The organism is Mesorhizobium sp. WSM4844, from assembly GCF_055811775.1.
The window spans coordinates 1-43,404 of record NZ_JBVVQB010000054.1 but is presented as its reverse complement, the minus strand read 5'-3'; the positions used below and the strand labels follow the sequence as shown (position 1 = coordinate 43,404).

The following is a 43,404-nucleotide window of genomic DNA, read 5'->3' as shown; positions in this document are numbered from 1 at the left end:
GCTTATCGGCATCGATACGAAGAGACCGGCCTTCAGATCAGCAAGCTGATCTCCAAGGATTCTGGCCTCCAGCGCGTCTTCTTTCTTCATGTTCGGCCGGTCAGCTTGCATCTCCTGCTTGTACGCAGCACATGTCTATGCAAGCCTACTAAAGGAGGGGTTAACTCTTCAGCGCTACATCAGCCTCTGGGCTGATCAGCCAAATCAAGCGCTGAGATAGTACCTCTCGGGGCGACATTTAGGGCCTGCCGCGGGAAGCTGCCGCCTCTGCGTGCAGGGGCAGCGATTACTCCGGCGAATGAGGCCCTTTTCATCGCGCAAGGTCCAAAGCTGCTGGTACGGTTTCATCGCCTAAGCATGGCCGAAATGCCATGCCGCATAAAGGGGGCATGTTGGGCGAACCGAAGCCCCACATGTCGTGCAAGCCGTGCCGCCGGGTGCTCGCTTGAGTAGAGTGCGACGAGAATGTTCGTGCCGTGGAAGAGCGGCGCCGCTGACAGGCGCAGCCACCTTTCGTATCCGTGCAGCATGTCGGGATCGGCAATCTCGCGACCGTCGCGACATGCTGCTAGGATTCCATAGGCGAGTTGCTTCTGGCCGCTGATACCGATGTTGAAACCATGCGCAGTAACCGGGTGCATGCCGATGGCAGCGTCGCCGATGAGTGCGGTGCTGGGAGCTCGGAATTTGTGCGCCCAAGTCGTGACCAGCGGATAGGTATGGCGCTTGCTTGCCAAGGTCATTTTTCCAAGGCGCCCTCGACACCGGTTCGTCAATTCCCTCAGAAACAAATGGTCGCTGAAGGCAAGCAGTCTATCGGCCTCGTTTGAGCGCAGGGTGAGCAGCAGCGACGACACTCCCTCCGCCAGGGGCAACATCGCTATCGTCTGATGGTGATCGAACCATTCGATTGCCACCTGGTGGTGGGGGCGCTCATGCCGCACCCGGCATATTAGCATCGAGTAGCCAAGCCGATTGATATCGGCGCCTATGCCGAGCAGATCACGAGTGGCCGACAGACGTGAATCGGCGGCAACCACAAGGCTAGCGTTCAACTGCACGCCATTAGACAGCGTTACGAGTGCTCCTGTGTGGCTGGTTGTTGCATCTACGACCGAGTGGCCGCACAGCAGCCGCGCGTGATTCTGCACGTGGATTGTCTTGAACAGCGCGTCGCGGATCCGGCAATTTGGGACCAAAACTCCGAGGGGTTCTCCAGACCCGCTGGGAGGATCGAAACGCAGAGCGAAAGGGCTCGAACCGTTGAGCACGCGCGCGCCGTGAAGCTGTGATTTGTCCGAAGCGGGGATGGCATCCCAGGCGCCGATCTCGCGAAGGATTCTGATCGAGGCGTGGGTCAGCGCGATTTCCCGGCCGTCAAAAGGCGGATTGGCGAGAGTATCAATTGAGTTCTGTTCGACAACTGCGACCTTGAGTTGGCTTTGAGCGAGTGATGCGGCGAAGCAAAGTCCGACCGGCCCCGCTCCAACGACAATGATGTCGAAGCTGTCATCGGAGTCGGCCATCAGCGTGGCGCCATCGCGTAGGCTCTCCAGTGCCCAAGCACGAGCTGCGAAAAAACGCCTCTGATGCTAGTTAAGCACGACGCGCACAAGCTATGGCCGCCTAAATAAGTGGCAAGCCGCCTCATCAGCGGCAGATGCTCACAAAGCCGTTGCTTGACGGCTGTAGCTGGCAAGTAAGCGGTCGATCGGGCCGTTGCTGCGGCGCGATCTCGCGATCCTGGGAACGGAACTGCTGCTGCTGCTGCTGGTATTGCTGCCGCCGCAGCCTGTTCTCCAGCATCAATAATTCGTTCTGCTCGACCAGCCCATTGCGATTGGCGGGGTTGAGGACTGGTGCCGAGGCGACTGGATCCGGCAACGTCGCCGTTCCCAGCATTCCCGACATGAAGATCGTCAATAGGCGAAATCGCGACATCCGTTCACTCCTGCAAACAAAACTTTGGCATACTCCGCTCACCTGGGCAGATAGCCAGCCAACCAACGGGTTTCTCACCTCGGCCATTCAGCTTTCCAGCAGCCACACTTGCATCGAGCCTTTTGCCCGATTGTTCCAGAGATAGTATGGCAGGGCGGTTAGCCGGCAGTCCGAAGCGATGGGGGGCGTATTTCTGTATAGGCTGTCTCCCCAGCCTTGGTCTTCGACGCGCTGCGCGGAGGCAGTCAGCGTGACCACGCCATCGAAAAGATCGCCCCGTTCCATCGTTTCGATCTTGGACTCTCGCGGCAGTGTGAGCTGCTGCACGGGCGCCCCGGGATTGTCGACCTCTTCAACGCAATAAACCAATGGTCCGCGCTTAAGCGCCACCCGGCCGATATCCTGCTTGACCGAGGGATGAGCATAGATGCGCTCGGGAGAAATCGGTAGTTCGAGGGCGATGGTGTCTCCGGCATTCCATAGCCGCGAGATCGCAAGATAGCCATTTCTGGTGCATGCCGTCACGTCGACTGCACATCCCCCGACCGAAGCTTCGGCTTCATGAGCCCAACCGGGAATGCGGAGGTTGATCGTGAACTCGGTCGGCGCGTCAGGGCTGACCTCGATCCTGATCGAGCCGAAAAATGGATAGGCGCTGGTTTCCCGCAGGAACACATTGCCCGTAGCGAGTTGGATGTTCGTCGAAACGCCGCCGTAGAGATGGAAGGCGATTGCGTTTTCACTGGCCGAGACGAAATAGCCTCCGATAGAAGCAATCAGACGAGACGAATTCATCGTGCAGCATGGGCATGAGTGCCAGGCCCATCTGCTGCGTCGCCCATCGCTCTCGAGCGGATTGGAGTAGAAATAGCGCTCGCCATCGCGCGAAAGGCCGGTCAGCGCGCCGTTGAACAACGCCTGTTCCAGAACGTCGGCGTATCGGCCGTCGAGTTCGAGATGCAGCATGCGATGTGCCCAGAAGATCAGGCCTACTGAGGCGCAGGTCTCCGCATACGCCGTATCGTTCGGCAGGTCGTGATCCTCAGTAAAGCCTTCATTCGCGGCAGCCGGACCCAAGCCGGACGTGATGTAGATTTTCGAGGAGATGACGTCGGCCCAGAGCACCTCGCATGCTTTCTTGAGGCTGTCGTCATTCAGTTCCGCCGCGAGGTCGGCCATGGCAGAAAGCATGTACATCGCTCGGACCGCATGTCCGACCACCTTAGTTTGCTCGCGCACCGGCCTGTGCGACTGGTTGTACTCATATCTTTTCGCCCTAAAATCCCTGGGGTTCTCCCCGCGCGCGACCGCTTCCTGATCGAAGTAGTGCGGCTGACGCCCGCGCTCATTCATGAAATAGGCCGCGAGGTCGAGATGCATTCTGTCTCCAGTCAAGCGATAGAGCTTAACGAGGGCCAACTCGATTTCCTGATGGCCGCAATAGCCGCGCTTCTGGCCGGGGTTCGGGCCGAATGTGTTGCGCACATGGTCAACATACCGCTCAAGGATGTCCAGGAGCCGGCGCCGGCCCGTCGCGAGGAAGTAGGCGATACCGCCCTCGAGCAGATGTCCAAGATTGTAGAGTTCGTGATTGTCGCGCAGGTTGGTCCAGCGCTTGTCGGGCTCGCGCTGCAGGTACCAGCAGTTCAGATAACCGTCGGCAGCCTGCGCCTTTTCGAGATCATCGATAATGTTTTCGATCCATGCCTCGATGTCGGGATCACGCCTGTGTGACAGCGCGTAGGATGCTGCTTCTATCCACTTGCCGGCGTCGGAATCCCAGAACACCTGCCCGGAATCGTGCTCGTTGACTGGGACGCTCAGTGGCAGCGACTGGTTCGGCAGTGTGAGGGACAGCAATACACCTTGCTTGCCAAGCTGGACGTGCTGGCTGGGGATGGTCCGTGTCAGCACCGTCTCCAGCCGCTCGCGCCAGAATTGCCCCTCCAGCGCGACATCAACGAACCGAACTGGCTTGAACTCGCTCATTCGAACGCATCGGCTCCTGCAATGACGTGCGCCGGCCTGGTCACGGCTTCGACAATGCCGGCGCCCCCGGCGAACATGGCCAGCACCTGATACCGCTCAGCTTCCGTCCGGCCAGACATGCGTTCTCCCCTTGAAAAGACTCGTCCATTGAAATCAGGGCGATGAGGAGACAGCACTGATCTGGGTCAGCCAGACACGACAAACCCGCGCCGCCAGTCTATCCGCTCCGTTGCACTTGGAACACGTACATCGCCAGCGCTCGTGCGGCCGTGGGAGGTACTTCGTGGCATCAGCCGCTTGCATGGCGGAATGGGCCACGCAGGCCCTCGAGTGACGGAATCAGCGTTCCGGCCTCTCGTCCCGGTCAATGAGGATACGCTCGGCGGCTCCGTCGAGATCCTCGTATTGACCACTCCTCAAGGCCCACAGGAAGCCAGACAGTCCAAGCCCGCCCAACAACAGAGCCACCGGTATGAGATAGACCAGGATTGTCATGAGGGTTGCGTCAATGTGCCGGTGTGGGAGCGGCTATCAGGCGGAGCAGTTCTCCTTGGCACGTCTGGCACAAAACCTTGCAGCCTCGACGCATTGCCAATGACAAGCAGTGATGAGGCCGACATCGCGATTGCCGCAATCAATGGTGTTACCTGCCCCAAAATGGCGATCGGGACGGCAATGGCGTTGTAGACAATCGCGATGGCGATGTTTTGCCGGATCAGTTGTCCGGCCTTTCGCGAAACGTCGAGGGCAAGGGAGACGGCCGAAAGGCTTTCGTGCAGGAAAACGAAATCCGCAGCTTTGCGGCCGACATCGGCCGCCGTGGCTGGAGCGATCGAGACATGTGCCGCGCCCAGCGCAGGGGTGTCGTTGAGGCCGTCGCCAACCATGAGCACCTTGTGGCCGTCCTTCGCCAGGCTTTCAATATATTTGACCTTGCCCGAAGGAAGCAGCGCCGGAACAAAGTGATGTATCCCCAACGTCGTCGCGACCTCGCCGCAGGCAGCCCCGGTATCGCCCGACAGCATTTCCACGGAAACTCGGGCGTTGTTCAATTGCTCGATGGCCGCCCTGGCGTCCGGACGCAGCGCGTCCTTGAAGACAAAGGACGCCACGATGATCCCGTCTTTGGTCAGAACCGTTCCGCCGTATCTGCTTTCGCCACCGGTTCGGGCCTTCCATCCAGCCCAACCGCGCCGCCCCAGTCGCCAGGTGCTTCCCCTCGCGGTGGCTTCGATGCCGAATCCGGGGTGTTCGCTGACAGCTTCGAGCTTTGGCTGACCGGCGAAACCGGCAAAGGTGGCAATGGCGTTTGAATGCGGGTGACGGGAGTGCGCGGCCATCTCGGCAGCGATTGCCAGCATGGCCGGATCGACTGACGACGCATTGACGAGCCGGGGCTGTCCGAGCGTAAGCGTTCCTGTCTTGTCGAACACGGCCGTGTCGATCGCCGCCAGGCGCTCCATGGCCGAACCATCCTTGACCATGACACCGCTTTCGAACAGACGCCGCGCAGCGACCACCTGCACGATCGGCACGGCGAGACCGAGCGCACATGGGCAGGTGATGATGAGAACGGCGATAGCGTTTGTTACTGCCCGGTGCCAATCGCCGGTCGCCGCCATCCAGCCAAGGAACGTCAGGAAGGCGGTCAGATGAACCACTGGAGCATAGAGCGCTGAAACGCGGTCGGCGATCCTGCGATAATGCGCGCGACCGCCCTCGGCGGCTTCCATCAGCCGGACCATTTCGGCCAGGAAGGAGTCTTTTGCGGCGGCTGTCGCCTCGACCGTCAGTGGGCCGGTGAGATTGTGCGTGCCGGCCTGCACGGTTTCCCCTGTCGCCACGGTTCTGGGTGTGCTCTCACCGCAAACCAGTGAACAGTCGAGATCCGAAGAGCCTCGAATGACCTTGCCGTCGACGGGAATCCGATCGCCGGCAGCGATCAGCAACTGCATGCCTGGTTCGATCTCGCCAACCGGCCGGTAGTCGCGCGTGCCATCGTCGCGCAATACTGTGGCGCCGCGCGCCGCCAGCCGTGACAGACCGTTCACCGCGGTCCGGGCACGCTCGCGCATCACGTGATCAAGCGTGCGGCCGATCAGCAGGAAGAACAGCAGCGATACCGATGCATCGAAGTAAGCGTGATCGCCATGGTTGATGGTTTCGTAAAGGCTCATCGCATAGGCGAGCGAGACACCAACCGCAATCGGCACATCCATGTTCATGCGGCCGTGACGCAATGCGTTCCATGCGGAGCGGAAGTAGATGCCACCAGCGAAGGCAAGCGCGGGGATGGCGATCAGTGCCGAGACCCAGTGGAACAGGTCGCGGGTCGCACCTTCAGCGCCGGACCAGACTGACATTGAAAGCAGCATGATGTTGCCCGCTGCAAAGCCGGCAACCCCTACGGCCCGGATCAGCTCCGATAGCGTCTTGTCCTTCTCCCCTGTCTCGGGCGCGAACAAATGCGCTTCGTATCCCAGCCGTCCAAGCGCGGCGACAAACGGTGGAACCTCATTTCCGCGCCACCGGATCGCAACCCGTTTCGTCGACAGGTTGACACGTACACCCTCGACGCGATCGAGTTTTCCAAGCGCCCTCTCGATACTCTGGATGCAGGCTGCGCAATGCACCGTCGGGACCGAGAGATCGGTTTGGTGCAGATCGCCGCCAAGCGAGCGGCTCGCCAGCCTGACCTCCTGGTTTGATGGCAGGACGGATATGCTGCTTTCCAGATCCAGCGCCGTTTCGGCGCCCGGTGCACAACAGCTCATTGTAACGCTCCATGGGAAATTATAATTCGACGGACGTCGCGATAGGGTTCTGCGAGGCCAGCATCGGCGTCGACTTGGACAATCCAGACGCCGTCCCTTGGCGTATGCTGGGCGGCAAATTCCTGGCTCGCGGCGAGCGAAAGCATGACGGCTTTGTCCTCGGCCTCGTAGGCGGGATGACGGAACAGGAGCCTGACGCCGTGCAACTGGACCGCTTTGCCGGCGGCATCGCTGAGGCCGTAGCGGACCTCGCCCCGTGCGATGGTCAGTTTGCCGGTCCAGCCGAGTGCGGCCTGCGCGCGCCCTTGCTCGGCCATCCGGTTGAACTGCTGGCTCGCGACATAAGTATTTTCGACGACAAGGCCGGTCCAGCTCGTGCTGGCGAGTGTTGCCATGGTCAGGTTCACACCAACGATCACGCCGAAAAAGCTAAGGATGATACGCAACATATGCCTGCCGGTGAATTTGCGGGGCCTTCGTGCATTGACGCTCATCTAACGATCTCCGGTGCGTTGAACGTGGCCGTGTATTCGTCCGACTCGAAGCTCGCCTTGTCCTCGACCCGGAACTTGAACGTCTGCCCTTGGGCATTGATCTGTTCCGCCGGCTGGCGGACGAAAACCTTCAACGTCTTCAGCCGGTCCGGTTCGACCGGAACGGAGAGGGAGCGATCCGCAGGCATGTCGATCCCGACGACGCTCATCTCGGCATCCGCCAGGCCCTGCATGGTGACGACGATCGTTCTTGGCTCTGGGATCATATTGAGCAGCTTGACGGTGTAACCATTGCGGATCGAACCATCGGACAGCGTGACGAACTGCGGATTGCGGTCGTGCAGAACGTTGACCTCGAGCCGATCGCGCGTCAGCAGCGAGTAGAGTAAGGCGAGACCGACCGCCGACCACGCACTCATGTAGACGAAGGTGCGCGGTCGAAAGATCTTGCGGACATGGAAATGGGCTAACCTGTCGGAGAAAGCGCTGCCGTCTGTCCGCACCAGCGACGGATTCACCGAGCAAGCGCCGCCTGCGGTCGCCGCCGCCATGTTGGCGTTGTAATCGGACAGCGTCGCATACGAGATTAGCCCGCGGTCCTTGCCGAGTTTGTTCATTACGCCGTCACAGGCGTCGATGCAGAGCGCGCAGGTGATGCATTCGAGCTGCTGGCCGTCGCGGATGTCGATCCCCATCGGACAGACCGCGACACATGCATTGCAATCAACGCAGTCTCCAACCGGCTGCCCTGCGGCAAGAGCCTTCTTGGCATGGCGCGAACGGGGTTCCCCGCGCCAGTCATTGTAGGTCACAGTGAGCGAATTCTCGTCGAGCATGGCCGCCTGGATGCGCGGCCACGGGCACATGTAGGTGCAGACCTGCTCGCGCATCAGTCCACCGAATGTGTAGGTGGTTGCCGTCAGCACGCCGATGGTGATGTAGGCGACCGGCGCAGCGGTGCCAGCGAAGAGCTCGCCAATCAGAGATGGCGCATCGGCGAAATAGAAGATCCAGGCACCGCCGGTCGCTGCCGCTATGGCCAGCCAGATGGCGTGTCTCGATACACGCAGCACAAGCTTGCGCGCAGTCCAGGATCCCGCGTCGAGCTTTATGCGAGCATTGCGATCTCCCTCGATCGCACGCTCTACAGCTAGAAACAGATCGACCCATACCGTCTGCGGGCAGGTATAGCCGCACCAGGCCCTGCCAACGGTGGATGTGACCAGGAAAAGGCCGATGCCGGCCATAACGAGAAGGCCGGCCACATAGTAGAATTCCTGCGGCCAAATCTCGATGAAGAAGAAATAGAAGCGGCGGTTGGTAAGATCGATCAGCACGGCCTGGTCCGGTGCAAACGGACCTCGGTCCCAGCGCAGCCAGGGCGTCAGATAGTAGATCGCCAGCGTGATCGCCATCACCAGCCATTTGAAGCGACGGAAATTACCCGAGATTCGCTTCGGGAAAACCTTCTTGCGCGGGGCATAAAGCGGCTCACGGGTGTTGGGGGAGTCGATCGCTTCTGCTCCGGGCGGTTCTGTCTGCGTTTTATCACGCACGTAGCATCTCCAGTCCCGCTGCCGATGTCAGGGCCGCCCTTCGAACAGCCTCGCCTTAGGCGGTCCGCCCCGTGTTGATGCAGGTCGCAGCCGGAATGGTGTCGAGGCCCGGCTCGCGCCGGGCCTCGTCGCTTGGCAGGGGGAGGCCGAGAATAGGCTTCCGTTCCTATTCTCCGCCGCCAAGCGAATGGACATAAACCGCAAGTTCCTTGACCTTGACCTCGCCGAGACGCCCAACCCAGGCCGGCATGACGCCTTGCTTTGGCGCGCGAACCTGCGCGGCAATAGCCGTCTCGCCCGCCCCGTAGAGCCAGATCGCGTCGGTCAGGTCGGGTGCGCCAAGCTCCGTGTTTCCCTTTGCCTTATCGCCATGACAGGCGGCACAATTCTCGGCGAAAACATTGGCGCCGGGTATGACCAATGCTTGATCGCCAACAGCGCCGGAGAGACTCGAGACATAAGCGCTGACCTGTCTAATCTGCTCGGGCGTAATGATGTCACCAAAGGCCGGCATTTCCGAAAGGCGCGTGTCGGGGTCGGAGGCAAAGCGGATGCCGTGCGCGATTGTCTGCTGGATCTGCTCGGCCTTGCCGCCCCACAGCCAGTCGTCATCATTCAGGTTGGGAAAGCCCTTCGAACCCTGGGCGCCGGAGCCATGACACTGAACGCAATTGACCTTGAACGCGGCGCCACCGGCCGCGATAGCGAATCCGCGCAACACATCGTCGGCAGCAATCTCGGAGACGGTCTTCGCCTGAAGGGCGGCAACATACTTACCCTTGGCGACCTCGGCCGCTGCCAGCTCATTCTTGACATCGTTGCGGCTGGAATAGGCGAGCACGCCTCGGGTGGCGGAGCTCAGCATAGGCCATGCTGGATAAGCGATAGTGTAGGCGATCGCCCAGACGATGGTGACGTAGAAGGTGATCACCCACCAGCGCGGGAGCGGATTGTTGAACTCCTTGATCCCGTCCCATTCATGGCCGGTGGTCGAGACGCCGGAGACTTCGTCAATGTGCTCACCGCTCACGATCAGTCGTCCTTGAGAGGGATTTGACCAGCTTCGTCGGCTCGGGTCCTGCTGCCGGGACGGAGCGCAAAGGTGATGCATCCGACGAAGAACAGCACCATAACGAGGAGGCCCCAAGTGTCGGCAAACGCCCGCATGAAGTTGTAGGTCATCACCATTCTCCTCAGCGGTAACCGGCGGCTTCGTCGTAGTTTTTGAAATCGACCAGAGTGCCAAGCATCTGGAGGTAAGCGACCAGCGCGTCCATCTCGGTGACCTGTTGCGGATTGCCATCGAAGTCACCGAGCTTGGCCTTCGGATACCGCGCTTCAAGACCGGACGTGTCGACGTTGGGATCGGCCTGCGCCATGAGATCGGCATTCGCGCTCGCGATCATGTCGTCGGAGTAGGGCACGCCCACACGGCTGTTCGCGATCAGGTGCGTCGAGAAGTCCTTCACCTCGATCCGCGTCTCCCTCAGGAACGCGTAGCTCGGCATAATCGATTCCGGCACCACGGAGCGCGGGTCGGTAAGATGCTGGACGTGCCATCCATTCGAATAACGGTCGCCCACCCGCGCGAGATCCGGTCCTGTGCGCTTCGATCCCCACTGGAACGGGTGGTCGTACATCGACTCGGCCGCCAGGCTGTAATGCCCATAGCGCTCGACCTCGTCGCGGAACGGCCTGATCATCTGACTATGGCAGAGGTAGCAGCCCTCGCGCACATAGATGTTGCGGCCGGCGAGTTCGAGCGGCGAATAGGGCCGCATGCCTTCGACCTTCTCGATCGTATTGTCGAGATAGAAGAGCGGCGCGATCTCGACGATGCCGCCGATCGTCACCACCAGAAGGGAGCCGACGAGAAGCAGCGTGGCGTTCTTCTCGATGGCGGCATGTTTGTCCATCAAGCCCATTTGCTGGCTCCTGATCGCGCAGGTCGGACGGCGGCGATGGGACGCGGCATCGGTTTCTCCTCGCGCTGGTAACCGAGGATTGTCATGGCGACGTTCCATGCCATGATAAGGGCGCCGGACAGGTACATCGCGCCGCCGATGGCACGCATGATGTAGAACGGATGCATGGCGGCGACAGTTTCGGCGAACGAGAAAACCAGAAAGCCCTGCTCGTCGTATTCGCGCCACATAAGGCCCTGCATGACGCCGGAGACCCACATCACCGCGGCGTAGACGACGATCCCCAGCGTTGCCAACCAGAAGTGCCAGTTCACTAGTCGCAGCGAATAGAGCCGCTCGCGGTTCCACAACTTCGGCACCATGAAATAGACCGCGCCGAACGAGATCATGCCGACCCAACCGAGTGCGCCCGAATGGACGTGACCGATGGTCCAGTCGGTGTAGTGCGACAGCGAATTGACGGCCCTGATTGACATCATCGGGCCTTCGAAGGTCGACATGCCATAGAAGGCTATGGCCATGACCATCATGCGGATGATCGGGTCCGTCCGCAGCTTGTCCCAGGCGCCGGACAGCGTCATCAGGCCGTTGATCATGCCGCCCCAGGAGGGCATCCAAAGCATGATCGAGAACGCCATGCCGAGCGTCTGGGCCCAGTCCGGCAGGGCGGTGTAGTGGAGGTGGTGCGGGCCGGCCCAGATGTAGAGAAAGATCAAAGCCCAGAAGTGGATGATCGACAGCCGGTAGGAATAGACTGGCCGGTTCGCCTGCTTCGGCACGAAATAGTACATCATGCCAAGGAAGCCGGCGGTGAGAAAGAAGCCCACGGCATTGTGGCCGTACCACCACTGCGTCAAGGCGTCCTGGACGCCGGAGAAGGCTGAATAGCTTTTTGAACCCACGAACGAGACTGGCATCGACAGGTTGTTGATCACATGCAGCATCGCGATGGTCACGATGAAGGACAGGTAGAACCAGTTGGCGACGTAGATGTGCGGTTCCCTGCGCTTCAAAATGGTGCCGAGGAACAGGACGAGGTAGGCGACCCAGACGATGGTCAGCCAAAGATCCATATACCATTCGGGCTCGGCGTATTCGCGGCTTTCGGTGATGCCGAGCAGGTAGCCCGTCGCAGCCATGACGATGAACAGCTGATAGCCCCAGAACACGAACCAGGCCAGATTGCCGCCGAACAGCCGGGCGCTGCAGGTGCGCTGTACGACATAAAGGGACGTGCAAAGCAACGCATTGCCGCCGAAGGCAAAAACCACGCCGGATGTATGCAACGGCCGCAAGCGGCCAAAGTTGAACCAGGGCTCGACGCTGAGATCGGGATAGGCAAGCTGCAGCGCGATGACCACACCAACCAGCATGCCTACGACGCCCCAAAACACCGTCGCGACGGCCCCGTAACGGATTGGACCGTCCATAAAAGCGGAGGGGTCTATCGGAACTGCAGGCTTGAACTCCGTATTGCGCAACAGGATCGCGGTGAAACCAGCTACGGCGAAGAACAACACCCACATATGCTGGCGGAAAGGTTCATCTACGCCGAAACCGGCAGCCACCAGGGCCGCAAAAGCAAACAGGCTTAGAAGCACGATCTCTGTGCCGAATTTCATCGCAAATCCCGATCTCGAATCCGGCGGACGCCAAATCCGCTGTGCATCAATTGCGCAGCCGCCGCCTGCTCGCCCTGATCCATGTCAGGGCCGCCCGTTTTGTTTCCGGCAGCATCGAGTTCGGCGCAATCAGATGGTGGCGAATGAAGAGGGAACGTAGCGGGCCTGCTCGCTCATGGACAAGTGGGGTGGGCTCGGAGCCGGGGCGGGCGTGGAGACGGGCGACACAATGAGGCGTGCCCATTCGAAAAAGCTGGGGCTCTGCGACGAGCTGAAAAGTACTGTCGTGCCTTGCTAAACGTCGCTCGCTTCGAATGGCTCGGGACGGCCAACGCAATCGTTGCGTTGCTTCGTGTCATTCACCGGTTCGAGGAGGGGCAATCTTGCCTCCACCAGCCGCTTGCGCGTCGGCCACCTCGGGGATCAATGCTTCGCCGGCGAGCTGTCCGAAACACTCCTGGCGATTGGTCAGGTGATCCGATAGCGAGCGCGGAAGCTGTCGGGTTCATGCTGCCGCGGCATCACGAAGGGTTATGGCGACATTGCATTCGAACGGCGCCACGAAACGGAGTTGGCGACGCAGACCCCGCAGCTTGGGCCTATCCAAACTGCCGCGCCATTCGGCTGCCGCAACGCTGCTCCAGCCGGCTCATGCTGTCCACGATCACGCGGCGTTTGTTCTCGATCCGGATCACGCCGTCAGCTCGCAATCGCGTCAGCTGGCGGCTCACGGTCTCGTTCGTAAGTCCAAGGAAATCAGAGATGTCGGCACGAGTCAGCGGCAGATCGAACGACGCTGACCTGGCGGCCGGGTCAACACTGGAATCGATATTCCGGGCGATCATGACGAGAAAACTCGCCACCTTTTCCGATGCCGTCTTGCGCCCCAGCGTCACCATCCATTCGCGTGCTGCGTCGAGTTCGTCCAGCGTCTGCCTGAGCAGGCGATGCTCGAGTTCCGGTGATTCCTTCATCATCCGTTCCACGGCTGCCTTCGGAAACGAGCACAGCGTGACAGCTGTTGCCGCTTCCGCATTGATCTCGCTTTCCACCTTGAAGGGTCGTCCCAGAAAATCCGGCGCAAACCGGAGCGCTACGATCTGCTGGCGCCCGTCCGAAAGGCTCTTTGTTAGCTTCACCACGCCTGAAAGCACATTCGAATAGCTGTCGACGGCCTCGGCATCGCCGATCAGTTCGACTCCCGGCTCGATCTTGTGCCGCGTCGAATTTTTGGCGAGCCCAACCAAACGGTCTGGATCGAGCGCACCGCAGACACCACGACGCCTTGCCTCGCAAGAGAGGCAAAGAACGGGAACGCCGGAACTGTGAATGTCTTGCCGTAATGTCATGCCGTCGCTCTACCCTTCTCCCAAGCGCCGACAGAGTAGCAATCTAAGGTAGAAAAATCCTTGCGGCAGTTTGTCCGAGTTGCTGACCGAAATCAGGGCTTTGGCTTGCCAATAAGCCCAGAGTTCCAGCGATGCAAACATGGTGGACCACAACATGCAGTCCGAAATAGCTGCCCAGGTTGGCGAGAACGTCCCGCGCTATACCAGTTATCCGACTGCACCGCATTTCCACGCGGGCGTCAATCCTGCGGTTTATCGTGGCTGGCTGGAGGCGCTTAAAAGTGGCAGCGAGATCTCGCTCTATCTGCACATCCCCTATTGCGACAGACTCTGCTGGTTCTGTGCGTGTCATACCAAGCAGACGCGCCACTATGAGCCGGTGACGGCCTATCTGCGCTCGCTACACGCGGAGATCGCGACGGTTGCGGGTCTCGTCAGCGGCAAGGGCCATGTCCGCGCAGTCCACTTCGGCGGCGGTTCGCCCACCATGCTGAAGCCCGAGGACATGGTGACGCTTGGCGCGTTTTTGCGGGACAGCTTCGATTTTGTCCCGGACACAAAAATCAGCGTCGAGATCGATCCAAACGACATGGATGAGGCGCGCCTTGATGCGCTGGCCGAAATCGGCATGACTAGGGCGAGTCTCGGCGTCCAGGATTTCGAGCCAAAAGTGCAAAAGGCAATCAACCGCGAGCAAAGCTTTTTGCAAACGAAGGCTGTCGTCGACGGAGTTCGCTCCCGCGGCGTCGGTTCCGTCAATCTGGACCTGCTCTACGGATTGCCGCACCAGAGTAGGGAGAGCGTCTGTTCCACCGTAGCGCAGGCGCTGACCCTGGAACCGGACAGGATGGCGCTGTTCGGCTACGCGCATGTGCCCTGGTTCAAGAAGCATCAGACGATAATCAAAGAGGCGTGGCTGCCTGGCCCCACGGAGCGCTTGGCGCAATCGCAACTCGCCGCGCGAGCGATTGTGGACAAAGGGTATGAAGCAATAGGGCTCGATCATTTCGCCCAGCCAGGCGATGCCTTGGCGATAGCGGCCCGCGCAGGGGCTTTGCATCGCAATTTTCAAGGCTACACGGAGGATTGCTGCGAGACACTGATCGGGCTTGGCCCTTCGTCCATCGGCCGTTTTCGCCAAGGCTACGTGCAGAACAATATTTCGACCGCCGAGTACGGAAGTATGGTTGCGCATGGCGGGCTGGCGGTTGTCCGCGGTATCGCCCTTTCCGACGACGACCGCGTTCGCGGCTGGATCATCGAGAGGCTGATGTGTGATTTCGCCTTCTCGGCAGTCGATCTGCTGGAACGCTTCGGCAAAGCCGGCCAGAAGCTCCTTCTTGAGTCGAGTACCATGGCCCTCCACGATCCCGTTCGATTGCTTGAACTGGATGGCGACCGTTTCGTCGTGCCGGCTGAAAGTCGCCCATTCGTCCGAAGCATCGCGGCCAGGTTCGACAAATATTTCCAAAGCGGACGGGCCAGGCACTCGGTTGCAGTTTGAGCCAAAGAGTGCGGTCGCGGTGACGTGCCCCTGTTTGCCTCCATTTGTGAGTGAGCCTGTTCACGTGTGATCCTTGACGGATCGGGTTACATATTCAAGCGGAGTTAGTCCATCGAGGCTCGTGTGCGGGCGGTTCACTCATTGCCTTGATTACTCGGAATCTGAGCCTGCCAGACGCCGCGACTTCTCCGGCATGCTGGACGTCGGCAAACCTTCTTTTCTGGCCTTGGCAAACGCTCGGTCGCCTTCCAAAAACCCCGCCAGCATGAAAGGGATGAGTTCCGCCACCGTTTCAGACTCGCCATAGGCCTGACGATAAAGGGCAGCATACTCCTTGAGTGCTCGGCCCAACTCCGCGCTGACGGTGATGGTAATCTTCGAAGGTGTTCGGTCTGGAAGCTTTCCAAGTTTCAAGTTGGCCATATTCACTCCCGCTCAACTCGCGTATGGCCGTAGCACCAGATCCTTGTGCACGATGACGCGCAGTGGCCAACCTGGGCGGATGGTGATGGTGGGCTGAACATTGAGGTTCTTCTCGGTGATGCGCTGGCCGGCTTGACTGACGTTCTGCTGAGTGGATTCCCGGATCGCTTTGACCAGATCGCTTTCGTTTTCTCCAAAACTTAACTCGGTGCCGACGCCCAGCAATGTGGCCAGCGCGACTCCCTTAATCAGCTGCCAGGTGTGGAAATCGATCGTGTCCTCGAGCCCGGCATAGCCGGCAGTGTCTGTCGCCGGCAGATTGTCGATCTCGATCGAAGAACCGTCTGGCAGTATTATTCGCTGCCAAACCAGAAGCGCCCGTTTTTGCCCAAAAGCGACGACGCTGTCATAGGTCCCGATCAGCCGCGAGCCTTGCGGGATAAGCAGGATGCTGCCGGTGAGCGTGTCGTGCACGTTCTCGGTGACCTGCGCGACGACAAACCCGGGCAAGTCGGAATTTATGCCGGTGATGAGACTTGCGGCGATCACGCTGCCGGCCATGAGCTGATTTGGCGAAGCTGGCGTCTGCAATGCATGCGGGTTGTAGATCCCGCTGGTGTTGCGCTGGCTGACAAAATCGAGCTTGCGTTGTTGATTGTTCTGATCGCCGTCAGCCGGGGCAACGGAATCTGACGGCCGAGCGGCATCAGATTGCGGAGGCGCCCCGAACGGCTGCTGGGCACTTTTCGCATTACCGCCGATGCCCGCCTCCTCGGGTTGATTTTCAATGCGGAAGAAGACTTGTGATTCGCGCGCCTCAATCGCCTGCTGGGCAACACGCTGCTCCTCGGCGGAGTTGTCCTGCCCTGGCGCGATGCCGAGCTGGCGCCGCCGCTCAAGGATGGGGCGACCGAGGTCGCCCGGCAATGGTGGTCCAAGCACAGGATGGTTCGGCTTCACTCCGGAATAGTCCTTGGGAAGTGTTTCAAGTCCTTCAGGGGTTGGCTTGCGGTCAGTGTTGTAGAGATCTTCCGCCTGTTCTTTGAAGCGAAGCGCCGGTCCCTGCAGCGCCATCATCGTGACGCCCAGGATGGCACCGGACCCGACGGCAGCGATGGCGATGATCACGCCGCGCCTGAACCGCACGGCCCGGCGGGGCGAGGCCCGTAACTGCAGCTGCTCGGGATCGAGTTTTGGCGGAGCATTGGTTGGGGAAGTGTCGGTCATAAGGACCCTCTCCTCACCTGCTGGAGCGCGCAAAGAGAGATACGCGACGCGGCGGTTGCCGGCCGTCCGTCCTTGTGATGCGCACCACTTGCTGCTGCTTGGTGCCGAGGCGTAGTTCGGCCGCGGCGAAGAGCCGATCGACAATGTAGTAGTTGCCGCGCATGCGGTAGTTGACGAGCTGGTTGTCCCCGTCAGAGCCGACGATGAAGAGTGGCGGGGCCTCTCCCTGGTCTATGCGGCGCGGGAACTCGATGTAGACCTTGCTGCCATCATCGAAGGCTCGCGTCGGTCTCCAGGGCGGTGTGTCGCCCCTAATCGAGTAGCGAAAGCGAATGTTTTCGAGCGCCACGTTCGACGCCACCGGCATGGTAGCCTCGGCCTGAGCGTTACGCTGGCGGAGCGCGACGATTTGGTCCTCGCTGTACGTCCAGGAGATCGCCGCCATAGCGGTCTTATCGGTGCTTTGAAGCTGCAAGTGGTAGGTGCGTCGTTCCGTGGTGATCACCAGATTGGTGCTAAGCCCCGGCGCGAAGGGTTTTACCAGCACATGGGTGCGCTGGTCGTCACCGGTGCCGCTGACGGTATCGCCGATGACCCAGCGCACCGTGTCGCCAGCCGACACGGCTGTCAGTTTCTCGCCCGGCTGTAGGGCGATATCGGTGACGCGCTCCGGCGCGGCATAGAGCTGATAAAGCGCGCCATCGGTGAAGGGATAGACCTGCACCGCATTGACGTAGCCGTACCGGGTGGGTTGCTGCGTCGCCGCCTTGTTGGCGTCGGCGACGCGTTCTTCAGGAGGCCGCTTGTCGTAGGCGATTTTGCCCGGTTCTGGCTGCAACTGGCCGGGGAGCGGCAACGGCCTTGGCACCTCGACTATCTTGACCGGTGTCTCTGGCGCCTTCTCGATTGCCGCTGCTTTGAAGTCGGCAGCATCATACGAGATTTCAGGCGGCACCGGCTTCGATGCGCAGGCCGAGAGAACTGCTGCCGATGCGGATAGGATCAGCGCGGCACGGAACGATTGGGCTCTATTTCTCATCGGCGGGCTCCTTCGGGGAAACGGATGTCGGTGCGGCACTGTCGAGCTCGCGCGACCAGTCGATGGCGTTGATGAATACACCGAGCGGATTGTCGCGCAGCTGATCCGTATTGCTTGGCGGGCGGATCACGATGGTGAGGATCGCGGTCCAGCGCGTGGTGCTGGCAAGGCTGCCGCGCTCAAAGACCTGCTCAGTCCATTTGACCTGGAACGAGCTGTCGGAAGCCCTGACCACACTGGTCACCTGGACGGACACGCTGCGCGTTCCGATCTGATCGAAGGGATCGTTCGCCTTGGCGTACTCATTGAGGAAGAGTGCCGCACGGTCGGTGGCAAGGTCGTAAGCCGCCAGCCAGTTCTGCCGCACCAGCACCGGATCAGTGGAGACGGAACGGACATTCTGGATGAAGCGGCCGAGGTGCCAGGCTATCTCGGCGTCGGAGGGCTCGTAGTCTTGGATAGCCGGCGCGACGGCGCGTGCCTCGCCGAAGCGGTCGACCTCCACGACGTAAGGCACAACACGGCTCTGCATCGACTGCCATACGAGTCCGCCAGAGAGCCCGGTCGCCAAGGCCAGACAGCCGAGGGCCATGAGCCGCCAGTTCCTAGCCTGTACTCGAGATGAGCCGATGCGCTCGTCCCATAGCTGGGCGGCCTTTTGATACGGCGTGACCGGTTCGGGTGTCTTGCCGTAACGTTGAACGGGTCGCTTGAACAGCATCTAGTCATCCTTGTCGTTGAGAGAGGGATTGGCGCTGCCTCCCGGCCTGTCGCCTTCACGGACAGCCTGCATGGCGGCGTGGCGGTGGGCACGGGCGGTCTGTTCGGAACGCAAGCGCCTTGCCCACGTCGGAGCGGCATTAGGATCTGCAGCGGTTGGGTTTCCAGTCATGGACGCGGTGGGCGCACCACCGGTCGCGGTCCATGCCGCTTCCCGGCCGGCATCGGCGCTGCGCCCGAACGTTCCCGCGGCAGCTCTTGCTGCTCGCATCGCGGCGCCGCCGGCGGCACTGGTCACGCCCTGCAATCCAGCAGCCACACCGGACAGGCCGGTGTGGGGCGAGGTTGCTCGCCCGATCTGCCAGGCCGTTAAAGGAGCCGATCCCATCGTTGTGCCGGCCCGAATTGCGGCGAGACTGCCGCCGGCTGCCATGCGCGCGCCAGCAAATGCCGTGCCTCCGGCAACGAGCGATGCACCAGCAGCCGCCGCAGTCGTGCCAAGTGCGGCGCCCGCGCCAAGCTGCGGCGCGCCGGACACTAGACCCGACGCGATGCCGGGCCCAAAGATGCCGAGCCCAAGCAACGCCAGCGCGCCCAGCACCTGTGACATCGCGGCGGCCAGGTCCGGCTCCTTGCCTTGCAGCGCGGAAGCAAACTCGCCGAAGAGTGTGGAGCCGATGCCGACGATGACGGCAAGTACCATCACCTTGATGCCTGAAGAGATGACATTGCCGAGCACGCGTTCGGCCAGAAACGCCGATCGATTCCAGAGTGCGAAGGGAACCAGAACAAAGCCGGCAAGCGTGGTGAGCTTGAACTCAAGGATTGTGATGAACAGCTGAATGGAAAGGATGAAGAAGGCGATGATGACCAGGAACCAGGCCATGAGCAGCACGAAGATGGTGAGCGCGTTGCCGAAGATTTCTGGAAAGCCGAGCAGCTGACTTGCCTGATCAAGCAGCGGCCAAGCGCCTTCGAAACCGGTCGCGGCGATGCGGCCCGGGCGCAGGAGATTGTCTGGGGAGAGATTGCCGGAGGACGCGTTGATGCCGAGCCCGGCAAAGGAGCGATAGATGATGTCGGCGAGGTTCTTAAAATTATTCAAGATGAAGGCGAAGACGCCGACATAGAGCACCTTGCGGGTAAGCCGGCCGAGAATGTTGGGCTCGTCGCCGAGCGCCCAGGCCAGCCCGGCCAGCGTGATGTCGATGCCGATCAGGATGGTGGTGAGGAAGGCGACGTCGCCCGAAAGCAGACCGAACCCGCTATCAATGTAGCGGATGAAGGTCTCCATGAAGCGATCGATGACGCCAAGGTCGTTCATGCCGCCGCCTTCCTGGTCAGAGTTGGTGATCAGTTGCCGGGATAGGCCGAGCCGGTACCCAGGAAGCGCTTGGTTGTCTCGCGGGCGGCTTCCTCGGACTGCGCCTTGCGCGCGGCATCCTCGGCCTCAGCTCGAAACTGAGTCGCGAGCAGCGTTTGGATCTGCATCTGCTGCTTGGTTGAAAGCGCGATCAGCTGGTTGGTGGCCTGGCTTGCCTGAAGCGCACCGGCTGCCCCTTGGCTGCGGTTGACGAGATCGGCAAGCAGGTCGCCGTCGGCGCGGACGTTCTCGACGATCTGCGACTGGGCCCGCATGGTCTGGCGGAACGCCTGCATGGCGCTCTGCCAGCGCTCGCGCGCAGCGGTTGCCACATCGCTGACCTTGGTCGTGGCCTCGTAGCTTTCTGGATATTGGCTGCGCCACTGGTCTTGAAGCTTGCCCAGATCAAAGCTGAGGCCACTCGCCTGGTCCATCAAACCGTCAATGCGATGGAGCGAACCGGTGAGTTGGCCCACGGAAGAGAAATCCAGACGCTGAAGATTGCGCGCCATGTTCTGCAGCATGGTTGCCTGGTTCTGCAGCGACTGGATCTGGTTGTTGATCTGCTCCAGCGCGCGCGCCGCCGTCAGCACGTTCTGCGCATAATTGGATGGATCGAACACGATAAGGGCGTAGGCCGGCTGCACATAGTCGGCCATTGGCTTGGCGATCAGGGAAACGGTGATCAGGCTGGTGAAAAGACGGCGTCCAATCATGAGGATTGCTCCATGTCTGGTTGAGGGAATTGCTGGAGAAGCTCGGCAGCCCAATCGAGGCCGCGCGCGCTCAGAAAGCGGGAGGCAAAGCTGTCTTGCCCGTCTTCGGACTGGATTTTGTCGATCAGGGTCTGCGTCGCCGGATCGGAAGCGCCGCAAAGCGCAAGAGTGATGGGGCCAAGCCCGAGCTCGAAGAGACGGTTTCCGCTACGCGACTGAAGATAGTAGTGGCGCTTCGGCGTGGCGCGGGCGATCAATTCGATCTGCCGCTCGTTCAAGCCGAAGCGCTCGTAGGCTGCCCGCGCGTGCGGTTCCACAGCACGATCATTGGGAAGGAAAATGCGCTGGGGGCAGCTCTCGATGATCGCCGGCGCGATCGAAGAGCCCGCGATATCAGCCAGCGATTGCGTAGCGAAGATCACCGAAACATTCCGCTTTCGGAGCACCTTCAGCCATTCGCGGATACGGGCGGCGAAGAGCGGATTGTCGAGATAGACCCAAGCCTCGTCGAGCATCAGCAGCGTCGGCCGTCCACCGAACCGCTCTTCAAGACGATGGAACAGGTAAGTGAGCACAGGCAGCACAGCGCCTTGGCTCTGCATCAGCTCTTCCGTCTCGAAACACTGCACATTCGATAAGGCCAGCCGATCATCATCGGCGTCGAGCAGGCGGCCGAAAGGACCATCGAGTGTGTAGGGCATCAACGCGGACTTCAGCCTGTTGGACTGAAGCAGGACCGAAAGGCCGGTCAGCGTGCGTTCCTGCGCCGGCGCGGTGGCAAGGCTGGTGAGTGCCGACCAGATTGCCTCCTTCACCTCCGGCGTGACGGTGACATTCTCATGGGCAATGAGGCCGGCAATCCACTCGGCTGCCCAACTGCGGGCAGCCTGGTCGCCGATATTGCGCAGGGGCTGGAAGGCGAGCGCACCGTCAGCACCCAGCGCGTGGTGTTCTCCACCCGTGGCAAGGACTGCCGCGCGCGCCGAATTGCCTTTGTCGAAGACATAGACCTGCGCGCCGGCATAGCGCCGGAACTGCAGTGCAATCAGGGCAAGCAGCACCGATTTGCCGGCGCCGGTCGGGCCAACGATCAGCATGTGGCCGACATCGTCGACATGGGTGGATAGCCGGAATGGTGTCGACCCGTTGGTCTCTGCGAACAGAAGTGGCGAGGCCTCTCGCTGGGTGACCTTGGCGAGATGCTCGTTCGCCGTAGGACCTGCCCAGACCGACGACAACGGCATGAGATGCGCAAGGTTCAATGTGTGAACGAGCGGCTGGCGAATATTGGCATAGATATGACCAGGCAGCGAGCCGAGCCATGCCTCGACCGCATTGACGCTTTCGCGGATGGTGGTGAAGCCGAGCCCATTGATGATGCGCTCGACCGCGCGAAGTTTCTCCGCGGCGGCTTGATGGTCCTCATCCCACACTGTCACCGTTGTGGTGAGATAACCGAAGCCGACATGGTCGCCGCCCAACGCCTGAAGGGCTGCGTCGGCATCGAGCGCCTTGTTGTCGGCATCGCTGTCGACCAGCGGGACAGGTTCGTTGGTCATGACTTCGCGCAGGATGGCCGCGATCGATTTGCGCTTGGCAAACCACTGGCGGCGCAACCGTGTCAGCGTCTTCGTGGCTTCCGTCTTGTCGAGCGGGATGAAGCGCGTCACCCAGCGATAGGCGAAATCCCGATGATTCAACGCGTCGAGAATTCCGGGCCGCGTGAGATTCGGGAATCCGAGGACGGTAAGGGTGCGAAGATGGTGTTCGCCGAGCATCGGCTCCAAGCCGCCGGTAAGCGGCGCGTCGACCAGGATGCCGTCGAGATACATCGGTGTTTCCGGGACAGCGAGTGGATGGCGGCGGGTCGAGATTGTGCCGTGCAGGTAACTCAGGGTCTCGGCATCGTCGAGCACGCGCACCTCGGGCATGAAGCCGGACAAAAGATCGAGGACCCGGTCGGTCTCGTCGCGAAACCGCGCCAGCTCCTGGGGCCAGTCTCTCCCGCCGCCAGATTGGTGTGCGTCAACGAGCGCGCTTTCAGCCCTCGCCCGTGCGTCCGGGGGCGGCATGAACAGCAAAGTCAGATGATAGCGGCTCTCGTAATGCGCGACCTTGCCCTCGAAGGCCGCGCGTCGTTCTTCATCGACCAGCCAAGACGCGGCGTCGGGAAAGGTTGAGTTAGGATAGCCGAGCGCCTCTATGCGCTCGGCGTCGAAGAACAATGCCCAGCCGGAGCCGAGCCTTCTCAACGCGTTGTTTGCCCGGGCGCAGATGCCGACAAGTTCTGCTTCCGTCGCGCTTTCGAGATCGGGCCCGCGGAACCGTAAGGTCCGCTGAAAGCTGCCGTCCTTATTGAGCACGATGCTGGGCGCGACGAGCGCTGCCCAGGGCAGATGGTCCGCAAGTTTGTCGGCTTTGCTGCGGTATTCTGACAGGTTCAGCATGCCAACCATCCCTTCAGACGAAGGTGACGAACGAGCACGCTGGCGAAGTCTGGATCGCGTCTTGTGGCAAAGACCGCCAGCGTGTGGCCGGCAATCCACAGCACCAGCCCAGCGATCCACTGCTGCAAACCGAGGCCGATAGCTGCGGCCACCGTGCCGTTGAGGATCGCCACCGCTCGCGGTGCACCGCCCAGCAGGATGGCTTCGGTCAATGCCCGGTGAACGGGAACCGCAAAGCCCTCAATATGCTGCTCTCCAGCGGCCATCAGACGAGTGCTCCGCCGCCAAAGGAGAAGAAGGAGAGAAAGAAGCTCGATGCCGCGAAGGCGATCGACAGCCCGAAGACGATCTGGATCAGCCGGCGGAAACCGCCTGCGGTGTCACCGAAGGCAAGGGTTAAGCCCGTGGTGATAATGATGATCACGGCGATAATCTTGGCGACCGGTCCCTGTACAGACTCCAGGATCTGCTGCAGCGGCTGTTCCCAAGGCATGCCGGAGCCTGCTGCGCGGGCTGAGACCGTGAGAACAAGCACGAGCGCGGTGGACGAAAGAAAGCGAAGCTTCTTGCACATGAATTGGCCTTTCAAAACTGCTGAAGTTGCGGGAGCGTCAGTTGGGTGACGGCGTAATCGCCGCTGCCGTCGAGACCGGTGACCTCGGCGATGGCGTCAACGCGGCGCGAGGATCCGCGCCCGGCGATGAAGACAATCAGATCGATGGCATCGGCGATCAGACGGCGTGGTACAGTGACGACGGCTTCCTGCGCGAGTTGCTCGATCCGGTAGAGGGCGGAGCGCGCCGAATTGGCGTGAACCGTTGCGATGCCGCCGGGGTGGCCAGTGTTCCATGCCTTCAGCATATCGAGGGCTTCCGCACCCCGGACTTCGCCGACGACGATGCGGTCGGGCCTGAGCCGCAGCGTCGAGCGTACGAGATCGGCAAGCGTCACCGAGCCCCGTCTTGTCCTAAGTGCAACGCAGTCCTTGGCAGCGCACTGCAGCTCGCGTGTGTCTTCGATCAGGATCACCCGCTCGTCGCATTCCGCGACTTCGACCAGCAGCGCATTGGCGAGCGTGGTTTTACCCGACGACGTGCCGCCTGCGACCAATATGTTGCGCCGCTCGCGCACGGCCTTCCTCAGCGCATCGGCCTGCAGCGGCAGCATGATTTGGTCGGCGACATAGTTGGCCAACGTGTAGAGTTTTGCGGCCGGTTTACGGATGGCGAAGCATGGCGCCAGAACGACTGGCGGCAACAGCCCCTCGAAGCGCTCGCCCGAGGGCAGTTCGGCGCTGACGATCGGACTACCCGCATGCGCCTCGGCACGCACATGGGAAGCGACCAGGCGAACGATGCGTTCCGCCTCGGATGGGTGCATATGCACGCCGGTACCGACCCGACCTTCTCCCAGCCGGTCGAGCCGCAGCGCACCGTCGGGGTTGACCATCACCTCGACAACAGATGAATCGGCAAGGGCCTCAGCGATTGCCGGGCCCATGGCGGTGCGCAACATGGCACGATGGCGATGGTCGACCTCCGGATGAGAACTCATCCTTCCCCTCCCCCGCCACTATCCGTCCCAAGCGACCGTTTGCCGGAGGCGATCTGGCGGCCCACTTGCTCGACGAAATTGTCGAAGCGCTCCTGGGCAATCGCCTGCGTCGCCCTGTCCGGGACTGGCGTGTGAGCATGAAGCGTGATGGAAAAGCGAATGAAGAGCGCCAGGCTCTCTAGGATCATCTCGACGTCGCGTCTGACATGACCGAGGTCACGAGAAAGACGGTCGAGCCTTACGCCGTAGCGCCGGTCGAGCTCGTTCTCGCCACGCCGCTCGATAAAGGCCTCGACTGCCTTCGCCACGATCGCTGATTTGGTCGTCGATGGATCGCGGTTGAGGTCGTCCAGTTTCTTGCTCAGGTCGGGTTCGAGCAGAAACTGATGACGAATGCGCTGAGGGCTCATGTGGCTCGTTCCAACTGTCCCAGCGCTGTTGCGCGGGCGGGAACGAGCATCGGCGACTTCCTCGAAATTGCTTATGGCCGTTATCTACGCTGATTTGCGCTCTGCCTTCGGCAGCTTCTTTCAGAAGCCGGGTACGATGTCCTTGTTGTCGCCCGTTCCCTCGTTGATGCCATAGGCGCGTGCGGCAGTGGAAATTCGGTCCATCACGCGCCTGTCGGCAACTGCCTCGCTATCATCGTCCGCGGGCTTGAGCAGGTCGTCCCGATCGGGCTCCAGGGTGACGGCTGTATGCTCTTCAGGCAGACCCGGATGTCGCTGTTGCTGGACACCTCCTTCATCTTCAATTGCCTCGCCCGCGCTTTCGCCGCCGCCAGCAAGACGGCGGTCAACGCCCCGCACCTGCCCGATCCAACAGTCCGGGCGCGGTACTGGCCGATCCGCGTAAGCGCCGCCGCGCAATACCGGCGCAGAAAGCACGCGCTCGGTGAAATTTCGATCCTGGTAGTAGCGCAGCTTCTTTGCCCGGATCGGCGGCAGCCCTGAAACCAACACCAGTTCATCGGCTTGCGGCAACTGCATCACCTCGCCCGGTGTCAATAGTGGGCGGGCGGTCTCCTGGCGGCTAACCATCACGTGCGACAGCCAGGGGGCCAAGCGATGGCCGGCATAGTTGCGCATGGACCTCAGCTCCGTTGCCGTGCCGAGCGCGTCCGAAATGCGTTTGGCCGTGCGCTCGTCATTGGAGGAAAAGGCAATCCGCACATGGCAGTTGTCGAGAATGGCATTGTTGTCCCCATACGCCTTGGAGATCTGGTTCAAGGATTGCGCGATCAGATATGCACGGATGCCATAGCCGGCCATGAAGGCGAGCGCGGTTTCGAAGAAATCAAGGCGACCGAGCGCCGGGAATTCGTCCAGCATCATGAGCAGTTGATGCTTCCTGCTCTTCTTAGGATCCCCCTCCAGCCGCTCCGTCAGACGCCTGCCGATCTGATTGAGCACAAGTCGCACCAGCGGCTTCGTGCGCGAGATGTCCGATGGCGGCACGACCAGATAGAGTGACATCGGTCGCTCGGCATCCAGGAGGTCGGCAATGCGCCAGTCGCAGGCTGATGTCGCTGCCGCCACGGTAGGATCGCGATAGAGGCCGAGGAACGACATGGCGGTCGAAAGAACGCCTGAACGCTCGTTCTCCGACTTGTTCAACACCTCGCGAGCTGCCGAGGCCACGACAGGATGGACCTGGGGCTTATCCGCCGCGCCGAGATGGTTGGTCGTCATCATCCGCCGTAGTGTCGCGGCAAACGAGCGTTGCGGGTCCGACAGGAAGGTGGCGACGCGAGCGAGCGTCTTTTCCTCTTCGGCGTAAAGCACGTGCAAAATGGCGCCGACCAAGAGTGAGTGACTGGTTTTCTCCCAGTGGTTCCGCCGGTCCAGCGCGCCTTCCGGATCCACCAGGATGTCGGCGATGTTCTGGACGTCGCGGACCTCATCTGGACCTTTTCGTACCTCCAGCAGCGGGTTATAGCGCGCCGACCTCGGATCGGTCGGATTGAACAGGAGACAGTAGGAGAACTTCGAGCGCCAGCCGGAGGTCAACTGCCAGTTCTCGCCTTTGATATCGTGAATGACGGCCGAGCCGGTCCAGGACAGAAGAGTTGGAACAACCAGTCCGATGCCCTTGCCTGATCGTGTTGGGGCAAAGGCCATGACGTGCTCGGGCCCGTCATGGCGCAGATAGCGATCCTTCAGCTTGCCTAGGAAAACGCCGGCCGGCCGAAACAGCCCTGCCGTCTCGATCTCGTGAGTCGCGGCCCACCTTGACGAGCCATATGTGGTGACCGACCCGAGCTGTCGCGCGCGCCAGAGCGAGCCGGCGATCGCGGCGGCACAGCCCACCAACCCACTGGCGCCGGCAAGCGCACCGGCCTTATCGAAGACCTCGGGCGCATAAGCGTCGAAGTGGAACCACCATTCGAACAGTTTCCACGGCTTGTAGATCTGCCAACCAGCCGCGACTAACCATGGCGCGCCGAGTGGCGGTTGATGGCCGAGCATGTGGGCGCACCACTGCGTGGCCGCCCATACGCCGAGTATCACGATTGCGAACACGACGGCGATCTGCCCAATCAGCAACTTCGTAGGCGTCATTGGCTTGCTCCGCAGTTCTGGACATGCGGGGCCAAGCATCGCGCGGTGCGATGTGAACTGAAATGCACACTACGCACGACCAGGTGCGATGAGGGAATGGGCAGGATCGCTCAGACTGGAACTTTCGGTGGAGCAAATATGCCCATTTGGCCGCAGACCTGATCTGCGTCTCGTCGACATCCTAATGCCGGTGACGCTTTGAAGTGTATTTCCGATGGACGCATGCCACCTGTGAGCGCGTCACAATCATTCGACGGTGACCGATTTTGCGAGATTGCGCGGCTGGTCGACATCTTTGCCCATGGAGACCGCCGTATGATAGGCAAGAAGCTGTATCGGCAGCGAGAAAATCATAGGTGCGATAATCTCGTCGACGGCCGGCAGCACGATCGTATGCATCGTGTCGAGTTTCGACGCAGCGGCCCCATTTTCATCGGTGATGAGGATAATCCGCCCTCCACGGGCGGCCGCTTCCTCCATATTGGAGACGGTCTTGTTGAAAAAGCGATCATGTGGCGCGATGACGATCACTGGCATGTTCTCGTCTATCAATGCGATCGGACCATGCTTCAATTCGCCAGCCGCATAGCCCTCAGCATGGATGTAGGAAATCTCCTTGAGCTTTAGCGCACCTTCCATCGCCAGTGGGAAACTGGTGCCGCGGCCAATATACAGGACACCATGACACTTTGACAGTTCGCGCGACAGGAGCTCGATATCTGGCTGGATGCTGTTCAGTACCCGGCCCATGACGCCCGGCATTTCGGCAAGGCTCCGGACGAGCGCCTTCACCTCATATTCAGTTAGCGTTCCACGGTCCTTGGCAGCGCCGATGGCGAGTGTGGCCAGAACCGCAAGCTGGCACGTGAAAGCCTTGGTGGAGGCGACGCCGATCTCCGGGCCGGCAAGGATCGGGAAGATCGCGTCGGCCTCCCGAGCGATGGTCGATTCGCGGGAATTGACGACAGCGCCGGTTTTCAGCCCACGCCCCTTGCAGTACCTCAGGGACGCGAGCGTATCGGCGGTTTCGCCGGATTGCGAAATGAAAAGAGCCGCCGATTCCGGCGGCAACGGGATCTCCCGGTAGCGGAATTCGGACGCAACGTCGATTTCGACCGGCAGGCGCGCATAGCGCTCGAACCAGTATTTTGCGATCAGTCCGGCCAGATAGGCGGTGCCGCAAGCCGAGATCGCCAGACTCGGGATGCTGGCGAAATCTATGCTCGAAACCGCATCGACGCGATTCCCTTCGAAGTTGATGTAATGACCGAGCGCACGGGCGATGACCTCGGGCTGCTCGTAAATTTCCTTCTCCATGAAGTGGCGACGGTTGCCCTTATTGGCCAGGTATGCCCCGGCCGTGGAAGTCTGGCGCGGACGTTCGACGGGATGGCCATCGAAATCGAAGATATCGGCGCCTGCCTTGCCGATAACGGCCCAGTCGCCGTCGACGAGATATGTGATTGCATTTGTGAAGGGAGCTAGCGCCATGGCGTCGGAGCCCAGGAACATCTCGCCGTCGCCGTGACCGATCGCCAGCGGTGGTCCATTGCGCGCCGCCATGATGGTCGACGGATCATCCTCGAAGAGAATGGCAAGCGCGTAGGCGCCCCTGACGCGCTTCAGCATGGCGTGCATTGCCTCACCCCGCCCCATGCCCTCCCGGCGGTGTCTTGCCAAGAGATGCACGACGACCTCGGTGTCGGTGTCGGTCTGGAACTCGGCGCCCGCCGCCACCAGTTCGTCCTTCAACTCGGCGAAATTCTCGATAATGCCGTTGTGAACGACGGCCACACCGTCCGTAAAGTGCGGGTGCGCGTTGCGCTCAGTCGGTGCCCCATGCGTTGCCCAGCGCGTGTGTGCGATGCCGATGGTGCCACTCAGCGGCTCTTCCTTCAACCTCGTCTCGAGATTGATGAGCTTGCCCTTGGCGCGCCGGCAGTGCAACGAGCCCTCGGTGATGGTGGCAACGCCGGCTGAGTCATATCCTCGATATTCGAGACGCTTCAAAGCGTCGACCAACCGATCCGACACCGGCTGATGCCCAACGATGCCAACAATCCCGCACATGATCGTCTCCGAATTCTTCCCCGTAGCCTCAGCCGACCCGAAGGGCACCGCCCGGCGCTGAGCCTCCTAGTAGAATTCGGTAAAACAGGTAAAATCGATTGTTGGGATGGCTGCCATCCAGCCAGTGGATAGAAGAGGACGTGTTGACCAGCGAGAAACGGTACGCGCGTGCCGGCTTGCGTCCACCAACCGCCAGTTGGGACGAGTTTCCGTAGTCGGCTGAGGCGTAACGATCATCGCAATGTCCGCTTTTTACATGCTGTTGACTCGCCCAGTTAATGGCCCTTAGATCCATTGACTGCTACAATGCTTAGGGGTTTTCAAAATTCCGTTCAAACGGGCCGGTCTATACCCTGCCGATCTCGATCTATGCCAACGGGTATTCGACCAGATATGCAGTGACGAGCATATCGCCCGCTCATCGTTGGAGGCCGACAATCTCGCCCTCGATATTTTGGTCGCGTTGGAAGAAGAGGCTGACGCGGATGAGGCTGAGCTGCTTGAACTCATCAGATCGAAGCGGCGGGCTACTCGTCATCTCAGAAACCCTGCAGAGAGGCATGGCGGACGTCTTCGTCGCCGCTGAGGGATGCAGTCACCCGGACCTTCCCTTTGCCTGTTCGACTGCCTTGCTGGCCGCCTTGGCAAACTCCTGCATGTTTGCTCACGCGCACTGTCGTCCGTCTGGGACTTGCGCCAAACTCATCAGTTCTGACAATGCCAAACAGCGCGTGGCAACGATCCTGACTTCCATCGGCACACTGACATCCCGGCCGGCGGCTCGACGCCCCTCAAGGCGTGGCCTGGAAGCGTCGCAGCCGGCGCCCTCGGCAGCGCGGCGACCAACCTTGACGGCGTCTCGACACGAGGTCGGCGCTTCACCGGAAACGACGCAAGGGCAGCGATAAGCACATGCGCAGGAGCCTGCCGTGGCAGTCACCTGAATCAGCAAGCGGCCCCGGGTGTCCTTCCGCTTTCATCCGGGCTTCGCCGTCAACCCAAAGCGGACAGCTGATGTGCTACAAAAACCGGACTACGACAACTTCGGCGTCGAGCTCCGGCCGGAGTTTCGCCACCACCGGGCCGATCCCCATCTCAAAGAAGTAGACAGCCTCTATAGGGGCGTTTGCGGTTTCGAGTTGGGTTCTCAATGGCAGATAGCTGCGGTGAAGGTGTGGGCTGAGCAATTGCGGGTCGGCCGGAGACATGCGCAGCAGCAGTTCGTTTTTATGTGCCGTTGCTGGGTTATGAATCGGCTGCGCACGGTCGCGGTCTTTTGAGTAGGCAAGGCCAATTTTCGAGGTGTTGGGGCTGCTCATGGCTCCCTCCCGAATTGGGACGGAAGCATGATGCTCGCCTACAGCCGACGATGCTCGTAACGTTTATCGCCGATGTCGACATCGTTACACCCCATCGGTGCGACGAGCCTCGCCTTTTCCGAGCATAAGAGCGGTTCACCTCGTCCACCGATCAGCTTGGAAAGCGGCGATACTCTGATGCTCGAAGCGTATGGCCCAAACTGCTCGACCTCGTCAGATCGTTCGCGAGCCATTGAAGCGGAGCCAGACTCGTTGCTCGGAATGCCCTTATCCTCATGCCATGTGGAAGGGCATCCACAGCGACAGCAGCCGGGAGGAGCTCGATCCCTTGTTTTTTGTCGAGCTGGTTCAGCAAATGTCCTCGACGTTTGCGCGAGCTCCGGCAAGCTTAACGGCGATCTGGCGCGAGCCCGAGCATATTGGTTAGAATGGGATCGCAATTGGCCACGGGCGCGCTGTCGTTGGTCCGATAGAACTACCAGAGCGGCACTCACGCTCTCGGAGCGCCTTGGTCGATCTCTTGCCGGGCCAGTCCAAGGCACACCGCACTCACGCATGGCTGCCACACAAGTTATGAAACGCTAGGCCCATTCCTTTGCCGACCGATGTTCCAGGAGATACCGTCTCGCTGCACTATGCCAGAAATCTCTTTGCCGATATGCCGCTCGAGCACCGGCCGCCACGGGACGAGCACAAACTCGCGCGATTTCTCGATAAGGGCGTATTTGCCGCTGGCGAGCTCAACTGAGCGGCGGAGAGTGCCTTGTACCCGGTCTCCGGCTCGCACTTCAGCATAGGACAGACCGAGCTCTTCCGAGAGCTGACCGGCAACACGGTTCAGTTCACGCTGGCGGAGGATCGAAATCATGTTGGCGCGATACACGGTGCGGTCCTGCTCTTCATGCGCGAGACCCTGAGCAATCAGCCATTGCCGCCTGCGGGCTTGCGCCTCCCGCACGTCACGGCCAAAGCCGGAGTCGCGCAGGGCCTCCGGTGAATCGGAAACCATTTCCCGGTCGATCCAGGTGGCACCGTCGAACCCGATTTGCTGATTCAGCGGCATTGATGAGAGCTTGTCGACGACGACAGGCACAGCCATGGCTCGCTTGCGCTCGTAGTCGGCGACTTGGTCGAGATGGTTCGGCGCGATAATCCATGTGCCGTCGGCTTCGCGCCTGACAGTGCCGGTCTCGCGGCGAATGGCTTCCAGACGACGCACATGGGTTTCGGCGAAGCGTTCGCTGGCAGACGGATCATGCTTCAGGTGGATATCAACATTGTAGCGCCCGCCGTGGACGGCAGCGATCTCGGCGACGGTGCGGTCAACCTGCCTCGGCCCGGTGTTTCTCGGCGTGACACGGACGATGCAGCCGTCGGGCGTCGGTTCGGTGGCCTCACCTTTGCCGACATCGATGTAGTGGCTTTTCCCGTCCACCCCATCCACAATGAGGTAGTGGCGGTCGTTGATCTCGTCGGCAAGCCCGCGCGCCACAAGGCGGCCAACGAAAGGTTGCGCGAGCTGCCCGGATTGATCGTGGATCACACAGTCGGCTGCACTTCGGGATAGTCCTCTGCCCGCAATGTCTCGGTGCATCGTCTTGATTATGTCACCGCGCTCGCCGATGCGCTGCAGTGTCGCTTCGAGCTCATCGTCGAGGCGCCAGCGGCCGGAGCTGATCTCCTCGGCCAGACCCATCCGTCCGAGTTTGCGCAGCCGGCCCTGGTGCAGGGTCTGTCGAAAGGCGTCGCGGCCGACCGTAGAAACCAGTCCATCGCTGTCGCGCATGCTGAGCAGCTGCCGGTCGATGCTGGTGAAGCGCTCCTGCTCCATTTCCTGGCGCAGGCGGTGCTCGATCTCGCGATCGGTTCGTGGACCGAGATCGAGGCTGACCAGCTCGGCGGTCCGTTCGCGGATTCCGCTTGAGATATATTCCCGCGCGATGACGAGGTTCTCGCCGCGGTCGTCCTTGCCACGGACGATGATATGGGTGTGCGGGTGGCCGGTGTTGAAATGATCGACGGCAACCCAGTCGAGCTTCGTGCCGAGATCCTCCTCCATCTGCGCCATGAGCCGGCGCGTGAGTGGCTTCAGGTCGTCATACTGGATGCCGTCTTCGGGTGCGACGATGAAGCGGAATTGATGCCGATCGCCATCGGCACGATCAAGGAAGGCCTTGCTGTCGACGCGATCACTGTCGGCGCCGTAGAGCTCGCCAGGCGCGCCTTCCCGGGTAACGCCGTCGCGTTGGATGTAGCGCAGATGCGCACGCGCCCCACCCTGGCCTTTGCCGGCCAGCTTGACGACGCGCGCCTTGACCACCACCCGCCGCTGCCGGAAGGCAGCATACCTGTCGCGTGATTTCAGCAGCGCGGCGGCCGCTCCGCCGCGCCCTGCCCGGCTGCCGTTAAAGCGGCCGCCGCGCTGGGGCCGGCCGCCGGCTCTGTTGATCGCCGCCTGGACCTGGCTGGCGAAGCGTTTGCCTGCCTTCGAGCCGCGCGAGCCTATTCTGCCGAGCTTCGGCCTGAATTCGTCATCCTGCATCGTGGCCTCCCAGAAATCTCAAGCAGTGGCAGATACTTGCGTGTTCCACACTCCCGGCTCTGCCAGCAGCCTCCAGGAAAAACGATGTGCAGACAAAGACTTCGCCGCCTCCTGGAGGCAATGCCTTTATCTTGCCTTACGCCGCCCTTCCGCTTTCCGGCTTCCGCACCCGCCCTTTCCCGCCCCGCAAACCGCCCGCTCGCCGAGTCACCGGCCATTCGGTTTCGTCCGAGCGCGATTGACGCGCAGCGGCACAAAGAGATCGCCTTTCGCTTCGCCGGCGCGAACGCCGTTACGAAGGAAGAAGAGCGAGCGGCCGGAGGGAGCGTTTTGGCTGTTTGGCGCCTTGGAGTCCCCTTCGAATTCATGCATGTCGGCAGCTGAAATCCCCGTCCCCCTGAGCTGTTTAAGATAGGCAGCTGTCTCCTTGGGCAGCGGCTTCCCACGCTTCAAATGCTCTTCGTAGCGCTCGGGTCCTGCGTTATAGGCGGCAAACAGGCCGGGGAATCCGAAGCGGTCAAACATGGCGCTGAGATAGGCGGTTCCGGCGAGAATATTGTCACGCGGATCGTGCGGATCGGCTCCCAGACCGTATTTGGCACGCATGTCCTCATACGTTTCCGGCATCACCTGCATGAGGCCCATTGCGCCCGCGCGTGAGGTAATTGGGCGGCCGTCGAGCATGGTCTTGCCGCCGCTTTCGGCATCCATGACGGCGTAAATCCAGGCCTGAGGAATACGGAAGCGTCTGCTTGCTTCGCCTGTGAACTCGTGCCACTTTTGAAGGTGCGGAATTTGGGAGATGGCGACCGGCTCAGCGCCGGTCGAGGCGGAACAGGCGCATGGCGCAAAGGCGATCATGCCGAACATCAGCAGGGTCACTCGGTCCATAGCGACACGAGCCTCCCAATGACATTTGCGCGCGGCACCGGCCCGAAATAGCGGCTGTCGAATGACCGAATATCGTCGCTGCCGAGCAGGAAGATTTCGTTGTCGGCGAGTGTCCGGCACCCGTTCCACCATGGCAGCGGGCGGCCTCGGGTATCCTTCGCCAGCCGTCGCGCAACGATCTCGCCGTCGATGATGACCGCGTCATTGAAGGTGCAGACTTCGTCGCCCGGCAGCGCGGCAAGACGTTTTACCAGCGGCACGTTGCGGGGCAGATAGCCGCGTTCGGCGGCGAGTTCGGCGAGCGATTCTGGCGGGCGGACTAGCACCAGATCACCCCGAGCCGGTGCTGCAAACCCGAGGCCATAGAGGCCGACGGGCGCGCTGGCCGAGGCGTTCCAGACCAGCCAGGGCGTGGGTTTGACGGTGCCGGCGAAGCCGATCAGGGTCAGTCCAATCACGGCAGCGGCGATGGTTTTGCGTGCCTGGAGGCGCCGCAGGCGGCTGCCGATCAGACGGATGGAAGGGCGCCGGCTCATGCTCGGCCTCCCTGGCCGGCTTGGCCGGAACCGGCCTCACCACCCTCATTACCGGCGTACTGCGGGTGTCCTTTCGACCATCCATCGAGTTCGTCGATGTGGTAGCGGACATAGCGGCCGTGCTTGCGGAATTTCGGGCCGCCGCCCGTGAGCCGCATCTTTTCCAGGGTGCGCTGGGAGAGCCCGATATAGAAGGCTGCTTGGGCTGTGCTGAGAAAGGGACTGCCCTTTTTGGCGCGGGCCGCGCGTTCGTTTTCGTCGTCCATGGTGATCCTCGTTTCGCTCCGGACAAGTGAGGGCGAGGATGGGCGAGCGAGATCGCCTCCGGGACGGGCGAAGAGTCCGGGGAGAGTTTTCGCCGCCTTTCGGGCGGGCGGGTTTGGCTGGAGCGCCTGGGAATGAGCCCCGCGCCGGATGGGGCGCGAGGCTCGGGTCGGCCGATCAGTCGGCCGGGTTCCAGATGATGGCGTAGGTGTCGTCATCGTCCTGGCCGGCGGCGCGGCCGAGATTGGCGTAGAGCTTGCGCGGTCCGAACTCCGGCGCTGCAATCGACAGGCTCACATAGTCCTTGCCGGAAGTCTCGCCGGTGCGGATCCAGCCGGCGCCAACTTCGACCCCTTGCGTCAGCACCCGGAAGTCGGGATGGTTGTCGGCGCTCTTGGCCTGGTTGGGGACGATGTCGATGTCGGCGCGGACGCTGAGCGTCTTGAGCTGGCCCTTGTAGCCGCCGTTTTCCTGCTTGTTGACGTAACCGATCGCGGTCATTTCGAAGTCTCCTTTTGCTGTCGCCGGGGACCATCCCCTGCGATGGCGGACCGTAATGGGCGCGTCCGGACCGCCTGAACCCGACAGGGCCGAAGCGATAGCGGAGGACCCGAGCGGGCAGCTTTTTTGAAGCGAAGCGGCGCGAGGAAGCCGCCGCAGGCGGCGGGGAAAAAAGCTGATCGGCGAGGGTTTCGGGCGGCCGGATCCGCCCATAGGTCACAAGCCAGCCGCAGGGGAATGGTCCTTGAAGAGAGCAGGAGATCGTGGGAAACGCGGTCGCTACAGCCAGGCAGGAGGGGCGGGAATTTACAAGGCCTGCGGCTGATCAGGTGCCCACGCCGATCGAGATCATGACCGCAGGTTGGGCGCAGGTTGGGCGCAGATCAGGCATCGGGCGGGCGGACCGATCCATGGGGATCAGGAGTTTGCCGGCCTGGATTTCGGTCCGCGATGCGGGGCAAAGGAAGCTCGAACATGCAGCCACTGCGACCGGGGTACAGTGCCGAAGGGCGGCTGCCGAGAAGCCGCGGCCGGCCGTGACAGGCTATTGGCAGACGAACGGTGACCTGACCCGTGCCCATTGATCGGCGGTGCGGAAGCCGCCTCGATCAGTGTAGCTTTCGACCGGGAATTTCATCCAGCACGGCAGCCAGGTTTCGACTTGTCTGCCGCCGTTGTCCCCCGAAAGAAGTCGCGGATGATCTTCTTTTGCGTCTTCACCTTTTCGGCGACACTGCCGTCCGCGACATGTTTGCCGCCGACTTCGGCAAGCATGGAATTGGCAATTTCCTTGTCGCGCAACAAATCGAGAATGCGTCGTCCAGTTGCCAGCAAGCGCCGATGTCGACATTCAGATGCTTGCCGAGCGCCTCGATGACGGCGCTGCCGGCTTCAAGTGTCTCGGCCATGACGATGCTGAGAACGCGCACGACATGATCGTCGCGGAGCGCCAGGAGCCGCGCGAAGATGCTTGTCGTGCCGAGGTCGTCGCCATTGCCGCAGCGATTGTGCCATCCTCATCCGGTTGCCCAAGCAGCGCCTAGACCTCGCGCCGTTTTTCGGCGAACGCGGCTTCCGCTGCTTCCGGCGAGGCTTGCGGCCACGATCTCGCTGCAAGCGCGCTACGGTTCGCGGCGAACCTGCCACAGGCCGGAACCCGCTATCGCATGCGCCACCATCAGGCGAAGTGCTTCGCTCGGATGGTCGCGCAGCCCAAGCGCACGCCTCTCTGATCAGCCGTGACAACGTCTCCCATTGCGACACTTCGTCGGAGTCGAGGCGGGCGACGTTCTCGATCAACGAGGCTTCGAGGGCATCGGCGTCCTCGCCAGCCTCCATGATGGCGCAGGGCAAGGGATCGGCTTTACCTCGCTCGTCGGCGAGCGATTTTGCGGCGAAATAGCGCGCCGTCCGGCGACGATCTCGAAGCTTTCCGGCGAGCCGTTGGGCCGCGCCAGGAGCGGCACGAGGACGCCGCGCGCGCGGACGGACGGCAGAATGTCGGACAGGTCGGGCGCGCGTTTTCCGTGGCGCAGAGGCCGGAAATGTTCAGTCGGTCGAGCGGAATATGGGCAAGCTTCATGTCTTTCTCCTTCGTTTGGGGTGCGATTGTCCCCGCCGGGGAGACCGAAGGCCGATGCGGCGGGGACGGGTTTGCGCCTAGCGGCGCTCTGGCTCCGCCGCGTCTGGCGGAAGCTCGGAATGGGATTTGGCAAGTGCTTCCGCTGCCTGCCGCAGAAGCCGCTCGGCTTCGGTGATCTGGCCGGCGCTGCGCGCGGCCTCCGCATAAACGGACAGCGGAAAACGCGCTATGAAATAAAGGTCGCGCTCGATGCCCAGTCCGAGCGGACCCTTGATGGATTCGAGTTCGGCAAGGCTGACGCTGCCGAGTTCAGGGAAGCCGAAGCCGAGGTCGCAAAGGCCGAACAGCGTGTCGCCGTCTGCATCGAGTTCGGTCAGAAGCCAGATCGCAGGACCGGCCGGATCGAACAGTTTCACGACGGGTGCGTGGTCGGTTTCGGTGTCGGCAGCGCCGTTGGCGAGGAGCCGGGCGCGCAGTTCATCGGTGATCAGGATCATTGCGGAATTCCTTCAAGACGGTTCGGGCTGATTGAGTGCGGCTTTTTGAAACAGGCGGATACGAGCGGCTGGTGCGCCGCGCGGGGACGCGCATCGGCGCGCCAGAAGCGCAAGGCGGTCGCGCATGGCGATGGAGCGCGCTCACGCGGCGATCTCGGCATTCGCCTCACCTTCGATCTCGGCCTGCGCCTCGCTTTCGACGTCGGCATTGAGGCCAAGCAGGAAATCGGCGGCTTTCGAGGCATGGCTGGCCGCGCGGAAAATGGCGCGATTGTCCTCGCGCAGAACCGTCAGCCATGAGCCGATGTAATCGGAATGGCGCACGGTCGGCTCGATACCGAGACTGCTGCAGATGAAGGCTGCGGCCATCTCGGCGACCAATTCCTCGCGCGCATAGGTTCTGGAGCCGAATGAGCCTGACAGGTCGCGCGCGAGTCGCGCCGGGTGGCCGGTCCAGTGGCCAAGCTCGTGAAAGCAGGTCCGGTAGTAGTCGATCTGGTGGAAGAAAGCCGGCTGGGGCGGCACCTGGATGGTGTCGCTGCCGGGCATGTAGAAAGCGCGATCGCCACCGATACGGAAATCCGCACCGCTTCTGCGAATAAGTTGCTCGGCCTGCGGGACGATTTCGCGCGCCGGCAGCGGCTCAGCGGCGGCATGGAGATCGTCGGGCAGATTGTCGCACTGCACGACATTGAAGACGGTAAAGCGCTTCAAAAAAGGCACGGCCTGCGGTTCGTCGCCATCGGCCTTGGCGCGTTCCTTTTCGACCTTGGGAATAAAGCGGTCAGCGTGAACGATGGTCGTGCCGCGCTCGCCCTTCCTGACATTACCGCCAAGGGCAAGCGCCTGCCGGAAGGTGAGCCAGTTCTGGCTGGGGTATGAGCGCTCGATGACGGCGCCCCACAGGATCAGGATATTGATGCCGGAATAGCGGCGCTGGGTGGCTGCATTCCTGGGCAGGCCAAGGCCTGCCTTTGCCCTGCCCCACGGCTTGACCCATGGCACGGTGCCGCGCTCCAGTTCGGCAACGATGCGGTCTGTGATCTCCTGATAGAGGCTGGCGCCTGAGCGCCCGCCCTTGCCCGCGCCAGCCTCGCGGCTGCCGGAATGCTTGTTGTTTGCACGCATTGTCTGGTCCTCCGTTCGCCAATTGCGCCCTCCCCGGAAGCGGGGTGGGCGGCGAAAGCGACCGGAAAGGCCCGCCGTAGAAGGCGGACCGCATCCGAAGGACCGGAACGAAGAGGAGGACCCGGAGCGGCAAGCGGAGGGTTGCGGGATGCCGCGGCTGGCCTAGAAGGGAGTGCCGCCCACCCCGTGCCACCGGGGAAGGCCACCACAAAAATTGACGCCGGCCGGCTGGCCGGCGACCGTCAGCAGCCGACAGGCTGCCCGCGTCAGGGGGCGAAGCCGGATGGCCGAGACCGCCTGAGCCTGTCGAAGAAAACGCGGGCTCGGTGCACGAGCACCCGGCGCGCGCCTTCAGGCGCGCGGGCGCTCAGGACTCTGGTCCCGAGAGCAGTTGATGCGGTCAAAATGCCGATTTTGCAGCTGTGGAAGACTGAACCTTGGCGTTTGCGCGCACATCGGCGATGCAGCTTCGCAGCCCGGCCGTCTCTACCACCCCGGCTATCACTTCGTCGCCGACCACCAACGCCGGCGTGCCGGTGATGTACAGCTCGTTCGCGAGCGCGCGATCGCGTGCGATGGCTTCGGTGATGGCCGGGCCTTCCATATCCCGCTTGAGCTGCTCAACATCGAGGCCGACACGTGCCGCAATGACCAGGGTGGTTCTTTGGTTCACCAAGCCGGGAAAAGCAAAAAGGGCGCGATTGAACGCCTCATATTTTCCCTGTTTGTGGGAGGCGAGCGCCGCACGCGCGGCGAATTCGGAAGCAGGTCCCAGGACCGGGAGCTGTTTACGCACGATCCTCAGATTGGGATCATGCTTGAGGGCTTGCTGGAGAATGAGGTCCATTTCCTTGCACGGCGGGCAGTTGTAGTCGAGGAATGAGACCAGGGGGACGTCGCCCTGCGGATTGCCGGCGATTGGCGAGGCGAGGTCGTTGAGGAGTGCGTCGCGATGCTGCGGAATGAGTATCCTCAAGTCCGCCGCGAGCAAGGCGTTAATCTCCGAGCCGTTGCAGGTCGTCAACCTATCTGGCTGTCGCCTTAGCGTTCCCAGCACGGACAGGGCGAGGACAAAAAAAACGATTACGGCGACAAGGACGGCGTTTTGCTTTGACATGGGTCGGGCTCCAATCAGCCGTTAACGGGGCAGCAACGGCTGGCCTTTTGGCGTGAAAATTGGTCGTCGCTTTGGATCGCTTGCCCGGCAGTTCCCGCAGTATCGGCAGTCGTGGGGGGCTCACAATGTCGATGCCGGCGCCATCTGGCGGTTGCCGTATGACGGCTTCGCTCCAACGGGCTGACTGCAATAGCTGAGCGGCGTTCGCGAGTTGCCAGCCGAGACCACCGGTCATCACGCCGGGCGATCTGCCCTTCAACGAACGCCGAGCGCCGAAGGACCCGCTCGTGAGGGCCTTTGCCAATCGTCCATCATCCGGCTCGCCCTGCTTCGGGCAACACGAACCTTCCCACTGCGTTGCCGAGAAAAATGGTCAGCACACGGCACTCCGACACAAAGTGGTCGACGCCAAGAATAAGCGTCGCGCCGGCAGCTGGGGCGGTCGGAACGACAAAGAGCGCTGCAGCCAACGTGAGGAGGCCCGCACCGGTAATGCGAGTTGTTCCCTTCGAAGAGAGCAAGGCGACGAACAGCAGCAGGATCCGACCGCCGATCGACAGATCCGTGTTCGTCGCCTGGGCGAGGAGGAGGGGGGCCAGCGTCATGTAGATATTGGTGCCGTGCAGATTGAATGAATATCCGGCGGGGATGCCGAGGCCCACGACCGAACGCCTGGCGCTCGCCCCTTCGACGGGCGCGGCCCTCATCAGAATGCCGACCAGCTTGAACACCGGCGCGAGGAGCGCCTGAAGCAAAGAAAGCACAGGCTTGCCGGTGTCGCCGACCATCGCCAGAACGATGCCGAACAGGACCGAGAAGAACAGGACCTGCAGGATATCGCCTTCGGCGAAGGCACCAACGATTGACGGCATCAGCAAGCCGGTCACGAACTGCTCGTGGACCTTGGCGGCATAGCCCTTCACGGCCTGGGCATCGAACGAGGCTGGATCGATGTCGAGGCCGGCACCTGGCTGAACGACATTTGCGACAATGAGACCGACAATCAATGCGAGGCTCGAGAAGGTGAGGAAATAGATCATTGCCTTGCCGGCGACCCGGCCGACCTTCTTGAGATCGTTCATGCCGCCGATGCCGGTCGCAATTGTCAGGAAGATGACAGGCGCGATGATGATCTTCACGAGCCTGATGAAAGCATCGCCGAGCGGCTTCAGAGCCTCTCCGGTCGCCGGATAGAAAAAGCCAACAGCGACGCCAAGGGCGACGGCGGCAAGCACCTGAACGTAAAGCCGCGCAATATGGGGCTTACGAGGCCCGGCGTTCGCGCTGTGGACTTGTGGAGCTAACACCGTTTGTCTCCCTGCCGGATCGGGGCGGGCTCTTCCTCGCTTCAAGCCCTCTCACTGGCGGCGCTCCGGTCGAACGCTGCTGCCATCTCGGGCGCAAGCGCCGTGCCAAGCAGCGGCGGCGCGATAACGCGCAGGACCTCTCACGCAGTGCCGCATTCGCCGCAGCCGCGTGCCCTCTTAAAAACAAGGGCAGACCGTCGGCGGACATGCGGCCTGGCAGCGGCCGAAAGGTCGTCGAGGCAACCTGTTTGCCTTGGTGGCTGCGATCGGGATCTAGATGGTCAACATCTGGCTATGGCTATGTCCAAGCCATCGCCCAGTCGGCTGAGCCTGTCGGATATCAAACACCGCTGTCGACAGGCGATCGCTACCGCGACCCGTATAGTCTGGCGCTCCACAGATGGAGTAATCGACCGGCCGTGTTACGGCATGGGCCCTGAGCTGCATCTTCGCGCGCGATCGTCGTTCTGGCCGCACCGCCCGCGTGCCACAATAAGTCTGTCCCGCCCCTTACAATAATTCATCAAGGCGTCTACCTCGGCAATGACCAGATCGGGCGTGATGTCGAACTTGCAGCGGACTTTGACCGGACAGCGCCGCACTTTGTCCAGACCACATCCGCGACATTCAATAACGCTCATAAGCATGCTGACCAGGGGACCACGGAAACCCCAAATTTCCGGTAGATGTGACGCGGTGAAAATTCCGACAGTAGGGCGGCCAAGCTGGGCAGCGACATGCCCAGTGCCTGAATTGTTCGACACCACGAGCGCGGCCGAATTCATGAGATGATTGAATTCCAATTCCGACAAGTCGACAGCCATTCGAATCTCCGCGGCTCCACGGTCGCGGGCTGTCATCGCGACCTCCTCAAGCGCTTCCCGGCTTTCGCCACGGCCGACGAGGATCACCTCACTACGGGTAGAAAGAGCAGCGACAAGTTTGCCAAAGTTTTCGATCGGCCAATCGCGCAGGCTGGAATTCGAAAACGGAGCCACGACGATCGGGGACTTGCCTTCTGTCGAACTCTGTCGGCGGCCCGCTTCACTTTCTGCGTCGAAACAGGCCGCTGCCTTTGCGACCAGAAAGAGGAGGATTTCCGACACATGCTGGAGACGTACCTGCTTACGGTCAACGAACCAATCAAGCCATGTGCGAGGGAATTTGTCGGCGATCCCTATTTTTTGGGCCAGCTTGTAGAAGATGGTTCTGCGCAATTTCAGATCGAATGGCGCTATCGCAATATCGATCTGATGCATTCCGTAAGGATCAACTATCGCCGCACGATGCCGGGCGGGGACTTCGAGCAAAATGGGCCTTGTCTCATCCGGAACACGCATATCAATGGCAAGATCAAACTCGCCGGTCAGCAGCCGCCGTATGTCGGCCGCTTTCTTGCGGGTATCGACCTTCGGGTTGCGAGGAAAGAAGTCAAAAGCAACGTAATCGTCGGCGAGGTCGAACTGTTTTGCAGTATCGATGTTCCAGCTTCCGACCACCAGCGTAATGTGGGCATGCGCAAAGCGCTGACGCAGGTCCTTCAGGGCCGCTAGAGACATCCAAAAGTCCCCGACACGATCAAGCTTAAGCGCCAAAATTCTCATCTTGGCGCTTGACTGTTCCGACTCCTCCCAACTGCGGTATATAATTTGATTGTCGTCGCGCTTTGTAAAGTATACCATTGCCATTCCGAAGGTTATACGTACAACATTGCTTGCCTAGTTATGTCTGTGTAGGTTGTATTTGCTTCCAGTCTTATCCGAGTTGACAAATTAACTCGGCAAACGACTCTGAGACGACTGGTGGTTTTCAGTGTTCGCGGCTGCGAGTGAAAGAGGAGTTCCGGCGTCAGCCCCGGTCAGTCCGGAAGCTTTGCCGACCAGCGACGGCAATGACGGGCGCAAAGATGGGCTGTCGAATTTCTTTGCGGGAAGAGGCAGGTGCGGACTGGCCTGAATCAGTTAGGCCTAGGTGACGCCGGCCGTTCAACGGCTCTGAGAGGGGAAAGACTCCGCTAACAAAGAGAGGTCGGACAATTCGAAATCGTCGGCCTGCTGCAACTCATTCCCAGGACAATTTCCAGCGCACGTCTGAGCTCATGCAAAGATTTTCCCCTTTCGGGTTCCTTTTCACGCGACAGAGGCAGGGACGGTCGATGCGTGTCCGGTGCTGAGGTCAATGCGAGATTCCGGAAGGTTGAGAAAATCGATTGTTTCGATGAAGCCCATCCACGCCATGGATGGATGGCTGCCAAAGGTTGCGGCCACAATACAGCGTAGCGGTAGCTAGCCGCTCCGGTGCGCGCTCACTTTCGAAGCGCCCAGCACCCTCTCGGCATCGAGCACCTCAGGAAGTACCCGGCAGGGGGGGGGGGGGGGGGGGGGGCGCGGGGCGGGCCGCGGGCGGGGGGGGGGGGGGAGGCGACGGGCGCGCGACAAGGCGCAGA

General features: G+C 61.4%; 39 protein-coding genes and 1 pseudogene. 2 read left to right on the top strand and 38 right to left on the bottom strand.

The features are described from left to right. Positions 1–344: 344 nt before the first annotated feature. From ubiM to AC0L2A_RS29165, 13 genes are all read right to left on the bottom strand, one after another. Complete coding sequence (ubiM, locus tag AC0L2A_RS29225) at positions 345–1,526, bottom strand: 5-demethoxyubiquinol-8 5-hydroxylase UbiM (protein WP_473611739.1); 1,182 nt, start codon at positions 1,524–1,526, stop codon at positions 345–347. Positions 1,527–1,650: 124 nt separating this feature from the next. Continuing rightward, positions 1,651–2,028 carry a hypothetical protein gene (locus AC0L2A_RS29220; RefSeq protein ID WP_473479540.1) on the bottom strand — a complete coding sequence of 126 codons (378 nt, stop codon included), beginning with the start codon at positions 2,026–2,028 and terminating at the stop codon, positions 1,651–1,653. Continuing rightward, positions 2,029–3,930 carry a glycoside hydrolase family 127 protein gene (locus AC0L2A_RS29215; RefSeq protein WP_473611737.1) on the bottom strand — a complete coding sequence of 634 codons (1,902 nt, stop codon included), beginning with the start codon at positions 3,928–3,930 and terminating at the stop codon, positions 2,029–2,031. Next, positions 3,927–4,049 (bottom strand): hypothetical protein, encoded by a 123-nt coding sequence (locus AC0L2A_RS29210; protein WP_473611736.1) that lies wholly within the window; start codon positions 4,047–4,049, stop codon positions 3,927–3,929. Before AC0L2A_RS29210 ends, AC0L2A_RS29215 begins: the two co-directional genes overlap by 4 nt. 220 nt (positions 4,050–4,269) lie before the next feature. After that, entirely contained in the window at positions 4,270–4,425 is a 156-nt protein-coding gene (gene ccoS, locus AC0L2A_RS29205) for a cbb3-type cytochrome oxidase assembly protein CcoS (protein WP_008871940.1), read from the bottom strand. Next, complete coding sequence (locus AC0L2A_RS29200) at positions 4,422–6,704, bottom strand: cation-translocating P-type ATPase (protein ID WP_473611735.1); 2,283 nt, start codon at positions 6,702–6,704, stop codon at positions 4,422–4,424. Before AC0L2A_RS29200 ends, ccoS begins: the two co-directional genes overlap by 4 nt. Continuing rightward, the gene (locus tag AC0L2A_RS29195) at positions 6,701–7,198 is read right to left on the bottom strand and encodes a FixH family protein (protein ID WP_473611733.1); all 498 of its coding nucleotides are present in this window, start codon (positions 7,196–7,198) and stop codon (positions 6,701–6,703) included. The genes AC0L2A_RS29200 and AC0L2A_RS29195 overlap by 4 nt, the downstream gene beginning before the upstream one ends. Continuing rightward, positions 7,195–8,754 carry a cytochrome c oxidase accessory protein CcoG gene (gene ccoG / locus AC0L2A_RS29190; RefSeq protein ID WP_473611732.1) on the bottom strand — a complete coding sequence of 520 codons (1,560 nt, stop codon included), beginning with the start codon at positions 8,752–8,754 and terminating at the stop codon, positions 7,195–7,197. The genes AC0L2A_RS29195 and ccoG overlap by 4 nt, the downstream gene beginning before the upstream one ends. Before the next feature lie 166 nt (positions 8,755–8,920). After that, positions 8,921–9,784, bottom strand: a complete 864-nt coding sequence (gene ccoP, locus AC0L2A_RS29185) for a cytochrome-c oxidase, cbb3-type subunit III (protein WP_473491875.1) — start codon at positions 9,782–9,784, stop codon at positions 8,921–8,923. A gap of 2 nt (positions 9,785–9,786) precedes the next feature. Continuing rightward, a complete protein-coding gene (locus AC0L2A_RS29180; RefSeq protein ID WP_473491877.1) occupies positions 9,787–9,936 on the bottom strand; it encodes a cbb3-type cytochrome c oxidase subunit 3 in 150 nt (49 codons plus the stop codon). Positions 9,937–9,947: 11 nt separating this feature from the next. Further along, the gene (ccoO, locus tag AC0L2A_RS29175; protein WP_473491879.1) at positions 9,948–10,679 is read right to left on the bottom strand and encodes a cytochrome-c oxidase, cbb3-type subunit II; all 732 of its coding nucleotides are present in this window, start codon (positions 10,677–10,679) and stop codon (positions 9,948–9,950) included. Then, on the bottom strand, positions 10,670–12,301 hold the full coding sequence (gene ccoN / locus AC0L2A_RS29170; RefSeq protein ID WP_473611731.1) for a cytochrome-c oxidase, cbb3-type subunit I: 1,632 nt from the start codon (positions 12,299–12,301) through the stop codon (positions 10,670–10,672). The genes ccoO and ccoN overlap by 10 nt, the downstream gene beginning before the upstream one ends. Before the next feature lie 599 nt (positions 12,302–12,900). Continuing rightward, positions 12,901–13,650: a Crp/Fnr family transcriptional regulator gene (locus AC0L2A_RS29165; protein ID WP_473611730.1), complete on the bottom strand. Its 750-nt coding sequence runs from the start codon at positions 13,648–13,650 to the stop codon at positions 12,901–12,903. 154 nt (positions 13,651–13,804) lie between these two features. Here AC0L2A_RS29165 and hemN point away from each other — a divergent pair, with 154 nt between their 5' ends. Further along, positions 13,805–15,154, top strand: a complete 1,350-nt coding sequence (gene hemN / locus AC0L2A_RS29160; RefSeq protein WP_473611728.1) for an oxygen-independent coproporphyrinogen III oxidase — start codon at positions 13,805–13,807, stop codon at positions 15,152–15,154. 150 nt (positions 15,155–15,304) lie between these two features. Here the strand turns inward: hemN and AC0L2A_RS29155 are convergent, their stop codons facing one another. The 20 genes from AC0L2A_RS29155 to AC0L2A_RS29060 all read right to left on the bottom strand — a co-directional run bounded on the left by AC0L2A_RS29155 (position 15,305) and on the right by AC0L2A_RS29060 (position 36,131). After that, the gene (locus AC0L2A_RS29155; RefSeq protein ID WP_065010512.1) at positions 15,305–15,577 is read right to left on the bottom strand and encodes a DUF2274 domain-containing protein; all 273 of its coding nucleotides are present in this window, start codon (positions 15,575–15,577) and stop codon (positions 15,305–15,307) included. Positions 15,578–15,589: 12 nt separating this feature from the next. Then, positions 15,590–16,804 (bottom strand): TraB/TrbI/VirB10 family type IV secretion system protein, encoded by a 1,215-nt coding sequence (locus AC0L2A_RS29150; RefSeq protein WP_473611727.1) that lies wholly within the window; start codon positions 16,802–16,804, stop codon positions 15,590–15,592. 13 nt (positions 16,805–16,817) lie between these two features. Then, positions 16,818–17,843, bottom strand: a complete 1,026-nt coding sequence (gene trbG / locus AC0L2A_RS29145) for a P-type conjugative transfer protein TrbG (protein ID WP_473611726.1) — start codon at positions 17,841–17,843, stop codon at positions 16,818–16,820. Beyond that, positions 17,833–18,564 carry a conjugal transfer protein TrbF gene (gene trbF / locus AC0L2A_RS29140; protein WP_473611724.1) on the bottom strand — a complete coding sequence of 244 codons (732 nt, stop codon included), beginning with the start codon at positions 18,562–18,564 and terminating at the stop codon, positions 17,833–17,835. Before trbF ends, trbG begins: the two co-directional genes overlap by 11 nt. After that, positions 18,565–19,887: a P-type conjugative transfer protein TrbL gene (gene trbL / locus AC0L2A_RS29135; RefSeq protein ID WP_473611723.1), complete on the bottom strand. Its 1,323-nt coding sequence runs from the start codon at positions 19,885–19,887 to the stop codon at positions 18,565–18,567. 29 nt (positions 19,888–19,916) lie between these two features. Continuing rightward, a complete protein-coding gene (gene trbJ, locus AC0L2A_RS29130) occupies positions 19,917–20,642 on the bottom strand; it encodes a P-type conjugative transfer protein TrbJ (protein ID WP_473611722.1) in 726 nt (241 codons plus the stop codon). Further along, positions 20,639–23,089 carry a conjugal transfer protein TrbE gene (gene trbE, locus AC0L2A_RS29125; RefSeq protein ID WP_473611720.1) on the bottom strand — a complete coding sequence of 817 codons (2,451 nt, stop codon included), beginning with the start codon at positions 23,087–23,089 and terminating at the stop codon, positions 20,639–20,641. Before trbE ends, trbJ begins: the two co-directional genes overlap by 4 nt. Next, the gene (locus AC0L2A_RS29120; RefSeq protein WP_473491893.1) at positions 23,083–23,355 is read right to left on the bottom strand and encodes a VirB3 family type IV secretion system protein; all 273 of its coding nucleotides are present in this window, start codon (positions 23,353–23,355) and stop codon (positions 23,083–23,085) included. Before AC0L2A_RS29120 ends, trbE begins: the two co-directional genes overlap by 7 nt. After that, entirely contained in the window at positions 23,355–23,663 is a 309-nt protein-coding gene (locus AC0L2A_RS29115; RefSeq protein ID WP_008871922.1) for a TrbC/VirB2 family type IV secretion system protein, read from the bottom strand. The genes AC0L2A_RS29120 and AC0L2A_RS29115 overlap by 1 nt, the downstream gene beginning before the upstream one ends. A gap of 11 nt (positions 23,664–23,674) precedes the next feature. Then, on the bottom strand, positions 23,675–24,643 hold the full coding sequence (trbB, locus tag AC0L2A_RS29110; protein WP_473523856.1) for a P-type conjugative transfer ATPase TrbB: 969 nt from the start codon (positions 24,641–24,643) through the stop codon (positions 23,675–23,677). After that, entirely contained in the window at positions 24,640–25,053 is a 414-nt protein-coding gene (locus AC0L2A_RS29105; protein WP_473611719.1) for a CopG family transcriptional regulator, read from the bottom strand. Before AC0L2A_RS29105 ends, trbB begins: the two co-directional genes overlap by 4 nt. Before the next feature lie 120 nt (positions 25,054–25,173). After that, positions 25,174–27,204, bottom strand: coding sequence for a conjugal transfer protein TraG (locus tag AC0L2A_RS29100; RefSeq protein ID WP_473492063.1), 2,031 nt, complete (start codon positions 27,202–27,204; stop codon positions 25,174–25,176). Positions 27,205–27,450: 246 nt separating this feature from the next. Further along, positions 27,451–29,274 (bottom strand): glutamine--fructose-6-phosphate transaminase (isomerizing), encoded by a 1,824-nt coding sequence (glmS, locus tag AC0L2A_RS29095; protein ID WP_473611718.1) that lies wholly within the window; start codon positions 29,272–29,274, stop codon positions 27,451–27,453. A 1,019-nt stretch (positions 29,275–30,293) separates the two neighbouring features. Continuing rightward, positions 30,294–30,593, bottom strand: coding sequence for a hypothetical protein (locus AC0L2A_RS29090; RefSeq protein WP_473512862.1), 300 nt, complete (start codon positions 30,591–30,593; stop codon positions 30,294–30,296). A gap of 571 nt (positions 30,594–31,164) precedes the next feature. Further along, positions 31,165–33,135 (bottom strand): relaxase/mobilization nuclease RlxS, encoded by a 1,971-nt coding sequence (rlxS, locus tag AC0L2A_RS29085; protein ID WP_473611716.1) that lies wholly within the window; start codon positions 33,133–33,135, stop codon positions 31,165–31,167. A gap of 207 nt (positions 33,136–33,342) precedes the next feature. Next, the gene (locus AC0L2A_RS29080) at positions 33,343–34,026 is read right to left on the bottom strand and encodes a lytic transglycosylase domain-containing protein (protein ID WP_473611715.1); all 684 of its coding nucleotides are present in this window, start codon (positions 34,024–34,026) and stop codon (positions 33,343–33,345) included. Next, positions 34,014–34,562 carry a signal peptidase I gene (gene lepB / locus AC0L2A_RS29075; protein WP_473611714.1) on the bottom strand — a complete coding sequence of 183 codons (549 nt, stop codon included), beginning with the start codon at positions 34,560–34,562 and terminating at the stop codon, positions 34,014–34,016. The genes AC0L2A_RS29080 and lepB overlap by 13 nt, the downstream gene beginning before the upstream one ends. After that, on the bottom strand, positions 34,559–34,828 hold the full coding sequence (locus AC0L2A_RS29070; RefSeq protein WP_473479475.1) for a helix-turn-helix transcriptional regulator: 270 nt from the start codon (positions 34,826–34,828) through the stop codon (positions 34,559–34,561). Before AC0L2A_RS29070 ends, lepB begins: the two co-directional genes overlap by 4 nt. A gap of 175 nt (positions 34,829–35,003) precedes the next feature. Then, the gene (locus AC0L2A_RS29065; RefSeq protein ID WP_065010508.1) at positions 35,004–35,327 is read right to left on the bottom strand and encodes a DUF736 domain-containing protein; all 324 of its coding nucleotides are present in this window, start codon (positions 35,325–35,327) and stop codon (positions 35,004–35,006) included. Positions 35,328–35,960: 633 nt separating this feature from the next. Next, a complete protein-coding gene (locus tag AC0L2A_RS29060) occupies positions 35,961–36,131 on the bottom strand; it encodes a hypothetical protein (RefSeq protein ID WP_473611712.1) in 171 nt (56 codons plus the stop codon). Between the two features lie 50 nt (positions 36,132–36,181). On the opposite strand from AC0L2A_RS29060, the gene AC0L2A_RS29055 reads away from it, so the two are divergent. Further along, positions 36,182–36,370, top strand: coding sequence for a hypothetical protein (locus tag AC0L2A_RS29055; RefSeq protein ID WP_473611711.1), 189 nt, complete (start codon positions 36,182–36,184; stop codon positions 36,368–36,370). Positions 36,371–36,986: 616 nt separating this feature from the next. Here AC0L2A_RS29055 and AC0L2A_RS29050 read toward each other — a convergent pair. The 5 genes and pseudogenes from AC0L2A_RS29050 to AC0L2A_RS29030 all read right to left on the bottom strand — a co-directional run bounded on the left by AC0L2A_RS29050 (position 36,987) and on the right by AC0L2A_RS29030 (position 42,640). Next, the gene (locus tag AC0L2A_RS29050) at positions 36,987–37,406 is read right to left on the bottom strand and encodes a DUF2958 domain-containing protein (protein ID WP_473611710.1); all 420 of its coding nucleotides are present in this window, start codon (positions 37,404–37,406) and stop codon (positions 36,987–36,989) included. A gap of 141 nt (positions 37,407–37,547) precedes the next feature. After that, positions 37,548–38,534, bottom strand: a complete 987-nt coding sequence (locus AC0L2A_RS29045; RefSeq protein WP_473611708.1) for an ArdC family protein — start codon at positions 38,532–38,534, stop codon at positions 37,548–37,550. A 400-nt stretch (positions 38,535–38,934) separates the two neighbouring features. Next, entirely contained in the window at positions 38,935–39,651 is a 717-nt protein-coding gene (locus AC0L2A_RS29040; RefSeq protein WP_473611707.1) for a DsbA family protein, read from the bottom strand. Between the two features lie 335 nt (positions 39,652–39,986). Then, a pseudogene (locus AC0L2A_RS29035) lies at positions 39,987–40,958 on the bottom strand (cation:dicarboxylate symporter family transporter); the annotation flags it as partial. Between the two features lie 422 nt (positions 40,959–41,380). Beyond that, positions 41,381–42,640, bottom strand: a complete 1,260-nt coding sequence (locus tag AC0L2A_RS29030; RefSeq protein ID WP_473611706.1) for a glycosyltransferase family 9 protein — start codon at positions 42,638–42,640, stop codon at positions 41,381–41,383. Between the last annotated feature and the right edge of the window lie 764 nt (positions 42,641–43,404).

Bases quoted from the DNA above. Each gene is read 5' to 3' on its own strand.
- AC0L2A_RS29215 (WP_473611737.1), bottom strand. From the start codon at position 3,930: ATGAGCGAGTTCAAGCCAGTTCGGTTCGTTGATGTCGCGCTGGAGGGG.
- trbE (WP_473611720.1), bottom strand. From the start codon at position 23,089: ATGCTGAACCTGTCAGAATACCGCAGCAAAGCCGACAAACTTGCGGAC.
- trbF (WP_473611724.1), bottom strand. From the start codon at position 18,564: ATGCTGTTCAAGCGACCCGTTCAACGTTACGGCAAGACACCCGAACCG.
- ubiM (WP_473611739.1), bottom strand. From the start codon at position 1,526: ATGGCCGACTCCGATGACAGCTTCGACATCATTGTCGTTGGAGCGGGG.
- hemN (WP_473611728.1), top strand. From the start codon at position 13,805: ATGCAGTCCGAAATAGCTGCCCAGGTTGGCGAGAACGTCCCGCGCTAT.
- AC0L2A_RS29080 (WP_473611715.1), bottom strand. From the start codon at position 34,026: ATGGACCGAGTGACCCTGCTGATGTTCGGCATGATCGCCTTTGCGCCA.
- AC0L2A_RS29180 (WP_473491877.1), bottom strand. From the start codon at position 9,936: ATGACCTACAACTTCATGCGGGCGTTTGCCGACACTTGGGGCCTCCTC.
- AC0L2A_RS29120 (WP_473491893.1), bottom strand. From the start codon at position 23,355: ATGGCCGCTGGAGAGCAGCATATTGAGGGCTTTGCGGTTCCCGTTCAC.
- AC0L2A_RS29070 (WP_473479475.1), bottom strand. From the start codon at position 34,828: ATGGACGACGAAAACGAACGCGCGGCCCGCGCCAAAAAGGGCAGTCCC.
- trbL (WP_473611723.1), bottom strand. From the start codon at position 19,887: ATGAACGACCTTGGCGTCATCGATCGCTTCATGGAGACCTTCATCCGC.
- AC0L2A_RS29200 (WP_473611735.1), bottom strand. From the start codon at position 6,704: ATGAGCTGTTGTGCACCGGGCGCCGAAACGGCGCTGGATCTGGAAAGC.
- ccoO (WP_473491879.1), bottom strand. From the start codon at position 10,679: ATGGGCTTGATGGACAAACATGCCGCCATCGAGAAGAACGCCACGCTG.
- trbB (WP_473523856.1), bottom strand. From the start codon at position 24,643: ATGAGTTCTCATCCGGAGGTCGACCATCGCCATCGTGCCATGTTGCGC.
- AC0L2A_RS29055 (WP_473611711.1), top strand. From the start codon at position 36,182: ATGCTTGCCGAGCGCCTCGATGACGGCGCTGCCGGCTTCAAGTGTCTC.
- AC0L2A_RS29220 (WP_473479540.1), bottom strand. From the start codon at position 2,028: ATGGCCGAGGTGAGAAACCCGTTGGTTGGCTGGCTATCTGCCCAGGTG.
- ccoS (WP_008871940.1), bottom strand. From the start codon at position 4,425: ATGACAATCCTGGTCTATCTCATACCGGTGGCTCTGTTGTTGGGCGGG.
- AC0L2A_RS29150 (WP_473611727.1), bottom strand. From the start codon at position 16,804: ATGACCGACACTTCCCCAACCAATGCTCCGCCAAAACTCGATCCCGAG.
- AC0L2A_RS29100 (WP_473492063.1), bottom strand. From the start codon at position 27,204: ATGACGCCTACGAAGTTGCTGATTGGGCAGATCGCCGTCGTGTTCGCA.
- AC0L2A_RS29115 (WP_008871922.1), bottom strand. From the start codon at position 23,663: ATGTGCAAGAAGCTTCGCTTTCTTTCGTCCACCGCGCTCGTGCTTGTT.
- AC0L2A_RS29210 (WP_473611736.1), bottom strand. From the start codon at position 4,049: ATGTCTGGCCGGACGGAAGCTGAGCGGTATCAGGTGCTGGCCATGTTC.
- rlxS (WP_473611716.1), bottom strand. From the start codon at position 33,135: ATGCAGGATGACGAATTCAGGCCGAAGCTCGGCAGAATAGGCTCGCGC.
- AC0L2A_RS29045 (WP_473611708.1), bottom strand. From the start codon at position 38,534: ATGCGTGCAAACAACAAGCATTCCGGCAGCCGCGAGGCTGGCGCGGGC.
- AC0L2A_RS29105 (WP_473611719.1), bottom strand. From the start codon at position 25,053: ATGAGCCCTCAGCGCATTCGTCATCAGTTTCTGCTCGAACCCGACCTG.
- glmS (WP_473611718.1), bottom strand. From the start codon at position 29,274: ATGTGCGGGATTGTTGGCATCGTTGGGCATCAGCCGGTGTCGGATCGG.
- ccoN (WP_473611731.1), bottom strand. From the start codon at position 12,301: ATGAAATTCGGCACAGAGATCGTGCTTCTAAGCCTGTTTGCTTTTGCG.
- trbJ (WP_473611722.1), bottom strand. From the start codon at position 20,642: ATGATTGGACGCCGTCTTTTCACCAGCCTGATCACCGTTTCCCTGATC.
- AC0L2A_RS29090 (WP_473512862.1), bottom strand. From the start codon at position 30,593: ATGAGCAGCCCCAACACCTCGAAAATTGGCCTTGCCTACTCAAAAGAC.
- AC0L2A_RS29155 (WP_065010512.1), bottom strand. From the start codon at position 15,577: ATGGCCAACTTGAAACTTGGAAAGCTTCCAGACCGAACACCTTCGAAG.
- AC0L2A_RS29040 (WP_473611707.1), bottom strand. From the start codon at position 39,651: ATGTCAAAGCAAAACGCCGTCCTTGTCGCCGTAATCGTTTTTTTTGTC.
- lepB (WP_473611714.1), bottom strand. From the start codon at position 34,562: ATGAGCCGGCGCCCTTCCATCCGTCTGATCGGCAGCCGCCTGCGGCGC.
- AC0L2A_RS29030 (WP_473611706.1), bottom strand. From the start codon at position 42,640: ATGGTATACTTTACAAAGCGCGACGACAATCAAATTATATACCGCAGT.
- AC0L2A_RS29165 (WP_473611730.1), bottom strand. From the start codon at position 13,650: ATGACATTACGGCAAGACATTCACAGTTCCGGCGTTCCCGTTCTTTGC.
- trbG (WP_473611726.1), bottom strand. From the start codon at position 17,843: ATGAGAAATAGAGCCCAATCGTTCCGTGCCGCGCTGATCCTATCCGCA.
- AC0L2A_RS29050 (WP_473611710.1), bottom strand. From the start codon at position 37,406: ATGATCCTGATCACCGATGAACTGCGCGCCCGGCTCCTCGCCAACGGC.
- AC0L2A_RS29195 (WP_473611733.1), bottom strand. From the start codon at position 7,198: ATGAGCGTCAATGCACGAAGGCCCCGCAAATTCACCGGCAGGCATATG.
- AC0L2A_RS29065 (WP_065010508.1), bottom strand. From the start codon at position 35,327: ATGACCGCGATCGGTTACGTCAACAAGCAGGAAAACGGCGGCTACAAG.